At 59.2% G+C, this 57,100-nt stretch carries 51 protein-coding genes and 1 pseudogene (1 of these 52 only partly in view); 15 read left to right on the top strand and 37 right to left on the bottom strand.

What is annotated here, in order from left to right; genetic code table 11:
• Positions 1 to 88: 88 nt before the first annotated feature.
• Positions 89 to 254: pseudogene (locus BLP23_RS33065) on the bottom strand (alpha-hydroxy-acid oxidizing protein); the annotation flags it as partial.
• Positions 255 to 378: 124 nt separating this feature from the next.
• Positions 379 to 1,392 carry a LacI family DNA-binding transcriptional regulator gene (locus BLP23_RS09820; protein WP_092584684.1) on the bottom strand — a complete coding sequence of 338 codons (1,014 nt, stop codon included), beginning with the start codon at positions 1,390 to 1,392 and terminating at the stop codon, positions 379 to 381.
• A gap of 120 nt (positions 1,393 to 1,512) precedes the next feature.
• Here BLP23_RS09820 and iolG point away from each other — a divergent pair, with 120 nt between their 5' ends.
• The 4 genes from iolG to BLP23_RS09840 are packed head-to-tail and all read left to right on the top strand — an operon-like array spanning position 1,513 to position 5,743.
• The gene (gene iolG / locus BLP23_RS09825; protein ID WP_092584685.1) at positions 1,513 to 2,520 is read left to right on the top strand and encodes an inositol 2-dehydrogenase; all 1,008 of its coding nucleotides are present in this window, start codon (positions 1,513 to 1,515) and stop codon (positions 2,518 to 2,520) included.
• Between the two features lie 28 nt (positions 2,521 to 2,548).
• Positions 2,549 to 3,463, top strand: a complete 915-nt coding sequence (gene iolE / locus BLP23_RS09830; protein ID WP_092584686.1) for a myo-inosose-2 dehydratase — start codon at positions 2,549 to 2,551, stop codon at positions 3,461 to 3,463.
• Positions 3,464 to 3,485: 22 nt separating this feature from the next.
• Positions 3,486 to 4,658 (top strand): Gfo/Idh/MocA family protein, encoded by a 1,173-nt coding sequence (locus BLP23_RS09835; protein WP_092584687.1) that lies wholly within the window; start codon positions 3,486 to 3,488, stop codon positions 4,656 to 4,658.
• A gap of 38 nt (positions 4,659 to 4,696) precedes the next feature.
• Entirely contained in the window at positions 4,697 to 5,743 is a 1,047-nt protein-coding gene (locus tag BLP23_RS09840; RefSeq protein WP_092584688.1) for a Gfo/Idh/MocA family protein, read from the top strand.
• 19 nt (positions 5,744 to 5,762) lie between these two features.
• Here BLP23_RS09840 and BLP23_RS09845 read toward each other — a convergent pair whose 3' ends face one another.
• From BLP23_RS09845 to BLP23_RS09920, 16 genes are all read right to left on the bottom strand, one after another.
• A complete protein-coding gene (locus tag BLP23_RS09845) occupies positions 5,763 to 6,605 on the bottom strand; it encodes a MurR/RpiR family transcriptional regulator (protein WP_092584689.1) in 843 nt (280 codons plus the stop codon).
• A gap of 73 nt (positions 6,606 to 6,678) precedes the next feature.
• Positions 6,679 to 7,068 (bottom strand): tautomerase family protein, encoded by a 390-nt coding sequence (locus tag BLP23_RS09850; protein WP_092584690.1) that lies wholly within the window; start codon positions 7,066 to 7,068, stop codon positions 6,679 to 6,681.
• 48 nt (positions 7,069 to 7,116) lie between these two features.
• On the bottom strand, positions 7,117 to 7,926 hold the full coding sequence (gene iolB, locus BLP23_RS09855; RefSeq protein ID WP_092584691.1) for a 5-deoxy-glucuronate isomerase: 810 nt from the start codon (positions 7,924 to 7,926) through the stop codon (positions 7,117 to 7,119).
• Positions 7,927 to 7,938: 12 nt separating this feature from the next.
• Positions 7,939 to 8,856 carry a myo-inosose-2 dehydratase gene (iolE, locus tag BLP23_RS09860; RefSeq protein ID WP_092584692.1) on the bottom strand — a complete coding sequence of 306 codons (918 nt, stop codon included), beginning with the start codon at positions 8,854 to 8,856 and terminating at the stop codon, positions 7,939 to 7,941.
• 31 nt (positions 8,857 to 8,887) lie between these two features.
• Entirely contained in the window at positions 8,888 to 10,723 is a 1,836-nt protein-coding gene (iolD, locus tag BLP23_RS09865) for a 3D-(3,5/4)-trihydroxycyclohexane-1,2-dione acylhydrolase (decyclizing) (RefSeq protein WP_092584693.1), read from the bottom strand.
• Between the two features lies 1 nt (position 10,724).
• Positions 10,725 to 12,662, bottom strand: a complete 1,938-nt coding sequence (locus tag BLP23_RS09870) for a bifunctional 5-dehydro-2-deoxygluconokinase/5-dehydro-2-deoxyphosphogluconate aldolase (RefSeq protein ID WP_092584694.1) — start codon at positions 12,660 to 12,662, stop codon at positions 10,725 to 10,727.
• Between the two features lie 79 nt (positions 12,663 to 12,741).
• Positions 12,742 to 13,527 (bottom strand): TIM barrel protein, encoded by a 786-nt coding sequence (locus BLP23_RS09875; protein ID WP_092584695.1) that lies wholly within the window; start codon positions 13,525 to 13,527, stop codon positions 12,742 to 12,744.
• A gap of 8 nt (positions 13,528 to 13,535) precedes the next feature.
• Positions 13,536 to 14,546, bottom strand: coding sequence for a Gfo/Idh/MocA family protein (locus BLP23_RS09880; RefSeq protein ID WP_092584696.1), 1,011 nt, complete (start codon positions 14,544 to 14,546; stop codon positions 13,536 to 13,538).
• A 10-nt stretch (positions 14,547 to 14,556) separates the two neighbouring features.
• Positions 14,557 to 15,456, bottom strand: a complete 900-nt coding sequence (locus tag BLP23_RS09885) for a sugar phosphate isomerase/epimerase family protein (protein WP_092584697.1) — start codon at positions 15,454 to 15,456, stop codon at positions 14,557 to 14,559.
• Between the two features lie 93 nt (positions 15,457 to 15,549).
• Positions 15,550 to 16,473 (bottom strand): sugar ABC transporter substrate-binding protein, encoded by a 924-nt coding sequence (locus BLP23_RS09890; protein WP_092584698.1) that lies wholly within the window; start codon positions 16,471 to 16,473, stop codon positions 15,550 to 15,552.
• Positions 16,474 to 16,530: 57 nt separating this feature from the next.
• Complete coding sequence (locus BLP23_RS09895) at positions 16,531 to 17,553, bottom strand: ABC transporter permease (RefSeq protein ID WP_092584699.1); 1,023 nt, start codon at positions 17,551 to 17,553, stop codon at positions 16,531 to 16,533.
• A gap of 25 nt (positions 17,554 to 17,578) precedes the next feature.
• On the bottom strand, positions 17,579 to 19,117 hold the full coding sequence (locus tag BLP23_RS09900) for a sugar ABC transporter ATP-binding protein (protein ID WP_092584700.1): 1,539 nt from the start codon (positions 19,115 to 19,117) through the stop codon (positions 17,579 to 17,581).
• A gap of 68 nt (positions 19,118 to 19,185) precedes the next feature.
• On the bottom strand, positions 19,186 to 20,127 hold the full coding sequence (locus tag BLP23_RS09905) for a sugar ABC transporter substrate-binding protein (protein WP_092584701.1): 942 nt from the start codon (positions 20,125 to 20,127) through the stop codon (positions 19,186 to 19,188).
• A 259-nt stretch (positions 20,128 to 20,386) separates the two neighbouring features.
• Positions 20,387 to 21,415, bottom strand: coding sequence for a LacI family DNA-binding transcriptional regulator (locus tag BLP23_RS09910; protein ID WP_092584702.1), 1,029 nt, complete (start codon positions 21,413 to 21,415; stop codon positions 20,387 to 20,389).
• A 247-nt stretch (positions 21,416 to 21,662) separates the two neighbouring features.
• Positions 21,663 to 24,200: a methyl-accepting chemotaxis protein gene (locus tag BLP23_RS09915; protein ID WP_092584703.1), complete on the bottom strand. Its 2,538-nt coding sequence runs from the start codon at positions 24,198 to 24,200 to the stop codon at positions 21,663 to 21,665.
• A 266-nt stretch (positions 24,201 to 24,466) separates the two neighbouring features.
• Positions 24,467 to 25,366, bottom strand: coding sequence for a LysR family transcriptional regulator (locus BLP23_RS09920; protein WP_167363873.1), 900 nt, complete (start codon positions 25,364 to 25,366; stop codon positions 24,467 to 24,469).
• A gap of 107 nt (positions 25,367 to 25,473) precedes the next feature.
• Between BLP23_RS09920 and hglS the strand changes: the two genes are divergently transcribed.
• The 10 genes from hglS (at position 25,474) to BLP23_RS09970 (ending at position 38,873) form a co-directional block, all read left to right on the top strand.
• Positions 25,474 to 26,868: a 2-oxoadipate dioxygenase/decarboxylase HglS gene (gene hglS / locus BLP23_RS09925; RefSeq protein ID WP_092584705.1), complete on the top strand. Its 1,395-nt coding sequence runs from the start codon at positions 25,474 to 25,476 to the stop codon at positions 26,866 to 26,868.
• A 45-nt stretch (positions 26,869 to 26,913) separates the two neighbouring features.
• Complete coding sequence (amaB, locus tag BLP23_RS09930; protein ID WP_092584706.1) at positions 26,914 to 28,446, top strand: L-piperidine-6-carboxylate dehydrogenase; 1,533 nt, start codon at positions 26,914 to 26,916, stop codon at positions 28,444 to 28,446.
• 14 nt (positions 28,447 to 28,460) lie between these two features.
• Entirely contained in the window at positions 28,461 to 29,696 is a 1,236-nt protein-coding gene (locus BLP23_RS09935) for a pyridoxal phosphate-dependent aminotransferase (protein ID WP_092584707.1), read from the top strand.
• 32 nt (positions 29,697 to 29,728) lie between these two features.
• On the top strand, positions 29,729 to 32,764 hold the full coding sequence (gene ydiJ, locus BLP23_RS09940; protein ID WP_092584708.1) for a D-2-hydroxyglutarate dehydrogenase YdiJ: 3,036 nt from the start codon (positions 29,729 to 29,731) through the stop codon (positions 32,762 to 32,764).
• 242 nt (positions 32,765 to 33,006) lie between these two features.
• The gene (locus BLP23_RS09945) at positions 33,007 to 33,843 is read left to right on the top strand and encodes a transporter substrate-binding domain-containing protein (RefSeq protein ID WP_092584709.1); all 837 of its coding nucleotides are present in this window, start codon (positions 33,007 to 33,009) and stop codon (positions 33,841 to 33,843) included.
• A gap of 25 nt (positions 33,844 to 33,868) precedes the next feature.
• Positions 33,869 to 34,615, top strand: coding sequence for an amino acid ABC transporter permease (locus BLP23_RS09950; RefSeq protein ID WP_092584710.1), 747 nt, complete (start codon positions 33,869 to 33,871; stop codon positions 34,613 to 34,615).
• Between the two features lie 50 nt (positions 34,616 to 34,665).
• Entirely contained in the window at positions 34,666 to 35,394 is a 729-nt protein-coding gene (locus BLP23_RS09955) for an amino acid ABC transporter permease (RefSeq protein WP_407691783.1), read from the top strand.
• A gap of 10 nt (positions 35,395 to 35,404) precedes the next feature.
• Entirely contained in the window at positions 35,405 to 36,193 is a 789-nt protein-coding gene (locus tag BLP23_RS09960; RefSeq protein WP_092584712.1) for an amino acid ABC transporter ATP-binding protein, read from the top strand.
• 2 nt (positions 36,194 to 36,195) lie between these two features.
• Positions 36,196 to 37,554 carry an MmgE/PrpD family protein gene (locus BLP23_RS09965; RefSeq protein WP_092584713.1) on the top strand — a complete coding sequence of 453 codons (1,359 nt, stop codon included), beginning with the start codon at positions 36,196 to 36,198 and terminating at the stop codon, positions 37,552 to 37,554.
• A gap of 14 nt (positions 37,555 to 37,568) precedes the next feature.
• The gene (locus tag BLP23_RS09970) at positions 37,569 to 38,873 is read left to right on the top strand and encodes an LLM class flavin-dependent oxidoreductase (RefSeq protein WP_092584714.1); all 1,305 of its coding nucleotides are present in this window, start codon (positions 37,569 to 37,571) and stop codon (positions 38,871 to 38,873) included.
• Positions 38,874 to 39,077: 204 nt separating this feature from the next.
• On the opposite strand, the gene BLP23_RS09975 is transcribed toward BLP23_RS09970, so the two are convergent.
• From BLP23_RS09975 to BLP23_RS10050, 18 genes are all read right to left on the bottom strand, one after another.
• Positions 39,078 to 39,674 (bottom strand): 2-hydroxychromene-2-carboxylate isomerase, encoded by a 597-nt coding sequence (locus BLP23_RS09975; protein ID WP_092584715.1) that lies wholly within the window; start codon positions 39,672 to 39,674, stop codon positions 39,078 to 39,080.
• A 40-nt stretch (positions 39,675 to 39,714) separates the two neighbouring features.
• A complete protein-coding gene (locus BLP23_RS09980; RefSeq protein WP_092584716.1) occupies positions 39,715 to 40,755 on the bottom strand; it encodes an LLM class flavin-dependent oxidoreductase in 1,041 nt (346 codons plus the stop codon).
• 10 nt (positions 40,756 to 40,765) lie between these two features.
• Positions 40,766 to 41,707, bottom strand: a complete 942-nt coding sequence (locus tag BLP23_RS09985) for an ABC transporter substrate-binding protein (protein WP_092584959.1) — start codon at positions 41,705 to 41,707, stop codon at positions 40,766 to 40,768.
• Between the two features lie 78 nt (positions 41,708 to 41,785).
• Positions 41,786 to 42,730, bottom strand: a complete 945-nt coding sequence (locus BLP23_RS09990) for an ABC transporter substrate-binding protein (protein ID WP_092584960.1) — start codon at positions 42,728 to 42,730, stop codon at positions 41,786 to 41,788.
• A 94-nt stretch (positions 42,731 to 42,824) separates the two neighbouring features.
• Positions 42,825 to 44,603 carry an amino acid ABC transporter permease/ATP-binding protein gene (locus BLP23_RS35070; protein ID WP_092584717.1) on the bottom strand — a complete coding sequence of 593 codons (1,779 nt, stop codon included), beginning with the start codon at positions 44,601 to 44,603 and terminating at the stop codon, positions 42,825 to 42,827.
• A 36-nt stretch (positions 44,604 to 44,639) separates the two neighbouring features.
• Positions 44,640 to 45,203, bottom strand: coding sequence for a GNAT family N-acetyltransferase (locus BLP23_RS10000; RefSeq protein ID WP_092584718.1), 564 nt, complete (start codon positions 45,201 to 45,203; stop codon positions 44,640 to 44,642).
• Entirely contained in the window at positions 45,200 to 46,399 is a 1,200-nt protein-coding gene (locus BLP23_RS10005; protein WP_092584719.1) for a M20 aminoacylase family protein, read from the bottom strand. The genes BLP23_RS10000 and BLP23_RS10005 overlap by 4 nt, the downstream gene beginning before the upstream one ends.
• A gap of 18 nt (positions 46,400 to 46,417) precedes the next feature.
• A complete protein-coding gene (locus BLP23_RS10010) occupies positions 46,418 to 47,767 on the bottom strand; it encodes an LLM class flavin-dependent oxidoreductase (RefSeq protein ID WP_092584720.1) in 1,350 nt (449 codons plus the stop codon).
• Positions 47,768 to 47,789: 22 nt separating this feature from the next.
• The gene (locus tag BLP23_RS10015; protein ID WP_092584721.1) at positions 47,790 to 48,782 is read right to left on the bottom strand and encodes an MsnO8 family LLM class oxidoreductase; all 993 of its coding nucleotides are present in this window, start codon (positions 48,780 to 48,782) and stop codon (positions 47,790 to 47,792) included.
• A gap of 521 nt (positions 48,783 to 49,303) precedes the next feature.
• Positions 49,304 to 49,612 carry a hypothetical protein gene (locus BLP23_RS10020; protein WP_092584722.1) on the bottom strand — a complete coding sequence of 103 codons (309 nt, stop codon included), beginning with the start codon at positions 49,610 to 49,612 and terminating at the stop codon, positions 49,304 to 49,306.
• A gap of 78 nt (positions 49,613 to 49,690) precedes the next feature.
• Complete coding sequence (locus BLP23_RS33640; RefSeq protein ID WP_167363863.1) at positions 49,691 to 49,834, bottom strand: hypothetical protein; 144 nt, start codon at positions 49,832 to 49,834, stop codon at positions 49,691 to 49,693.
• A 10-nt stretch (positions 49,835 to 49,844) separates the two neighbouring features.
• Positions 49,845 to 50,027, bottom strand: coding sequence for a hypothetical protein (locus BLP23_RS10025; RefSeq protein ID WP_092584723.1), 183 nt, complete (start codon positions 50,025 to 50,027; stop codon positions 49,845 to 49,847).
• A gap of 42 nt (positions 50,028 to 50,069) precedes the next feature.
• Positions 50,070 to 50,243, bottom strand: coding sequence for a hypothetical protein (locus tag BLP23_RS33645; protein ID WP_167363864.1), 174 nt, complete (start codon positions 50,241 to 50,243; stop codon positions 50,070 to 50,072).
• 53 nt (positions 50,244 to 50,296) lie between these two features.
• Positions 50,297 to 50,857, bottom strand: coding sequence for an FMN reductase (msuE, locus tag BLP23_RS10030; protein WP_092584724.1), 561 nt, complete (start codon positions 50,855 to 50,857; stop codon positions 50,297 to 50,299).
• Positions 50,858 to 51,253: 396 nt separating this feature from the next.
• Positions 51,254 to 52,609, bottom strand: a complete 1,356-nt coding sequence (locus BLP23_RS10035) for an FAD/NAD(P)-binding protein (protein WP_092584725.1) — start codon at positions 52,607 to 52,609, stop codon at positions 51,254 to 51,256.
• A 134-nt stretch (positions 52,610 to 52,743) separates the two neighbouring features.
• Complete coding sequence (locus BLP23_RS10040; protein WP_092584726.1) at positions 52,744 to 53,397, bottom strand: methionine ABC transporter permease; 654 nt, start codon at positions 53,395 to 53,397, stop codon at positions 52,744 to 52,746.
• On the bottom strand, positions 53,378 to 54,460 hold the full coding sequence (locus tag BLP23_RS10045) for a methionine ABC transporter ATP-binding protein (protein ID WP_092584727.1): 1,083 nt from the start codon (positions 54,458 to 54,460) through the stop codon (positions 53,378 to 53,380). The genes BLP23_RS10040 and BLP23_RS10045 overlap by 20 nt, the downstream gene beginning before the upstream one ends.
• 87 nt (positions 54,461 to 54,547) lie before the next feature.
• Positions 54,548 to 55,384: a MetQ/NlpA family lipoprotein gene (locus BLP23_RS10050; protein ID WP_092584728.1), complete on the bottom strand. Its 837-nt coding sequence runs from the start codon at positions 55,382 to 55,384 to the stop codon at positions 54,548 to 54,550.
• A gap of 207 nt (positions 55,385 to 55,591) precedes the next feature.
• On the opposite strand from BLP23_RS10050, the gene BLP23_RS34930 reads away from it, so the two are divergent.
• Positions 55,592 to 55,720, top strand: coding sequence for a hypothetical protein (locus BLP23_RS34930; RefSeq protein WP_267890075.1), 129 nt, complete (start codon positions 55,592 to 55,594; stop codon positions 55,718 to 55,720).
• A gap of 54 nt (positions 55,721 to 55,774) precedes the next feature.
• Here BLP23_RS34930 and BLP23_RS10055 read toward each other — a convergent pair whose 3' ends face one another.
• Positions 55,775 to 57,100, bottom strand: partial view of an LLM class flavin-dependent oxidoreductase gene (locus BLP23_RS10055; RefSeq protein ID WP_092584729.1) — the 3' portion only. Its footprint extends 51 nt past the window's final position; 1,326 of the gene's 1,377 nt are visible here — the last part of the coding sequence; the start codon falls outside the window, past its right edge; the stop codon is at positions 55,775 to 55,777.

Consider the following 57,100-nt stretch of genomic DNA (forward strand, 5'->3'; position numbering starts at 1 on the left):
ATAAGCTCTTGAGGCAACTTTGTCAACTTCGACAACTTCAGCAAGTAAAGGCCAATCCCATCGAAGGCTGTCTCGCCCGACCCTCCAAAGCCGGCCTGACCGCGAACTCAGTGAGGCCGGCAAGGTTCAGTTTGAACGGAATCGAAAAGCCTGTGCGCTTGTCGCATTCACGATTGCCGCCGGCGATACTGTCGACAGCGTGCCATCATTTCCCGGTTCAGGCCACGGTCCTTGTGGAAATAGAACTGATAGACGGGGTTGGTGCCGCGCTGTGGCGTTTTTGGAGTGACGCTGGGTGGAATCTTATCAGCCGTACAGCTTGACTTGACGTCTCGGATCTTGGCGTCTTGATGCCACAGAGACAGCAAATGTGTTGCCTCAACAATTCTCGATCATGTGAATATGGATTGACGTGGTGAGGCAAGCAGGTGGGTCGTCCTTGCGACCGAAATGGGCAGCCAGTGCTTCAACTGCCGCTCGCACTTCAAGCGCCGGATCCTGATCGATGATGGCATCAATCAGGCCCTCGCGCATCAATTGGCGGCGTTCGTCGGTCAATTCGTGCGTGATGAAGACGATCTCATTCCTCCTCCCGAGAGCATTCATCGCGCTGACCACCGATCGCGCTCCCGCGGAAGCGTTGTAAATGCCTCGAATGCGAGGGTTGCCTTTCAAGGCATTAAAGACGAGGTCACCTGCCCTTTCCCCACGCTCCATGCTCTCGAGGACCCCTGCTATCTTGCACTGGGGATAGCGCTCGCGCAAAACCGCGCGAAAACCCATCTCGCGCTCCTCGTGGCCAATCATGCTGAGCATGCCGGAGATGACGACAATCTCACCCCCTTCCTCGCCAAGCAGGCGCCCCATCAAATCGCCTGCGACACGTCCTGCCTTCCTATTGTCTGGTCCAACATAAGCATATCTTTCGGCATCACGAATATCGGTCGCCAGAGTGATGACAGGCTTTCCGTTGCGGCCGAATGCCCTGAGCGCGGCTGCGATGTCCTCGTTCTGGGGGCTGACGATGACCAGTGCATCACAGCGCGAGGAGAGTGCATTTACCAGGGCGACCGTCGCCGCAGGCCGCGTTGGATCGATGTGGTGGACTTGAAACTGAAGATTATACTGGAGGAAATCCCTATTTGCGGCTTCAAAACTGTCCTGCACCGCGGCGTGAAACGGATTGGCGCGTGACTGAAGCAATACGGCGATGCGAAGGGTGCGAGCGGCTCTTTGATTTAGCGCCCGGTCGATCTTAAGCTTGCGCGCATATTCGAGCACGCGACGTTCCTTATCCTCGCTTACTCCGCCGCGGTTGTTGAGAACTCGGTCGACCGTGGACAGCGATACCCCTGCCGCAGCAGCCAGATCCCGCGCCGTCGGTTTTCCCATCACCCGATCCCCGTTTGAAGAAATCTCTTCAAAATTGACGTTCTCCTTCAGTAGCACTCGGCTAATCTGCAGGCAACGGGATGGAGGCGGAAACGGCGCCCGGCAAAAAGGGAGGAATCAATGACAGATCTCGCTGTCTTCGGCGCGGGTCGTATCGGGCATGTGCATGCGCTGAATGCCGCCAGCTTGCCTTCGGTGCGCGTAAAGTATCTCGTCGACCCGGTCGCAAGCGAGCAGCGGGCCGTCCTTGCGGCAAGGACCGGGGCGGACATCGTCTCGGCCGATACGGTGTTTTGCGACGCGTCGGTCGACGGGATCGTCATTGCCAGCTCGACCGATACGCATGCCGGGCTGCTCCTTCAGGCGGCCCGCGCCGGCAAGGCGATCTTCTGCGAGAAGCCTGTCAGCCTCGATTTCGTAACGGTGGAGGCCGTCACCAGCGCAGTCGAGACCTCCGGCGTTGTCTGCCTTCTGGCATTCCAGCGCCGCTATGATCCCGATTTCCGTTACGTGCGCGAGCGGATCGTCAGCGGTGAGGCGGGTGCCCTTGAGCACATCGTCATGCACACCCGCGATCCCGCGCCGCCGTCGCGCGCTTATGTCGAGCGCTCCGGCGGCATGTTCCGCGACCAGGCCATCCATGATTTCGACATGGCTCGCTATCTGCTCGGCGAGGACATTGCCACCGTCTACGCGGTCGGCAACTGTCTCATCGATCCCGAGATCGGCGCAGCCGGCGACATCGATACGGCGATGGTGACGCTGACCTCCGTCTCCGGCCGGTTCGTGCAGATGGTCAACTGCCGCCGCGCACCGTTCGGCTATGATCAACGGCTGGAAGTGCTGTGCTCGAAGGAGGTGCTCTATGTGGAGAACCGGCCGCAGCGTGGAGTGACCATCGCCAATGCCGACGGCTTTCGCGCCTCCGCCCCGATGAATTACTTCATCGAGCGCTTCGCCGATGCTTATCGCAATGAGATGGCGGCCTTTGTCTCCCTGATCGAAACCGGAGGCCGGCCGCTTGCCGGCATCCGGGACGGACTGGAGGCGCAGCGTATCGCCGAGGCGGCACTTGTCTCCATGCAGAGTGGCTTGCCCGTCCGCATCGGGCCGGACTGGCGACCTTAGCGCCTTCACTTCCATCTAGGAGGATACCATGACGAAAGAGAAATTGGCGACGCTGCCGGACGGGGTACGCCTTGCTGTAAGCCCGCTTTCCTGGGCCAATGACGTGCTCGAGGATCTCGGCGCTGATATAGCGGTCGAGACCTGCCTGGACGATGCCGCCCGTGCCGGCTACCAAGGCGTCGAGCTAGGGCGTAAGTTGCCGCGCAACCGCGAGGCGCTGGCGCCGCTCCTGGAAAGCCGTGGCCTTGCGCTCGCCTCAGGCTGGCATTCCGGAGAGCTTGCCGAGCGCGATGTCGAGGCTGAGATGGCCGCGGTTGCCGCCCACGCCGAACTCCTGCGCGCCATGGGGTCAACGGTGCTGGTCTACGGCGAGGTGGCGATGATGGCGCCCGGTGCGCCGCTTGATGCGCCGATGTCGGCACGGTGCGTGATGCCGAAGGAGAAGATCGCCGCTTATGCGGCACGGCTCACCGACTTCAGCGCACGGCTGGCCGGAGAATACGGCCTCGCGCTCGCCTATCACCATCACCTGATGATGGTGGCGGAAACATTTGATGAGGTCTCTGCCCTATTCGACAAGGCGGGATCGGCCGCCGGACTGCTGCTCGACACGGGCCATGCCGCTGCAGGCGGCTTCGACTACACCCGGCTGATCGAGCGCTTCGGGGACCGCATCGTCCATATCCACCTGAAGGACGTGCGCGGGCCGGTCATCGCACAGGTCCGTGCCGGCGACCTCAGCTTCAATGCCGGCGTGCGCAGGGGCATGTTCACTGTGCCCGGGGACGGAATCGTCGACTTCGCCCCGCTTGCAACCTTTGTTCGGCAAAGCGGCTATCAGGGCTGGCTGGTGGTCGAGGCGGAGCAGGATCCGGTGCTTGCCCCGCCGCTGCCGGCCGTCACCGCGGCCTTTCACCACATCCTCGACACCTTTGCTGCCTGAGCAGCTTCATCGGGAGAAAAATATGGGCAAGACAATCCTTAACATCGGCCTGATCGGCTCCGGATTCATGGGGCAGGCCCATGCCGATGCCTATCGCCGCGCGGGCATGCTCTACCGCGACCTGCCCGCCATTCCGCGCCTCTACCTGCTGGCTGATGCCACCGAGGAGCTGGCGGCCGGGGCCGCTGCCCGCTACGGTTTCGAGAGGAGCACGGGCGACTGGCGCAAGCTGGTCGAGGACCCCGAGGTGGACATCGTCGACATTACCTCGCCCAACGCCATGCATCATGAGATGGCGCTCGCCGCAATTGCGGCCGGCAAGCATGTCTATTGCGAAAAGCCTCTCTCGGTTACGTTGGCGCAAGCCGAAGAGATGGCCGCCGCCGCAAGGCGCAAGGGCGTCAAGACCATGGTCGCCTTCAACAATATCAAGACGCCCGCCGCCATGCTCGCCAAGCACTTGATCGACAGGGGCGACATCGGAGTGCCGATGCGGTTCCGGGGCTGGTTCGACCAGGGCTTCTTCAACGATCCGGACCTGCCGTTTTCCTGGCGCTGCTCACGCAAGGACGCCGGCTCCGGCGCGCTCGGCGACCTCGGCAGCCATGTGATTTCCGTCGCGCAGTATCTGATGGGCGACGTCGACAATGTCATCGCGCAGACGCAGACCTTCTTTCCGACCCGGCCGGTTCCGCAAGGCGGCTCCGGCTACGGTGCAAAAGCCGGTAGCGACGCACCGCGCGCGGTGGTGGAAAACGAGGATCAGATCCAGACGCTCGTTCGCTTCAAAAGCGGCGCCGGCGGCACGATCGAAGCGTCGCGCGTGGCAGCGGGAAAGGTCTTCGGCATCTACTGGGAAGTGTCGGGCACGGAAGGCACGATCATCATGGACGGCGAGCGGTTCAACGAGCTGAAGATCGCGCGCTTCAACGATGCGAAGCCCGACCGCGGCTTCAAGACGATCTATGCCGGCAGCCAGGTTCCGCAGTTTTCCGCCTTCTTCGGCTTCGACTTCGCCGGCGGCGGCCTCGGCTACTTCGACGTCAAGGTCATCGAGGTGCGCGACTTGATCGAGGGCATCGTCAACGCGCCGGACTGCTTCCCGAACTTCGAGTTCGGCCTTGCCAACGAGCGCATCATCGACGCGATAGAACGGTCGCTGGAGAAGAAGACCTGGCAGCCGATCGCCGGCTGAGCGACGGGCGCTCACTGATCATGGGAGGATAAAAAGACATGTCGTTTCCGCAAACCCTGCCCGCCGCGCGGACCCTGTCCGCCATGGACGCCCCGCCGCTTCGCTGGGGCATTCTCGGCTCCGGCTGGATCGCCGCCAAGTTCACGGAATCGGTCACGGCTCATACGCGGCAGGATATTGCCGCCGTCGGTTCGCGATCGCGCGCCGCGGCGGATGCATTTGCCGCGCAGTGGGGGATCGCACGGGCCTATGACAGCTACGAGGCGCTCGTCACCGCCGACGATCTTGACGTCATCTATGTAGCGACGCCGCACAATCTGCATCACGCACATGTGCTGTTGGCGATCGAGGCGGGGAAACATGTGCTCGTCGAGAAGCCTATGGCACTCAACTGCGCACAGGCCGAAGGCATGGTCGAAGCCGCCCGCCGCAAAGGGGTTTTCTTCGCAGAAGCACTGTGGACCTATTTCCTGCCGAAATTCGATGTGCTGGAACAGCTGCTGGATGCTGGAGCAATCGGAGACATCCTGTCTGTTTACACCGAGTACGGCGAATATCTGCCGCGCAATCACCGGATTTTCGACGCGCGCCTTGCCGGCGGACCACTTCTTGACCTCGGCACCTATCCGGTCTCGCTGCTGGCAAAACTTCTTGGCGTACCAAAGAAGGTCGTAGGCATCGGACAGGCCGATTCCGCCGGCGTCAACGGGCAGCTGTCGGTCGTTCTCGCCAACGCCAGAGGAGCGCTCGGCACGATGTCGACCACGCTCTACGGCTTCACCCCGACGAACGCTGCCATCCTCGGAACCAGTGGGTCGATCCGGTTCAACACGGAATTCCACCTGCCTGGCTCCTTCGAAGTCTGGTCATTGGATGGATCCACCCGGCTCCAATATGACGAGCCCAGGGGTGCGCATTTCGAGGGCCTCTACTATGAAGCTGCGGCCGTCGCATGGGCGATTTCGGAAGGACAACTGGAAAGCGTCTGCCGGCCGCTTGATGCATCGCTTGGGACGATGGAAACACTCGACGCGATCCGCAATGCTGTCGGTATAAGCTTCACCGAAGCGGGGCTGAGCGAATAAAACACAACGAAGCGACGGGTCATACAGTGTTCGCTGCGTTCTGTCGGGTCTGTCGCGTGCAGATTGCCAAGGCTTCGCTGAGCGCGATCCCAGCCGTGGCCAGTAAAAGCCCATCATGGCGAGACTCGATCACCCTGAACCTGACCGACGCGAGTTCCGACAATGGCGAAAAGTTGGAGTCCGTCAGAGCAATGACGGGAACTCTTCGATCCGATAGGTTTGAGGCATGTGCCGTCGTTTCCTCAGCATAGGGCGCGCAACTGATGATGACTGCCGCATCGTCCGGCGTTGCAAATGCGAGCACATCGTCGCCGCCGACAATGTCGGTCAGCAAGGTCGAACGAATTCTCAATCGGGTCAGGCAATGTTGAAGCAAGGCAGCCATCGGAAAAGTGCCGTTCCCCGCAAGGATGAACACGCAGTTGGCTGAGGAAAGAATTTCCGCTGCAGCTTTGATATCAGCCACGCGGATTGATTTGGATAATGTTTCGAGCGAATGATGACAGGCCTCTATCGTGTCATAGAACACCTGCGCTTCGCGTGCGACACCTTCCCGTCCTGATCGGCGGCTTCCGCTTCTTTCGCCTGGCGCGATCTTTGCGCGGACAGCCTCTCGAAAAATCGCTTGTAGTGTGCTGAAGCCGTCATAACCGAGGAACTGGGCGAAACGTATCAGGGTTGAAGGCGTTACCTGCGCAGCAGTTGCAATGGAGGCGATCGAGCCCAACGCAACCTCATCAGGATTATCGAGAACATGGCGCGCAACTTGGGCAAGACGCTTCGGAAACAGCGCGTGCTTGGCATTGATTAGGGACCGCAATTCTTCGAAATCTTCTGGCGGCCGTCGGTATTCGCTGCTCATTCGATCCCCCAAACAAACATTCGGTTCGCTTCGATGATGCCTGACGGTGCGTAGGCGGATCCTTCAAAAGTCTTCATAATTCGCCGGTGACGAACTGCGCTACTCCCGCGCCAAAGGACCAATCTTCATCGGTATTTTCCACGAACGACACCATGATGTCAGAGGCAGAAATCCCGCATTTTTCCTCGAGTTGCGCGGCCAAGCCTTGGTAGAAGGAAAGCTTTTCCGTCCTGGAGCGAGGCCGCGAGACGACTTCGACAAGGACGAAATTCTGCGTTCGCTCAAACCCAAGGCCAGTATCCAGAGCACGAAAATGCGAAGCCTCGTGTTCGAAGACCCATTGATAGCGGTCACGTTCTGGCACACTGAAGGCGGCCAGCATCACCTCATGCACCGTATCGAGTAGCAGCCCGACTTCGGCTTCGGAGCGGCCTTTTTGTATGTGAAGCTTGATGAGGGGCAAGGGAGATCCTATTGACGAGCGCCCCTTGAGGCACTGCGGGTTATTTACCTAGCGTGCATCACGATCGATGATCCATTGGACCGCCGGATCAGAAACGAAGCGCCAATTGCGCAAAGGGCCCGCCATGACGTTGAGGTAATACATTTCAAACCCGTAGGGCGCGCCGCAGGGGTGATGACCGCGAGGGACGAGCACCACGTCGTGGTTTTTCACCGCGATCGTCTCGTCAAGCGAGCCGTCATCGGTGTAGACCCGTTGCACGCCAAAACCCTGCTCCGGATTGAGCCGGTGATAGTAGGTTTCTTCGAGATAAGTGATCCGCGGGAAGTCGTCCTCGTCGTGACGGTGGCTCGGATAGGAAGACCAGTTCCCGGCCGGCGTGAAGACCTCCGTCACCAGCAGGCTGTCGCAATAGTCCTCGGCCTCCATCGCGATGTTGTTGATGAAACGCTGGTTGGCGCCCACCCCACGCGGCGTAAGCTGGATGCCGTCCGGGCCAATGCGTCGTGCCTTGTGGCCACCCTTGCCGGGGGCAAGGCAGACTCCGAGCGTGCAATCGGTCGTGGCGCGCGCTTCCCACTGCTCGCCATTCGGCACGTAGAGGCAATGGGGCGGGGTCTTCGCGAAGACATTCATGCGTTCGCCCAGTTCACCCCAGTCCTTGCCGGCCGCGGTGAAGCGGGCCTTGCCCTCGACCATGACCACGACCGCTTCCATGCCGCCGGTCGCCTCGCCGACGGTTTCGCCTTCCCGCAGGCGGTAGAGGCTGAAGCCGACATAGCGCCAGCCCGCCGATTGCGGGGTAATCTCGTGAACCTTGCCATGACTGCCGAACGGTCGGCGCAGGAGAATGCTCATTGCGCTTTTTCCTTATCCGGCTGCTCGGGCGGCGGACTTGTCCAGTCCAACGTCACGGGCGATCGACTTCAACGCCTTCAGGCCCATGTTCTGGTAGTGAAAGGGCTCGCGAACCGCGCTGTCCTGCTCGGCCTCGATCACCAGCCAGCCCGAATAGTCATGGTCGGCCGCAACCTTCAGCACCGGCGCGAAATCGACGCAGCCTTCCGGATCGCCAGGAACCGTGAACACGCCCCGGCGCACGCCTTCGAGGAAGGAGAGGTTTTCGGAACGGACCTGCTTCATGATTTCCGGACGGATGTTCTTTGCATGGATATGCGTCACGCGGCCCATGTATTTCTTCGCCACTTCCTCCGGGTTCGCCCCACCGAAGGTGCAATGGCCGGTGTCGAGCAGAAGACGGGTGTAGGGGCCAGCCATCGTCATGAAACGGTCGATGTCGGCAGCGCTCTCGATGATCGTGCCCATGTGATGGTGATAGCCCATCTTGACGCCCTGATCGGCAGCATACTTGGAAAGCGCCTCATAGCCTTCGGAGAAGCGCTTCCACTGTTCGTCGTTCATGACCGGGCGGTCGTTGACCGGCGTTCCGTCGCTGCCGTGAACGGTGTTGGAGCATTCGCAGGCATTGATGTGGTCGCCGCCGGCAGCCTTCGTCATGTCGATGAACTTCTGCAGCGCCGCCTTCTCGGTGATGATGTCATTCACCAGAAGGTTAGTGGAATGCCAGCCGCCAACGAAGCGCAGGGCGAACTCGCCGAGCTTGGCCTTCAGCGCGCCGCCCTCGTCGGGCATCTTGTGGCCCTTCTCGATGCCGTCGAACCCGATCTTGCGGCAATCCGACAGGCAATCCTCCAGCGTCAGATGCGCGCCGATCGTCTGGTCGTCGTCGTTGGACCAGGCAATGGGGTTTGTTCCGTAAAATATCATGGTTCGGTCCTTCCAGGCATTGTCGCGAGGGTTAGTTGATGCGTTGGCGGGCCACGTTCGCCTCATAGTGCGCGCGGGCCTTCTTGAGCTTTTCGGTCGAGCCGACTTCCGGCACGGCGACATCCCACCAGGCGCCGCCGATACCGGCTCCGGTTTCCGCTTCCGTATCTATGACGATCACCGTGGGAATGTCCCGGCTGCGCGCCAAGACGATCTCGGTTTCGAGCTGCGCGATGTCGGCGGCCTTGACGGCATATGCGCCCATCGAGGTCGCATGCGCGACGAAGTCGATCTCCGGCTGGGTCTCGACATTGCAGTCCTTGTACATGTTATTGAACTCAGCACCGCCGCATTCCTGCTGCAGACGGTTGATGCAGCCATAGCCGCGATTGTCCGTCAGCACGATGGTGAAGGGCACGCGCAGCATGACGGCCGTCGCGAGCTCGGAATTTGCCATCATGTAGCTGCCGTCGCCGACGAAGCACACGACTTCCTTTTCCGGTGCCGCGAGCTTGATGCCGAAAGCGCCGGCGACCTCGTATCCCATGCAGGAATAGCCGTATTCCATGTGATAGCCGCCGGCGGCCGCCCGCCACAGCACCTGTAGGGCGCCGGGCATGGTGCCGGCAGCGCACATGGCAACCGTCTTTGGACCCGCAATACGCTGCACCGCGCCAATGACCTGGGCATCGGACGGCCGGAAGTTCGGCTTCGGCGTTCCGGGGGCCGCTGTGACGGTATCGGTCGCCTTGAACCAGGCCTCGCGCGCGGCGAAATCCGGATCGGCGAAACGGTGCGAACCGAGCGCAGTGGAAATGCGCCCCAGCGCCACCTTGGCGTCGGAGACCAGCGGGATGGCGCCGCGCTTGGCCGCGTCGTAGCCGGCGAGGTTGATCGAGACGAGCTTGCGGCTCGGATTGCTGAAGATCGCCCAGCTGCCGGTCGTGAAGTCCTGGAAGCGGGTGCCGACGCCAAGGATCAGGTCGGCTTTGGCGGCGATCTTGTTGCCACAATCGGTGCCGGTGACGCCCGGCGAGCCGAAGTTGAGCCTTTCTTGCCAGTCGATTGCACCCTTGCCGGCCTGCGTCTCGACGATCGGTATATTGTGCGCCTTGGCGAAGGCGAGCAGATCGGCTTCCGCGCCGGAATACAGCACGCCGCCACCTGCGACGATGACCGGGTGTGAAGAGGCCTTTAGCACTGCGACGACATCGTCGACTTCGCGCGGATCAGGTTCTGGACGACGGATGCGCCACGTCTTCGGCTCAAAGAAGCTTTCCGGCCAGTCGTAAGCCTCGGCCTGCACGTCCTGACAAAATGCAAGTGTGACCGGGCCGCAATTTGCGGGATCGGTCATCACTTGCATCGCGCGAGGCAGGACGGTCAGCAGATGCTCGGGACGGGTGATGCGGTCGAAATAGCGGCTGACCGGACGGAAGCAGTCCGTCACGGTGACAGTGCCGTCATCGAAATCCTCGATCTGCTGGAGAACCGGGTCAGGGCGACGGTTGGCGAAGACATCGCCGGGGATGAATAATACGGGCAGGCGGTTCACATGGGCGAGCGCTGCAGCCGTCACCATGTTCGTCGCACCCGGACCGATGGACGAGGTAATCGCCATAGCCTTGCGCCGGCGCTTGGTCTTGGCATAAGCGATCGCCGCATGGGCCATGGTCTGCTCGTTCTGGCCACGCCGGGTGGGCAGTTCATCGCCAATGCCATGCAGAGCCTCGCCAATTCCGGCGACGTTGCCGTGGCCGAAGATCGCCCAGACGCCTTCGATGAAGCGCTCCTGCTCCTCAGTCATCTGTACGGCCAGCCAGCGGAACATGGCCTGTGCTGCCGTAAGGCGAATGGTTCCCGTCATGTCACACCCTCCTGCGCGACGGTCCCGCCGCGTTATTGTCCTGGCTTGCGCTGCGCGCTTCGTCCCAGATTGTGCAGAGCCGCTGATAGCGGGTCTGCATATCCTCGATCGCCTCAGCATCCGTGATGGTGCCAGCAAGCCAGTCGCGTGCGGCCTGCGCGAAAATCGTGCGCCCGACCGCAAAGCCCTTCACCAGCGGGAAGCCTGCCGCAACCTTGAAGCTCGCGGCGAGTTCGGCCTCCGGCGCGTCGAGACCGAGCACCACGATGCCGCGCGTGTGCGGATCGTTTTCATTGATCGCAGCGCAAGCCTTTTCCCAGGCGGCACTGCTGGCCATCGGCTCAAGCTTCCACCAGTCCGGATAGATGCCGATCTCGTAGAACCGCCGGATCAGGGTTGCCGTCGTGTCGTCATCGACCGGGCCGACCTTGGACGGAATGATTTCGAGCAGGAATTCCAGCCGGTTGCGACGGGCCGCCGCGACCAGCCGCTTGATCGTCTCTTCCTGCGAAGCTCGCATCTCTGCACCGTCGTCGGGATGGCAGAAGCACAAGACCTTGACGACGTTTTCAAGTGCCCACTCGTCAAGTCCGCCGAAGTCGGGGCCAAGTTCGGGTTCCAGCGTCAGCGGACGCGAGCCCGGCCATTCGACCGGTCGGCCGACCCAAAGGCCCGTGCCTGACGCGGCGTGAAGTGCACGGCGGCCAAGGCGGTTGTCACAGAGGATGCCATAGCCCGGTCGGCCGCCCTGAACCTTAAGGGCCGCCTTCAGGCAGAGTTCTTTGAAACGGCCGATCTTTTCGGGCGTGGCACCTGCCATGGCCTCCAGCTGCATGCGGTGGTCGAAGGCGAAGACGCGCATGGTCGACCAGTCATTGTGGCGGTTGGTCGCCCAGTGGATCTGCTCGAGTTCCGCATCCTTGCGCAGCGCCTTGTCTTTGATGCCGCGCTTCAGGAAAAAGTCGAGCTCCTCCAACGACGGATAGGCCGGCGTGCAGCCATGGCGGCTGACGGCGAAGGCGCCGCAGGCGTTGGCATACTGAAGCGCGCGTGGCCAGGGCGCATCCTCCAGCCAGCCCTTGATGAGGCCTGACATGAAGCCATCGCCTGCGCCGAGAACGTTGAAAACCTCGATCGGATAGCCGGGGCCGCTTTCTCCCTCGTCGAGCGTATCCGGTATCGCACCGGCAAGGGCGACCGCGCCGGCCGCGCCGCGCTTGCAGACGAGCGTGGCGGTGGAGGCGGCACGCACGGCACGCAGAGCCTCGATGGTGTTCGTCGAGCCGCCGGCGATATGGAATTCCTCCTCCGTGCCGACGATCAGGTCGAAGAGACGCAGCGTCGATTGCAGTTTGGCGGTCACCTTGCCGGATTCGACGAAGCGGCTCTCGCCGTCGCCATGGCCTGCCACGCCCCAGAGGTTCGGACGGTAATCTATGTCGAGCGCGGTCCGCGCGCCATGTTTGCGCGCGAGCTCCAGCGCCTTGAGCACGGCCTTTTCCGTGCGCGGATGGCTGAGATGGGTACCGGTCGCGACGACCGAGCGGGAGCGAGCGATCAGCGCCTCGTCGATATCGTCTTCGCAGAGCGCCATGTCGGCGCAGTTCTCGCGGTAGAAGATCAACGGAAAGCGGTCCTCGTCCCGGATGCCGAGGAGCACGAGAGCCGTTAGCCGCTCGGGGTCGGTCTTGACCCCGGTGACGTCGACGCCTTCGCGTGCAAGCTCCTCGCGAATGAATCGGCCCATGTGCTCGTCGCCGACGCGGGTGATCAGCGCCGAGCGCAGGCCGAGCCGGGCGGTGCCGGCAGCCATGTTGGTCGGCGAGCCGCCGATATATTTGTGGAACGACCCCATGTCTTCCAGCCGGCCGCCGATCTGTACCCCGTAAAGATCCACGGACGAGCGTCCGATCGTGATGACATCCAATGACTTGTTCATTTCTTCCTCCGGCACCGGGCTGCTTGCCTAACGTGCATGCTGCCTGCGCCGCTCGAGGCGCAGGCAGCGGGTTGTCGGCTCAGAGCTTGCCCGAGACGTAGCTGATGCTCTCGCGCACGGCGGTTTCCGGATCTGCCAGAACATGCACTTCCTCGGCAAATGGCTCGAAGCTGTAGGGGCCGTCGAAGCCTGCGGCGATGAGCGCCTTGATCTGCGGAATGTTCTCGAGCCGATCTTTGGCATCGACGAGCACGCGGTGGGCGTCGAGCATGTCGTCCACGGCGACATTCGGATCGACGACGCCGGAGATGTGGACCAGACCCGTCCTTTCCGGGAAGAACTCTGTCTCGCCGGCCAGGTGGTGATGGAAGGTATCGTGCACGAGTTTGTAGATGCCGCCTCCTTCAGCCGCGTCGATGGCGCGAAGCGCTTCCTTCTTGGTCCGCAGCGAGGAGATCGGAAAGCCGAGAGGTTCGACCAGGCCCGTCAGTCCGCGCTCCTCAAGGATGGGCTTCATGGCCTTCAGCGCCGCGACGAGATCATCGAATGACACTTTCGTGCCGTCGTTTAGCGGGCACATGACAAGCGCCTTGGCGCCGGAAGCGGCCGCATAGTCGGCGAGCGCCACAGCCTTCTTCGGTAAGTCACCCGACCAGACGTTGAACGGATAGAGCGCGTTGATCGAGATGATCGTGACGCCGGCGCTCGCTGCGGCCTCTTTGACGACTTCAGGCTTCACCGTCCCGACGATGTCGGGAAGATCGTTGCGGATCTCGACCTCCGTCAGACCGAGATTGCGAGCCGCCGCAAAGAAGTTTTCAAGCGACAGCTTGGGCGCGGTGATGTGGTTGATGGCAAAACGCATGGAGGACCTCAGTTGTAAAGCGCAGGGCGAGTGGGAAGATTGATCGCGACTGCGGCACCCTCTGCCTCCTGCGCGGCTACGCAGGCATCGGATGTGATTGCCGCCACATAACCGTCCCAGGAGTTCGGGCCAGCCGCCGTGCCTTTGGCAGCGGCATTGATGAAGTCCTGCAGTTCAACGTCGTAGCTGGCGATGAAGCGATCCTTCCAATCGGTGAGGATATCGTTTTGAAGCTTGGCGCCGAGACGCGTCTGGATCGCCATAGGCTCAGGCAGAGTGGCGACACCGTCTTCGCCGACGACCTCGCACTGAATGTCGTAGCCGTAGTGGCAGTTGACGAAGATTTCGACATCGATGATCGTTCCCTTGGCAGTCTCCAGAATGACAATCTGGGGATCCCTAAGCCTGACATGACTGCGCGCTGCCGAACGCGGAAACAGCACACGAGCGGAAACGTAGTCGTCGTCCAATAGCCAGCGCAGCACGTCGATTTCGTGGATCATCGTGTCGTGGATGGCCATCGGGGTTACATACTGCTCGGGGACGGCTGGGTTGCGATGGGCGGCATGAACCATGATCGGCGCACCGATCTTGGTATCCACGAACTGCTTCAAGGCGACATAACCCGCATCATATCTGCGCATGAAACCGACCTGTACAAGTCGTTTGCCGTGCGCAACTTCGGCATCGACGATGCGCTTGGCGCCATCGGCGGTCGTCGCCAGCGGCTTTTCGCAGAAGCATGGCTTACCGGCAGCGATCGCCGCCAGGACATATTGTTCGTGAGTGGCACCCCAAGACGTGACAAGCACAGCGTCAACATCGGGCGAGGAAATCAGTTCCTCCCCGGTGGTGAAAATTGCAGCATCAGGCGCAATGTCGCTTTTCACGGCTTCGGCCGAGGCGCGGTTCACGTCGCTCAACGCGACGACTGTCGCCCCGCCAAGAACCTGATTGATACGGCGTGCATGGTCTCGGCCGATTGCACCGGTGCCGATGACACCTATTCTAACAGTCATTTGGAAAGCCTCACTTTCGGTACTTTTTGATGTAATTGTTCATTTCGCTACACATGAACCGCCCGGACTCGTCCGCCTTGTCCTCCCAGGCGAAGACGCAGGAGGTCATAATACCGTCAAAGCCGATATCGGCGAGCGTGCCGAAGAAGTCGTCCCAGGGAACCTCGCCTTGGCCGATATTGAGATGTTGGTGAACACGCGCTTGGGTACCCGGCGGGTTGAGAATATAGCGCAGACCCGAAGACGCTTTGTGATTGAATGTATCGCCCACATGAACGTGCGCGAGAACGTCCTTTGCCTCGCGCAGCATCGCCTTGGTATCATCGCCAAAGTAAAAGGTGTGCGGGGCGCAATAGAGGAACTTGACGTTCTTCGAATTCACCGTGCGGATGATGTCGAGCGCGGGCTGCAAGGTTTCGCACCAATCTTCGGGATGCGGCTCGACGTGTAAATTGATGTTCTCACGTTCGAAGATCGGTACAAGTTCCTCCATCGAGCGCCACCATGCGTCTTCACAGGCCTCGATCATCGACCCGGTGTGGCAGCAGTAGCACGAGCCCTTGTCGGGGTGCGGACCACGCCCGAATTCCGAGTTCATCGTATCGACTTCCATCTCCACCGCGATTTCGATGGCCCGCTTCCAGTGACGCACAGCGGCCTGACGCTCAGTCTCGTCATTCGAGGCCCAGCGATACATCGGCAAGAGTGAGGCGATCTTCACGTCCTCGGCGGCCAGCGCCTTCTTGAAGGTTTTGATACGCTCAGGGAAAACCCGTGGAGCCTTGAACCACTCCAGAAAATCGGCGCGGGGGCTAAGTTCAATCCATTCATAGCCGAGCTCACGGACCTTCCGCGGCAGCTCTTCGAGGCTGAGATGACGATGCATAAACGGGTCAAGGGCGATACGCATATGTTGGTTCCTTCGTGGTTTAGCGACATGCCTTAGAAGGCGTCGATTGGTGGGGCCGCGGGATCCGGGAGGAGATCGACCGCGGCCCGGCCGTCATTTTTGGTAGGCGGCCATGTTGTCGGGGGTGACGAGTTCGAACGGTACCCAAAGGGTGCGCTCGCTGGCCTGCTTTCCTGCCAACTTGACAGCCGTCTGGACTGCGGCTTCGCCTTGCTTTGTTGCGTTCTGGAAAACCGTCGCGTCGATGTCTCCGGCCTTCATGGCGGCCAGTCCATCTGGTGTAGCATCGATGCCGGTGATGACAACGTCGTTCATCGCGACGCCGGCCGCCTTCAAAGCCTGAGCCGCGCCAATGGCCATCTCGTCATTATTGGCAACCACCGCATCGAACTTCAGCCCAGCCGTCAGCCAGGAAGACACGATATCCTGCGCCTGGGTCCTGTTCCAGTTCGCTGTCTGCTTTTCGACGATATCGATCCGGCAATCGGGTTGAGAAAAGACGGCCTCGACATCCTTTGTGCGCACAAGGGCTGCATGGTTTTCAAGCGGCCCCATCAGAATGACGGCGCGACCCTTGCCGCCCAGTAGCTCGCAGGCGGCTTTCGCTTCCATCGTGCCGGAATCGAGTTCATTGGAACCGACAAAGGCTGTGCCTTCCGGCAATCCCGAAGCGAGTTCGGCCGGCGGATGGTTGACGTAGACGAGCGGGATCTTTGCATCAGCTGCCACCCGTGTGATCGCGGCCGTCGAGTCGCCGTCAACGGCATTCACGATGATTGCATCAACACCGTTGGCAATGAAGTTTTGGATTTGGTTGAGCTGTTTCGCAGGATCGAGTTGAGCGTCCTCTGTCAGGAGTTCGACATTTTTCTCCCGTTTTGCTTCATCGCGGATTCCGTTCAGCAGAATCGTCAGAAATGGGTTATCGAACGACGTCATTGTCACCGCCACGCGCGTACCAGCAAAGGCCGGCGCGGCTAGAAGGCAAAGCGCGGTCGTTATGAGCAGCTTCTTCATTTCGGGTCGTCCTATCTTCGCCTGTCGAAGACAGAGGGCGGCAGGGCCGCCCATCCGTCAGCTCTTCTTGATACGCTTGCGTTGGCGATAGACGTCGGCGACGACAGCCGCCACAATGATCGCGCCCTTCAGCATTTCCTGGTAATAAGCGTCCAGCCGCAGGAAGGTGAAACCGGAGATAATCACGCCGAAGATCACCATTCCGATCATCGTGCCAATGACCGATCCGCGGCCGCCGGAGAGCGAAACGCCGCCAATGACAGCCATTGCAATCGCATCAAGCTCGTACATAGAGCCCATGCCGGCCTGCGCGGTCAGACCTCGGGCAGCGACGACAATACCAGCAAGGCCAGACAACAAGCCGGCTACGGCATAAATCTTGACGGTGTGACGCTCGACATTGATACCCGACACCCGCGCCGCCTGGGGATTGGCGCCGACGGCATAGGTGAACTTGCCGTAGCGAGTATAGCGCAGAACGATGTGCAGGATCGCTGCGACCGCTAGGAAGATAAAGATGGGGGCCAAACCTTTTCCGAGTGCAGCGAAACTGTCGGTCGGAAAGCTGATCGGCTGCCCCTTCGTGTACCACTTGGCAAAGCCTCGAGCCGTGACCATCATACCCAGGGTGGCGATGAAGGGGGGGATTTTCGTGTACGCTATCAAAAGGCCGTTGATCGCGCCACAGAGCAGACCGACGACCAAGCCCACCGCAACCGGCAGGATTACCGGCAGATCAGTCAAGTGGGGGTAGACTGCTCGATCATACGTGCCGACCTGCGCCAGGCTCATGGATATCATGGCAGTCGCACCGACGATCGAGCCGGAACTCAGGTCGATCCCGCCAGAGATAATGACCTGGGTCACACCGATCGCGATAATGCCCACGACCGATACCTGGAGAATCATAATCGAGAGGCGTTGAGTATTGGCAAGGAAGCTCTGGCCTTGCAGGATCCAGCCCAGAATCTCGAATGTCAGCGAGATGCCGACAAGAATCAGCAGGATGCTCAGTTCCGCCGGCACGCGTCGCCGGGGTTGGGTGGCCTGCAATGCCGATTGTGATGTCGCGTTCGTCATAAGATCTTTCCTCCCGTAATGAACACTAGCGTGCTGCGAGGTTCATTATCTTCACTTGAGTTGCCTCGGCGCGATCAAGAAATCCCGAAACATGCCCTTCATGCATGACCATGATCCGGTCGCTCATCCCGAGGACCTCCGGCAATTCAGATGAGATCATCAGGACCGCCACACCTTCGGCGGCAAGGGCCGTTATCAGGCGATGAATCTCCGCTTTGGCGCCGACATCGATGCCGCGAGTTGGCTCGTCGAGGATCAGAATCCGCGGTTTGGTCAGAAGCCAGCGTGCGATCAAGAGTTTCTGCTGGTTTCCGCCCGAAAGATTCTCGACGGTCTCCTGGAGGTTCGGCGTCTTGACGCGAAGCTTGGCGGCCATTTCCTCCGAGAGTCGTGTCACTGTTGCTTGATCGACGAAGCCGGCTTTGACGTGCGACCGCGTGATCAGCGCGGATTGAATGTTTTCAAGGCAATTCAGTATCAGGAAGCAGCCCGTTTCCTTTCGATCCTCGGTCAGAAAGGCCATACCATGGGCCATGGCCGCGCTCGGACTGTCGATCTTTACCGGCGTGCCATCGATCACGATCTCGCCTGACGCTGCCGGTTGAACACCAAACAGCGCTTCAGCGACGTTGGAGCGCTTCGAGCCCACGAGACCCGCAAGGCCGAGGATCTCCCCTCGCCGGACCAAAAACGATATGTCATGGAAGACGCCGGGAATCGTCAAATTCCGAACATCAAGAGCGACATCGCCGATCGGGCAGTCGATCTTGGGAAACATGTTGGTGATCTCGCGCCCGACCATCATGCGGATGATGTCGTCGCGCGTCACATCCTTTGAGGAATGTGTCCCGACATATTTCCCGTCGCGAAATACGGTAAATTCGTCGGCGATCTCAAAGAGTTCATTCATTTTATGGGTAATGTAGACGATGCCTATGCCGCGCGAGCGGAGGTCACGTATGATCGTAAAGAGATGCTCAACTTCACGATCTGTCAGCGCCGATGTCGGCTCGTCCATGATGAGGACAGAGGATTCGTAGCTGACTGCGCGCGCAATCTCGACCATCTGTTTTTGAGCTACCGTCAATTCGGACACTTGAGCTCGTGGATCGAGTACGATGTTCAGGCGAGCAAAAAGCTCCTCCGTCATCGTCACCATCTTGGAATGGTCGATGAGTCCAAGGCGGTTCTTGGGCTCGCGTCTGATCCAGATGTTCTCCGCCACTGTCATCCAGTTCATCAACTGGAGCTCCTGGTGGATCATCGCGATCCCTTGCTCCAGCGCGTCAAGCGGTGACTTCAGCACTGTCGGGACACCGCGAAGACGTATTTCACCAGCGTCTGGCTGGTATATCCCGGCGATGATTTTCATGAGCGTCGACTTGCCAGCACCGTTTTCGCCCATCAATGCATGGACAGTTCCAGGTCTGACGCGAAGCTGCACGTTGTCGAGCGCCAGAACACCCGGGAACTCTTTGCGAATACCCTCGATTGCAAGCAGGCCGTCGGCTTCCGTGGCCTCGAGTACGCGCTTGATAGCTGCCGCTGTGGTGGGACTTACCATGGCCTATCCTCCATCGCTCGGAAATCGAAAGAGGCGGCTATCCGCCTCCTTCGACGCTAAGATCTGTGTTAGTTCTTGGCCTGGTAGTCTTTGAGATTTGCCGGCGTAACGAGTTCGAACGGCACATAGCCCTTCTTTTCGACCGTCTCGCCGCGCGCAACCTTCAGGGCCGCATCTACCGCGCCCTTTCCCTGCCCCGCAGCGTTCTGGAAGACGGTGACATCGAGGTCGCCAGCGGCCATGGCCGAAAGCGCGTCTTGAGTGGCGTCCACCCCGGAGACAATCACGTCTTTCATGTCTTTTCCGGCAGCTTTCAGCGACTGGATCGCGCCAATTGCCATCTCATCGTTGTTGGCAATGACAGCGTCAAACTCCACGCCGGCAGATAGCCAGTTGGTCATCAGGTCGGCGCCCTGTGTACGCGACCAGTTGGCGGTCTGCTCCTCGACGATCTTGATGAAACTGCACTCGGGTGTCGCAATCACGTCCTTGATGTCCTGCGTGCGCATGCGGGCGGCCTGGTTGGAGAGCTCGCCCATCATGACGACGGCTTTCGCCTCTGTCTTCCCAGCCTCCTTCAGAAGGCGGCAAACTTCCTTGGTTTCGAGCGTTCCGGACTCTTTTTCGTCGGAAGCCACGAAGGCCTGCTTTTCGGGAAGCTGGTCCACGTTGACTGGCTGACGGTTGACATAAATCAAAGGAATACCTGCCGCATCGGCAGCCTGCGAGAGCGCAACGGTCGCATCCGTATCAACTGGATTGACGATAATGGCGTCGACGCCGGAGGCGACAAAGTTCTGGACCTGGCTCAGCTGCTTGCCAACGTCGTTTTGCGCATCCTCGATCTGAAGTGTAACGCCGTCCTGGGTCTTGGCGTATTCGGTCATGCCGTTTCGAAGAACCGTGAGAAAATTATCGTCGAAGAGCGCCATCGAGACGCCGATCGTCTCGGCCGAGGCGGTCGTCGCCAACATGCTGGCGAAAGCTGCAATAATCAGGTGCTTTTTCATTTCATTCTCCTCCAGAGGTTATCGCGGGGCCAAAAGCCCCAGGTCAGTCATTTGGCAACAACAATTCGCTGACGAAGATCCATGATCTCCATCATCGGTTGGTCAGGATTTGAGTTATCCCGGTGGGGCAGCCTCCTGTCTCCACCACCCGGCAGGACAATTTCCTAGTGGAGGGCCGTCGTCAACGTCTCTTGACGGCTACCGGCTATCAGCGCTGATAGAAACAATGCAGTCGCGCATGATAGAATCCATCAAACCATCACAGACTCTCAGGCACCCAAAGCTGTGCTGGGAGGAAGCGTTGTCCCGGCGTCTCTGCCATGCCGTGTTCGATCGTATGAATCATGGTGGCGACGAGGTCCGCGCATAATTCACGCAGGGGCGTCTGAAATACGCCGGTGATGCGCCGCTCAAGCAGCGCCTGTCGTGATTCCGGCGTCAGTTCATTGACGAGGCAGCCGATCTTTTCGCCTTTGTTCGTCTCCTGCAAGGCTTCGATTGCGCCTTCCATCCCGCCCCCGATGCAGTAAACACCCACCAGGTCATCATGGCGAGAAACGGCATCCATCAGCAATTCATACGTCAAGCGCCGGGTTTCAAGGTTGATAAGTGCATCCAGCACCTCGAACTGCGGAGCGTATTCCCGCATATAACTGCGAAATCCAGTCTCGCGTAGCGAATGCCCGTGAAATCGGTGACCACCTAGAAGCAGGAGCAGTTTTCCGGGCGAATGCGAAACCTTGGACAGGAGCCATGCGGCGGTACGCCCCACTTTCATGTTGTTCGTGCCGAGATATGCCTCCCGCACGCCCTGGGCAAAGTCGGAAAGCAGCGAAAAGGTGGGAATACCCTTCGATTTGAGCGCGCTGACCGCCGATGTGACGTCATGATGGTCGGGTCCGATGGCGCCGACTGCCTGTACCTTTCCCTTCATCCCGAGCAGCAGCTCTGAAATCTCACCGGGCTCGCCGGACTTTGCAAACTGAACATGCACTTGAAGACGCCGGTCCTTGACCGCACTTGCGGCGGCCTGCAGTTCTTCGGCAAATGCTTGATAGAACGCGTGGCGTTCTTTGCGCAGAACAACGCCCAGATTGTAGGAAGGCAAATCTGCCAGCATTCGCTGCCGAATTATATTTGTGCCGTGAAATCCGACCCGCTCGGCAGCAGAGAACACCCGTTTTGATGTTTCTTCGCGCACGGGGAGTCGGGCATTTAACACGCGATCGACTGTTGCAACGCTAACGCCGGCCGCTTCTGCGACGTCCGCAATCGTGGGACGCTTCATCGAGATCACCTCAGGGAAAGACAGGGTTTCTTCACAATGTGACATAGATTGTCATGCGGATTGAGAGAAACCAATCAGCAATGCAAAAAATATCTGTCCTTGTTCCAGCTGGTGGGCGATGTGGTCCCTTCGCTCACGATGCAAGTGGAGTTCGATGCGTCACGCCGCCTCGCCGCGGGCGTCAAGTCTAAAATCGCGAGGTCGCTGCAAGGTCATCGTTTGGACCGACGATCCGCCGATCACACAGCTACGCGGCATAATCCTCGTGGACACGGCCGTCGGCGGGATGGTCCGGCAACCGGAACTGACCAACGATCTCCATAAGAGTTTCGGCCTCGTCGGCAAGTTGCCGGGTCGCAGCGTTGGTTTCCTCGACCATAGCCGCATTGCGCTGCGTCATCTGGTCCATTTCGTTGACAGATGCATTTACTTCCGCAAGCGCGTTTGACTGATCACGGCTCGCAGTCGCAATCGTCGCCACCCTCTCGGCAACCGTAACGATGTTCAATGATATTTCGGAGAGCACCGATCCGGTTTGCTGAACCAGTTTTGCGCCTGACGAAACTTCCGCGCTCGACTTTTGAATGAGGTCCTTGATCTGATGTGCTGCCTCGGCTGAACGCTGCGCAAGTTCACGAACTTCCTGAGCGACGACGGCAAATCCTTTACCTGCCTCACCAGCCCGCGCAGCTTCAATGCCTGCATTAAGTGCAAGAAGATTGGTTTGGAAAGCGATCTCATCGATCACATCGATGATTTGGACAATCTGGTCGGAGGCATTTTCGATTCGGCCCATCGCGGCGATCGCGCTGCTGACAACCATGGACGAGGCATCAGCGCATCGCTGCGTTTCCGCCACGATATGATTGGCTTCTTCCGCTTGCGCCGCTGAAGATTTTACAGTCACGGTGACCTCGTCAACCGCAGCAGCGGTTTGTTCCAAGGAAGCTGCCTGTTGCTCAGTCCGCTTGGCCAGATGGTCAGCAGCAGAGCTCATCTCTGCGGCATTGCGCTGAATCATGTAGGTATTGTCACGCACCTGACGCACCGTCATCTGCAGGCGCTGAAGCGACTGATTGAAATCGGTTCTAAGTTGTTCCAGACGGCCGTCAAATGGCGTGTCGATCGCTTTCGAAATGTCCCCCTTTGCCAGACGTCCCAAGCCGGCCGCGAGAGCGGCGACTGCAAAGGCGATCTGCTCGTCAACTCGCTGCCTTTCGATCTCATTGCGACGACGTTCATCTTCCGCCTCAGCCCGCTGCACTTCGTTTTCGTGCTCTATCTCCCGTTTAGAGAGCGCATTTTGCTTGAACACGCCCAGCGCGCGCGCCATATCACCAATCTCGTCTACTCTGTTTTCTCCTGTGATGCGCGTGTCCAAAACGCCATTTGCAAGGCGTCGCATTGCGGCGGTGATCTGGCCAATCGGCCCTTTAAAAGTCAGTACGAGCCCAATTCCGGCAAAGATGGAGATCAATATTCCAATCGCTGTTGTCCCGATCGACAGGGAGTTTGCTTCGCGGCGATCCTCGCCAGCATTCTGCTTTTGACGTTCCGCGAACGTGGTAAGCTGCCGCCACACGGTATCCAATTCCGCGGCTGCTTCATCAAAGCTGACCTTGCGGTCCTTGCTCACCTTAACGAGATCTCCACTTGCTGCTTCGGTTGTCTCAAGCGCAGGCAACAGGTTTTTCTCGAGTTCGGCGTAGAACGGCAGGCCTTCGGCATTTCGCTTGAGCTTGACCATGTCCTTGCGCATTGATGCGAATTCCTGAGTCAGCCGCGTCCGGTTCTCGGCGGTAGGCAATAGCAGGAAGCGAGCCATCATGATCTGGATCGAATAGCCCGAGTTCATGAGCTGACGACCATCATTCAGAACCGCAATGGCCTTTTCAGCCGGCGCGTCGAGCTGACCGAATTTGACGGCGGCATCATTCATCTTTTGCTGTGCCGCAAGATTGAGGTCGACGTTGAGCGGTGTGAAGTTCCGCACTTTTTCGAAGATGGCAGTGAGTGCAATGTCCGACCTATCATTTCCGGCAATCAGCGCCTGAAGCTCGCCCAACATCCTTTCGATTGACTTTGCGGCGGGCCTGTTTGCCTCCGGCAGAGACATGGCTGTAACGCGAAGTCGCTTCTTCATGTCGGGCAGTGCCCTCGCAATGACTGCAAATTTTTCCTCCGCTTGGGTCGCCGCATCAAAAGCGGTCCGCATATCAGCCAAGAACGTCGCCATGCCGCGGATATACTCAGCCTCGCGCAATGTCCTTTTGGCCGCAGTGTCGTCATCTTGCACAGATCGCTGGACCTTTTTCAGGGCCTCGCTGATATTCGTCTGAGAAGTGACGACGACGCTTAGTCCTTTCTGGATGGTCCTTTTGAGGCTGGTTTCGGTCTCGTGCATTGACCATAGATCGTCAACGTAGCCGCCCGCCTTTGCGATCAGCGCTTCGGCGGTTTTCAACTCCGCATTGTCCTCGGTACCCTCTTTGGCCTGACCGAGCATTGTCCGTAAAACATTGCGCTGTTCGGCAACACGGCCTTTGACCTCGTTGCGTCCCTCCTCGGTGGATTCAGCCAGAAACCGGTTCATACTTGACGACAAGTCGCGGAAGCCGGTCAAAGACTGAAGCACACTGTTTGAAATCTCTATGCGACTCTGCAGGAGACCGGAGGCCCAAAGGCCCGTGAAACCGACAGCAGAAATACTGACTATGAAGGGCAATATAAACATCAGAACCTTCGTCTGAATATTAAAGCGAGACAAAAGCTGATCAACGAACATAACACACCCCATCAAGCGTCGGCTTGCCAAGCCGACACCGTTTTCGATTTAAAAGAAATGGTAAGCTCGCACACCTTCGTATATTTTTCGCTAAAACATCTTAGTATTGCCAGATCTATAGCAACAAAGATGCTTACATAACTACAACTTTTAGAAATGTTATTTCGTTTATACTTTGCATGGAATAAAAATTTCACCGACAGTTTGTCGCCGGCAGGTCACTTATGTTGGAAGGCGGCTTTGACCCGACCCAGCTAATTCGCCGCTCAATCCTCTTGTACTTCAGAGCGTAGCCAGTCCTGAAACTCATCGGCGATGGGAAGGCTCTGTTTTTCCTCAGGGCGGACGACGTAATACGCGTTTTCGGTTTTCACCGTGCTGGACGTCAGGGGTAGGAGCATTCCCGTCTTTAGCTCCTCCTCTATCAGATAAGTTGGCAGAAGCGCCGCACCGAGCCCGGCTATCGCTGCTGCCACCATCATCGAAAACTGGTCAAATCGGAGCCCGACATATGCATTGTCTACCATCGAACCTTGGAGTCGAAACCAGTCCGACCACAACTTTGGCCGCGTCGTAAGGTGGAGCAACGGAATGGTAGAGAGATCGCCTGCTGCCTCTTGCCTAGCCCGTTCGGCGAGTGCTGGACTTGCTATCGGCATAACGGTCTCATGGCAAAGGAACGTCGGGGTGCCACCTGCCCATATAGGTTGTCCGTAGTGGATGGCGAGATCGAAACTATCCTCCATGAAGCTGAAGGGCTTCGAACGAGATTCTATCGTTAGCGCAACATCTTGATGCGTCGCGAGGAAACGTCCAAGGCGGGGGACGAGCCATTTCGCGCCGAAGGTTGGAAGTGTCGCTATCTTTAGCGATGCGCGCGTCCGACCAGCTGCGGCGGCATCGATCATAAGCCGTTCCGATCGTGCAAGAAGATCCTTAACCTCCGGCAGCAGCCTTTGTCCGGCCTCAGAAAGGATTACACGTTGACGAATGCGCTCGAAAAGCTTGAGGCCAGTCTGTCGCTCCAGATCTGCAATCTGGCGGCTAATCGCGCTCTGGGTCAGATTTAGCTCTTCTGCTGCGCGAGAAAAATTCGCGTGGCGGGCCGCACATTCAAACGCTTGAAGGGTCACGATGTCTGGCACTAGGCTTCGGCGCATACTTATTCCATTTTCGCATAAAGTTAGCCGCACAAGTCACAACACGTGGCTGCCATGGAAGAGTATATTGCATTTCCAGCATCAAGTCACAAACTCTTCAAAGGTCTAAAACAATGACGAAGCATGTCACGTCGGGCGACATCCGCGCCGCGTTTTCTGGAGCGATGTCAGCCATGTATCGCACCGAGGTCCCTGCTTACGGAACGCTGATGAATCTTGTGGCCCGGGTTAACAAGGAAGCACTTGCCGCCAAGCCCGAACTTAGGGCTCGCCTTGAGGCGACAGACAACCTTGATCGGATATCTGAGGAGCGTCACGGCGCAATCCGCTTGGGAACGGCGGACGAGCTTGCGATGATGCGCCGCGTCTTTGCGGTCATGGGTATGTATCCGGTTGGCTACTACGACCTGTCCACGGCAGGAGTGCCCGTCCATTCGACTGCGTTTCGACCGGTCGGCGAGGAAGCGCTTAAGCGCAACCCTTTTCGGGTCTTTACGTCTCTGCTTCGCCTCGACCTCATCGCGGACGAGACCTTACGCGAAGAAGCGGCTGGCATTCTCGCCAAACGGCAGATTTTCACGACGGGCGCAGTCGAGCTGACCAAGAAGGCGGAAGTCGAGGGCGGGCTGTGCAAAGAGGATGCGGATCGTTTCGTTGCGGAAGTGTTGGAGACATTCCGCTGGCATGACAAAGCGATCGTCGATGCCGACATGTATCATCGTCTGCACGATGCCCATCGCCTGGTTGCCGATGTCGTTTCCTTCAAGGGACCACACATCAATCACCTCACCCCTCGCACGCTTGATATCGACAAAGTGCAGGCGCTCATGCCCGAATACGGGATTTCCCCGAAAGCGGTCGTTGAAGGACCGCCGACGCGCGACTGCCCGGTCCTGCTTCGCCAGACCTCTTTTAAGGCGCTTGAAGAAAAGGTGTCATTTGAGGATGGTCGGGGAGGCTGGAAAGCCGGCTCCCATACGGCGCGCTTCGGCGAGATCGAACAGCGGGGCATTGCCCTTACCCCAAAAGGCAGGGGTCTTTACGACAAGCTTCTCGACCAATCCCGCAAGGTTGTGCGTCCGGCCGCGGATGGCTCGAACGCCAAGGCCTACGAAGCCGCGCTTGCGCAGACTTTTCATGCCTTCCCCGACAGCTGGGCGGCCATCCGCGCCGATGGGCTAGGGTATTTCAGTTACTCGCTTACGGAAAAAGGGATGAAAGGCCTTGTGCTGCCGGGTGCAAGCATAGAATCCCTCATTGCAGACGGCCTGATCCAGTTTGATCCCATCGTTTACGAGGATTTCCTTCCCGTCAGCGCAGCCGGTATTTTCCAGTCGAATCTTGGCGACGGCGCTCAGCAGGAATTCGTGGCGAGTCCAAATCAAAAGCGCTTCGAAGCAGACCTCGGTGCGCAAGTGCTGAACGAATTTGATCATTATGCGGGAATTGAGAAAGCTTCACTGGATGCCTGCATCTCGCAACTGAAAAATCGTCCCGCCGCCGAGTGAACGTCACAGAAATCGCGCAAGCAGAAGCCGACCTGGAGCCCCAAAATGAACGTTTCCGTAAAGACTGTTTCCGTTACTGAAGAAGCCGCCGCGATACTCGGCCGCCTCGGCGTGGCAAAATCACGTTACAGCGAAGGCGACATCGTTGCCTTCTCTCCGATTACCGGCGAACAAACGGGCAAGCTGAAAGCAATGAGTTCGGCAGAGGCGACCAAGATGATCGAACAGGCTCACGAAGCCTTCCAGACATGGCGCCTCGTGCCCGCTCCGAAGCGTGGCGAACTTGTTCGTCTCCTCGGCGAGGAACTGCGTGCCGCCAAAGAGGATCTGGGCCGCCTCGTTTCGATCGAAGCAGGCAAAATTCCTTCCGAGGGATTGGGCGAAGTGCAGGAAATGATCGACATCTGCGATTTCGCTGTCGGCCTTTCCCGCCAGCTTTACGGTCTCACAATTGCTACCGAGCGCCCGGGCCACCGTATGATGGAAACCTGGCATCCCCTCGGTGTCATCGGCATCATTTCCGCTTTCAATTTCCCGGTCGCCGTTTGGGCCTGGAATGCAGCATTGGCTTTGGTCTGCGGCAACAGCATCGTGTGGAAACCATCGGAGAAGTCGCTGCTTACAGCATTGGCGTCGCAGGCGATTCTCGAACGCGCCCTCAAGCGTTATGGCGAAGCTCCGGAAGGCCTCTCGCAGGTTCTGATCGGCGATCGAGCGATCGGTGAAGTGCTGGTTGATCATCCGAAGGTTCCGCTCGTGTCAGCGACGGGTTCCACTCGCATGGGCCGCGACGTGGGCCCGCGGCTGGCCAAGCGTTTCGCTCGCGCCATCTTGGAACTTGGCGGCAACAACGGCGGCATCGTATGCCCGTCAGCTGATCTCGACATGGCGCTTCGAGCCATCGCCTTTGGCGCGATGGGCACGGCTGGCCAGCGGTGCACGACATTGCGTCGCCTGTTCGTCCATGAAAGCATCTATGATCAGCTCGTACCGCGCCTGAAGAAGGCCTATGAGAGCGTCCCTGTTGGGGATCCGCTGCAGTCGACAGCGTTGGTCGGACCGCTGATCGACAAAATCGCTTTTGAAAACATGCAGAAGGCACTTGTTGAAGCCAAGGAGCACGGAGGCACCGTTTTGGGTGGGCAACGTGTGGATGTCGGTCACGATCTGGCATTCTACGTCAAGCCGGCGCTTGTCGAAATGCCAAAACATGAAGGCCCGGTTCTGGAAGAAACCTTCGCGCCTATTCTGTACGTCATGAGATACAGCGATTTCGATGCGGTCATCGCCGATCACAATGCGGTGGGTGCGGGCTTGTCTTCGTCGATCTTCACCCTGGACATGAGGGAAGCCGAGCGGTTCGTAGCTGCCGATGGCTCCGATTGTGGTATCGCCAACGTGAACATCGGCACGTCGGGTGCAGAGATCGGCGGTGCGTTCGGAGGCGAAAAGGAGACGGGGGGCGGCCGTGAATCCGGCTCCGACGCCTGGAGAGCCTACATGCGCCGTACGACGAACACGATCAACTATTCGAAGTCGCTGCCCCTGGCACAGGGCGTTTCTTTTGACATCGAATAGGAAGGACGTGTTTCATGACGATCTCAACAAAAGTCGAAGAAGCGGGCTTCAAACCGGCTTCACGGATCGCCTCGGTTGGCGTTTCGAAGATTCTCCAGATCGGCGCACGTGCCGCTGCCATGAAGCGCGCTGGTCTACCGGTCATCGTGCTGGGGGCCGGCGAGCCTGATTTCGATACGCCGGAGAACGTCAAGGAGGCGGCTAAGGCCGCCATCGACGCTGGCGAAACGAAATACACCGCTCTGGACGGCACGCCGGCCCTGAAGAAGGCGATCATCGAAAAGTTCAGACGGGAAAACGGCATCGACTACGATGTCGACGAGGTCACAGTTGCGACAGGCGCCAAGCAGATCCTCTTCAACGCCTTTATGGCGACGCTCGATTCGGGCGACGAAGTGATCATTCCCACCCCTTACTGGACTTCCTATTCGGACATCGTCGAGATTTGCGGCGGTGTGTCAGTCCTTATCCCGTGCGACGCCAAGGCCAACTTTCGTCTCCAGGCCGAACAGCTGGAAAAGGCCATCACATCAAGAACCCGTTGGATTCTTCTTAACTCGCCCTCCAATCCATCGGGCGCTGCCTACATCGCCGAAAATTACCGCCCCCTCCTGGATGTTTTGATCCGTCATCCGCATGTCTGGTTGATGGTCGACGACATGTACGAGCACATCGTCTACGACGATTTCGCATTTGCGACACCTGTCGCGATCGAGCCTCGACTGAAGGATCGCACCTTGACGATCAACGGTGTATCGAAAGCCTACGCGATGACGGGCTGGCGCATCGGTTATGCGGGTGGCCCGAAGCCCTTGATCAAAGCGATGGCGGTGATCCAGAGCCAGGCGACGTCCTGCCCCTGTTCGGTCAGCCAGGCTGCCTCGATCGAGGCTCTGAACGGCCCCCAGACGTTTCTGAAGGAGAGACAGGAGAGTTTCCGTCGTCGTCGCGACCTCGTTGTCGAGCGCCTGAACGAAATCGACGGGTTGGATTGCCGTACTCCTGAGGGTGCTTTTTATACTTTTTCCAGTTGCGCCGGCGTTTTGGGCAAACTGACACCGAAAGGTAAGAAGATCGAAGCCGATCATGACTTCACCGACTATCTTCTTGAAGAGGCCCACGTCGCGGTCGTCCCTGGCTCGGCCTTTGGCCTCTCTCCCTATTTTCGGATTTCCTACGCGACTTCGCAAGCCGAATTGATGGAAGCACTCAATCGTATCAAGCAAGCTTGCTCTGCATTGCAGAATTGATGTCATTACTTGGATCGGGGTGCGTATAGACGATGATACCGCGTCTCCATTCCGCTTTTGGAAATCAGCAGCTACCGCCCGGCTTCGTTAAGAGGCTTTGCCAAGTCGGGTTCAATGGCGACGTGGAACAGCGTGCAATGTCGCGCTCTGTCTTCGCGACTGACAATTCTATCTACCAGGTAACCCCCACAGCAATTCTGTTTCCGCGAGATGCCGACGACCTGAAGAAGATTGCAAAGGCGCTTTCCGATCCTCGTTTCGCGGATCTCGCCATCGCCCCGCGTGGGGGCGGCACGGGGACGAACGGCCAGTCGCTCACCACCGGTATCGCGGTGGACTGCTCACGGTACATGAACCGGATCCTGGAGATTGATCAGGCGAGAAAGGTCGCCCGAGTTCAGGCAGGTGTTGTCAAGGACCAGTTGAATCGAGCCTTGAAGCCACACGGATTGTTCTTCGCGCCGGAGCTTTCAACCTCGAACCGGGCCACAATCGGCGGCATGATTTCGACCGACGCCTGCGGCCAAGGATCTTGCCTTTACGGCAAGACCTCGAATCACGTGCTTGGGCTTCGTATCGTGCTCATGGACGGCTCGGACTGGTGGTCGCGTCCGATGGACGAAGAAGCGCTTGCCAAGACCCTGGCGAGGGGTGACCGAATCGGCGACGTTCACAGGACGGTCGAGCGCATCGCACGAGAGAAGCGCGATTGCATAGAGGAGGTTTTTCCCAACCTCAATCGCTACATGACAGGCTACGATCTCGCACATATCCGTCGCGCCGACGGCCGCTTCGATTTGAACGCCGTCCTGTGCGGCTCGGAAGGCACCCTTGCCATGATCGCCGAGGCAGAACTCAATCTTCTGCCGATCCCGGCGCAGGCTGCCCTCGTCAACATCCGCTACAGCGACTTCAACGCCGCGCTGGAAGACGCTCGCACCCTAAGCGGCCTCAATGTCGCCTCTGTCGAGACGATCGACGAGAAGGTGCTGGGGCTTGCAAAGAACGATATCGTCTGGACCGACATAGCCCGCTTCTTCCCTGAGAACCACACAGGTGTGGCCAACGGCATCAATCTCGTCGAGGTGCTGGCTGACGACGAGGCCGAACTCCAACGAAAGCTTGCCGCGGTCACGGTGGTGCTCGATGAGGGACTGGATACAAACCGCATCAGCTATACTGTGGCCCGCGGACATGCCGACGTCGAGGCGATATGGAATATGCGCAAGCGTGCTGTCGGATTGCTCGGCAATGTGGACGGCCCCGTCCGCCCTGTCGCCTTCGTCGAGGATACTGCTGTCCCGCCCGAGAATTTGGCTGTCTATATCCGTGAATTTCGCGCGCTACTTGACAGGGCAGGCCTCTCCTACGGGATGTTCGGTCATGTCGACGCAGGGGTGCTGCACGTACGGCCCGCACTCGACTTGACCCGTGACGATCACGTACCTTTGCTGCGCCACATCAGCGACGCCGTAGTGGCGCTCACCCGCAAGCACGGCGGCGTTCTGTGGGGCGAGCACGGCAAGGGCGTGCGCTCGGAATATGTGCCGGAATTCTTCGGCGACCTTTATCCTTGCCTCCAAGATATCAAACGGGCTTTCGATCCGGACAACCGCCTCAACCCGGGCAAGATCGCCGCGCCGTCCAACGCGTCACTGCTCAAGATCGACGAAGTGCCTTTAAGGGGCGCTTTCGATCGCATAATCGGTAACGAAATACGCGCAGCCTTCGACAATGCCGCCTATTGCAACGGCAATGGCGCTTGTTTCGACTTCGACGAGACGAGCCCCATGTGTCCCTCTTACAAGGCGACCCGCGATCGGCGATACTCGCCAAAAGGGCGCGCCATGCTTGTGCGGGAATGGCTGCGACTGCTCGGCGAGAAGGGCATTGATCCACGCAAAGAGTCCGTACGTCTGCGCCGGCGACACCCACTCTTGAGCCTGACGGCACGTGTTATAAACAGCCTTAACCCGAGAAACCGCAACGACTTTTCCCACGAGGTGCGAGACGCAATGGACACCTGCCTTGCGTGCAAGGCTTGTGCCGGGCAGTGTCCCGTGAAGGTCAGTGTGCCGGCGTTCCGCTCCAAGTTTCTGGAGCTGTATTATGGCCGTTACTTGCGTCCGCTAAAGGACTTGGTGGTTTCCGGTATCGAAACCACCCTCCCTTTGATGGCGCGGATCCGTCCGCTCTACAATCTGGTCGCCGGCACATCGCCTGGCAAGCGGCTGATGCGAGCGATTGGGTTGACGGCGCTTCCACTTCTACCGCGGCGCTCATTTTCAAAGGAAATCCGCCGTTTGGGTGTCGAGGTCGCTCACGCGAGTGAGATCGAGAAGCTATCGCCAGATGAAAAGGATCGGGTTGTAGTATTTGTTTTCGACAGCTTCACATCCCATTTCGAACCAAACGTGCCGATTGCAGCCATTCGCGTTGCTCGTAAGCTGGACTTGATCCCGTATCTCGCCGCATCCCATCACAATGGTAAAGCATTACACGTTCACGGGTACCTCGGTCCTTTCGAGAAAGCTGCCGCGAAGACGGAACGTTACCTTCGAGCCCTAGCAGACGCCGGCGTTGCTCTCGTCGGGTTGGATCCCTCAATGACGCTCGTTTACCGCAGCGAGTATCACGCATTATGGACGAGTGGTCGCAAGGCGACCGTCCTTCTTCCGCAAGAATGGCTTGCAGAGAATTTGAGCAAACTATCGATTAAACCTATTCCATCCCCGTCACGCAAATACAGCCTTCTTCCTCATTGTACCGAGCGTAGCAACCTTCCGTCCGCCTCAAACCAGTGGAAGTCGGTTTTTCAGGCTCTTGGCGCAAGTGTGCATGTAGAAAATGTAGGGTGTTGCGGAATGGCCGGGACCTTTGGTCACGAGGTCCGCAACCGCGATATCTCGGAACAGCTTTACGCCATGAGCTGGGCGGCAGCTGTAGCTGAAGCATCAGAAGACAAGGTCGTCATGGCCACAGGGTATTCGTGCCGATGCCAGGCAAAGATACTCGATGGCAGGTCTCTACCTCACCCGCTGGAGGTGATCTACTCTATGCTCGATTGAAGTGTCCTGCCGCTTCCTCCAAAGCCAATCGCGGCCGTAAGAGCCGCGATACCCATGAAGAAGGTACTGGCTGTGAGTGCGGTGTTACAATTGAAATTAGCATAACCCGCTCGCAACATATTTTCTATGGATTTAGCATATTACAGGATACCAGTTTCGCTCTCACCTTGAAGAGAGGATGCGATTGCTCGTGGCAAAGGAGGGGCTCCACTAGGTTCTTGGTCGAATAAAGGAGTCCCAGAATGTCGTCCACCAATCTCACAAAATTACTCTTCGGACTTGCTCTCTCAATCTCCGCACTAATGTCGACGCAGGCGTCTGCGGATGCCACGCTGGACCGCATCAAGGGCCGCGGCACGCTGACCGTCGGCGTGATCCTATCCGGTGCGCCATTCGGCTATATCGACCCTAAGACCCAGGCGCAGAAGGGTTTCAACCTGGACATCGCGCGGGCGCTGGCCGACGACCTCGGCGTCAAACTGGAGACCGTCACGGTGACGCCGCCGAACCGCGTGCAGTTCCTGCAGCAGGGCAAGGTCGACATCCTCATCGCCAACATGCAGTACACCGAGGACCGCGCCAAGATTCTCGACTACGTACCAACGCCCTATGACCGCAGCGGTGGTGCCGCCGTGGTTCGCAAGGACAGCGGTCTGAGGGACTGGGTGGACCTGAAGGGCAAGCCGGTCTGCGTGTCGCAGGGCTCCAACTACACGCAGCCTCTGATGGAAGATTACGGCGCGGTGGTGAAGGCGCTGCCGAGCCAACCGGAATCGCTCCTCGCACTGCAAGGCGGCAATTGCGTTGCGGCCGTGCATGTCGGCGCGACCGTCGGCCTGCTGCTGCAGGATCGTTCGGAAGAATGGAAGGACTATGCCATTCCCTTCCCCACCGAGCTGATCCCATCGGATTCGGTGATCTGGTTGCGCAAGGGCGAGAAGGACACGCAGGCTGCCCTGGACGCCGGCGTCAAGAAGCTACACGCGTCGGGCAAGCTCCTGGAGTTCGCTAAGGTCAATCGCCTTCCCAACATCGAATACCTGCAGCAGCAGAACAGAGTGCTCTCCGCCAGCAAGTGAACTGCGAAGAAACCGGTAGAACGACATGCAGGACACGAACCTGACTGACCTGTTCGTCAGCCTGACTGGCAGGCTCGGCCTGAACTACGAGTTCCTGGCGACCGGATACGAGGCGCAGATCTGGCGTGACGGCTTCATGACCACGCTCTATCTTGTCGTCCTGCTTATCCCGATCAGCCTGATCTTCGGTCTGCTGTTTGCCGCTTGCCTGACGTCTGGGAGGCTGTGGCTTTCGGGGCCGGTCAGGGCCTTCGTGGAGATCACCCGCAACACGCCGACGCTGGTGCAGTTAATGTTTAGCTTCCTGGTCCTCAACACGATCGTCTCCAACCTCGTTGGCGGGGCGCAGAATAATCCGCTGTCACCTTTCTTCTGGGTGGTCGCGGTGGTCGGCCTGCATATCGCCGCCCTGCATGCGGAGGCAATCCGTGCCGGTATCGAGGCGGTGCCAGCCTCCACGGTGGAGGCAGCGCGGGGCATCGGCTTCAGCCAGCTGCAGATTTTGCGATACGTCGAGGTGCCATTGGCCTTGCGGGCCTCTTTGCCGGCAATCGTCAACAATCTTATCAATCTCGTGAAGCTGACGACGGTGGGCAATGCGATCGCCGTAAGCGAGATCACTTATGCCTCGATCATGGTGTGGACGCAACGCGACAATGTCGTGTCGATGATGATCGTCATCCTCGCCTTCTTCAGCCTTATCAATCTGGTCGTCGCCCGCGTCGGCCTTTGGGCGGAGCGCAAGCTCGCCGTTCCGGGATATGGTTTGTGACGACAGCAACACTTCTTGAACCGCTCAAGGGCAGCGATCTTCTGCGCACCATCGGCTTCGTGGCGCTGCCGCTTGTCGTCCTCGTCTGGTCGCTGGCCGACCTGACGCTCGGCCGCGAACTGGTGGAGTGGGCTCCCTATCTCGCCTCCGGCTTTGCGATGAACATCGTCATCAGCCTTTCCGCGATGGCACTCGGGACCGTCGTGGGTACCATGTTCGGCATCCTGGAACTCGTGTCCTACCGGCTGATACGCTATCCGGTCGTCGTCTATGTGCAGGTCTTCCGCAATGCCCCGCATCTCGTGCTGATCTTTGGTACGACCTACATCTTTCCCTTTGAGATCGTCATCTTCGGCAACTACCTGGCCTTCCCTGACTGGGTGAAGGCCGTGATCGGCCTTGCCATTCCGGCGAGCGCCTATGTGGCCGAGATCACGCGCGGCGCCATCCTCTCTGTTCCGACCACGCAATGGGAGGCGGCGCAGGGGTTGGGTTTTTCACGCGTACAGGCGCTGCGCTGGATCGTCCTGCCGCAGTGCCTGCGGCGCGCGCTCCCACCATGGATGAATGTGCTCGCCTCGATCACCATGGGCACTGCGCTCGCCTCGCTGGTGGGCGTGCACGAACTGCTGCATGCGGCCACAGATGCCAGCACGGCAGTGCGCCGGCTCGATTTCACGATCATCGCCTACATCGTCGTGATGGCCGCCTTCTTCACGCTTTGCTACCCGATCGCCCGCCTGACCCGCCGCCTGGAACGGCGGTTCAACGCGGCCTGAGGATTTTGAGATGAACACATTCAGTAACGACGCGATCGTCCGACTGGAAGACGTGCACCTGTCCTTCGGCCAGACTGAGGTGCTGAAGGGCATCGACCTGACCGTCAACAAGGGCGATGCGGTCTCCATCATCGGCCCGTCCGGCTCGGGCAAATCAACGATCCTTCGCTGCATCAACGCGCTGGTGACGCCGCAAAGCGGCCGCATCACGGTCAACGGTACCCGCGTCGACCAGTTGACCAAGGAGAGCGAGCGCATTGCGCTGCGCAAGCGCGTCGGCATCGTCTTCCAGCAATACAATCTCTTTCCGCATCTGACGGTGCTGGACAATATCGTGCTGGCGCCGACCCGGATTCTCGGCGTCGAGCGTCGCGAGGCGGAGAAGTTCGCCCGCGAACTGCTCGATAAGGTGCGCCTTTCGGAGAAAGCCAGTTCCTATCCAGGTCAGCTGTCCGGTGGTCAGCAACAGCGCGTGGCGATCGCCCGGGCACTGGCGATGAAGCCGGAACTGGTATTATTCGACGAAGTCACCTCCGCCCTCGACCCGGAGACGGTCGGCGAAGTATTGTGGGTGATCCGCGACCTCATCCGCGACGGCATGACCAGCATTCTCGTGACGCATGAAATGCGCTTTGCCGAGGAGATCAGTGACACCGTCGTGTTTACCGAGAATGGCCGCATCGTCGACCACGGCTCTCCCGAGCAGATTTTCGATACTTCCGACAATCCCCGCATCCGCCAGTTCGTCGGCGGGCTTTCCGGAAGACGCGGTTCGGTGCGCAACGGAGAAGGTATCTAGAAATGACGACCGTAGGCGCCCCGCTGACCCATGCCTTTGCCCAGGCGATCGTCACGTCGGATCCGACGAAGGATGCGGCCGCAATGGGTGCGGCACGCACGGCGATCATCGATTTTCTCGCCTGCACGATCGCAGGCGCCGGTGACCGCACGACCGACCTTCTTGCCGACGCCGTCGGCGCCAAACTGCCAGGTGACGCGATCCTAGTTGGCAGTACGCGCCGCACCGATCCGCTGGTCGCGGCCGTCGTCAACGGCTATGCCGGCCACGTGCTCGACTACGATGACGTGCATGCCAGCGTGCGCGGCCATCCGACGACGGTTATCATTCCGGCCCTGCTGGGGCTCGCCGCCGAACGTGATTTCGCCGCCGAGGCGCTACTGGCATCCTATGTCGTCGGGCTCGAGGCAATGGCGCGGCTTGGTTTGTCGCTGGGTTCGAAGCATTACGAAAACGGCTTTCATACGACGGCAACGCTTGGTACCGTCGGCGCGACGGCTGCAATCACTCATCTGATGCGTGCGTCGGTCGAGGAAACCACCATTGCACTTGGTCTTGCGGCGACGCAATCATCCGGCCTTCGGCTGCAGTTCGGTTATGACGCCAAGCCCTACCATGCCGGCATGGCAGCTCGTTCCGGGCTGTTATCGGCGCGGCTGGCAGCCGCCGGTTTCGGAGGTGCGCCGGACTTCCTCGACAATCCGGTCGGTTTTCATTCGGCTTACTCCTTCGGCGCCGATCGGCTGCAGGCCGTGACCGAGAACTGGGGCGCGCCTTGGCAGATCGTGGCGCCGGGGCTGACGCTAAAGGCCTATCCTTGCTGTACCGCCAGCCATCCGGTCGCGTCGCTCGGAATCGAGCTCAATCGCGAGGAGCTTGCGGCGGATGCAATCGAGCACATCACCTTCACCTATCCGCCAGGCGCCGATGCAGCGCTGGTCGTGACGAAGCCGAATAACGGCATCGAGGCGCGCTTCAGTCCGGAATACGTGTTTGCCGCCGCGCTGATCGACGGCGCGCTGCGGATAGATCATTTCGACGAACGGCCGGTCGAGCCGCGTCTGGTGGCGCTTGCCGAGCGTGCCAGCCGACGCCATGACGACAGTGCGCCGCGCATGTCGAGCGATCCCAAAACCCGCTTCGTGATCCTTGATGTTGCACTGCGCGACGGCACCACGATCACCCGCCGTTTCGATGGTCTTCCCGGCGTGACCGATCCGACGACAAAATTCCGCGAAGCGACTGCCGGCCATCCCTCCTTCACCGACATTCCCTCGCTCGTCCGCACCATGAACAGCGCCGCCGATCTCCATAGGCTGCTGGCGTTGCTGGGCCAGGACGCCGTCCAAAACCTCCATTGAAGAAAGACCTCGCCATGAGCCGTAGGAGAGAAATTCATTTGGGCCTGTTCCTGCAGGGCGCCGGTCATCACGTGTCCGGCTGGCGGCATCCGCATGCCGAGGCCGGCAGCGAGAACTTCGACCTTCTGCGCCGTGTGTCGCAGATCGCCGAAAGGGCGAAGTTCGACATGGTCTTCCTGGCCGACGGCCTGACCAGCGGCGTCGACGCGCATCCCTCGACGATCGCTCGCTTCGAGCCGGTGACACTGCTTGCCTCGCTCGCCATGGTAACCGACAAGATCGGCCTCGCCGCCACCGCCTCGACAACGTATGGCGAGCCCTATCACACGGCCCGCGCCTTTTCCTCGATCGACCACTTGAGCCACGGCCGGGCGGCCTGGAACATCGTCACCACCTCCTATGCCCGAACGGCCAACAATTTTTCGAAGGCGCATCCAGAGCATGACGAGCGTTATGCCGTCGCTGAAGAATTCGTCGACGTGGTGCGCGGGCTGTGGGACAGTTGGGACGACGATGCCTTCGTCAAGGATAAGCTGAGCGGCGTCTACGCCGATCCGAGTAGGGTCCACGTGCTGGACCACAAAGGCAAGTATTTTGCCGTCAAGGGACCGCTCAACATCCCACGTTCGCCGCAGGGCCACCCAATCCTGATCCAGGCCGGTTCCTCCGGGCCTGGCCAGGACCTCGCCGCTCGAACGGCCGACGTCGTGTTCACCGCGCAGCAGAGCTTCGAAGAAGCACAGGCTTTTTATAAGAGCCTCAAGGAGCGCTTGACCCGTTTCGGCCGTCAGCCGGACGAAGTAGCTGTCATGCCAGGGTTCCTGCCAGTGATCGGCCGCACGGCGAAGGAAGCTCAGGACAAGTTGGCCGAACTGGACCAATGGACTGATCTCAAGAGCGCCATGCCGCTGCTCGAGGAACGTATCGGCCACACTCTCGCAGCTTACGATCCCGATGGCCCCTTGCCGGACCTGCCGATCTCAGACCAGCTGCGCAGCCGCGCCGAACTCCTGACGGCTCTTGCTCGGCGCGAGAGCCTGACCATTCGCCAGTTGGCCCTGCGCGTCGCCGCGGGCCGTGGCCACCACATCGTGCTCGGAACGCCCGTGGAGATTGCCGAGCGCATGCAGCAGTGGTTTGAAGGTCGCGCCGCAGACGGCTTCAACATCATGCCGCCCTTCTTCCCGGAGGGGTTGGAGGACTTTACACAGCTGGTGGTGCCGATCCTGCAGGAACGTGGACTGTTCCGGACCGACTACAGTGGCTCGACGCTGCGTGACCACCTGGGACTTGTCAGACCTGCTTTGCTTTCAGCCTAGCCCTACGAACCGCCGCCTTGACAGGATCCGAACAGGCCCGGCCAGCTGAGCTTCGATTGAACCGCCCTTTCGCCTTGGGACAGAGGCGCTGCGTGATTAGAGATCGCAGATCAGATCATCGACATCTTCAAGACCAATCTAGAGGCGTGGCAGCGTATCTCTAGTACTCGACGATCCTTGAGTTCGCCGTTCTGATCACTGGGCTTAGGGCCTGTCGCCCCCCAAGTGACGCTCAAGGAAAGGCAGATTGTCCTGTCCCCAGTAGATCTCGCTATCATAGAGGAACGTCGGAAAACCAAAGACACCGCTCTTCACGGCATGCTCCCGGTCCTGAGCCCATTTGCTCTGCACGTCATGGTCCGCTTGCCGCTTCGACAGGCCCGCGCCGTCAAAACCGGCGGCGTCCGCAACGGCTTCGCGGATGTAGGGCTTGCCTATATCCTTTGCTTCACTCCAATAGGCGCGCTGCAAAGCACGCGTAAGACCGATCCAGTCTTTGCCGTCGAGATAGGCGGCAATAACGATAAGAGAGGCAGGCGCCGGGTCGCTCAGTCCGGGACGGTTTTCCAGCCACAGATCTTTGCCGCGCACGCGCGCCCAACGTTTCAGGTCTCGCGTCCAGTAGGCACGGCGGATCTCTGGCCGATTGCGCGAAAAGATACCGCCATTTTCTTCGACGACGGTCGTCAGATATGGCCTGATCTCGACGTCGCTTCTCGTTGCGACTTCGACGAAGGCGTCGAAGCCGATATAAGACCAGGGCGATCCGATGGAAAAGAAGTATTCAACGACTTTGGTCAACGTTTGTATTCCTGATCATAAACACTATCGGCGCCGTCTTTCACGCCGTTTGCTTTTCTTCACTCTCGCCGTGGGGCCAGCCGAGTTCGGGTGCGACGAGCGTGATGAAGTCGTGGATGATCTGACGATATTCCTCGTCCTCGAACTCGTAGGGAAGTTCGAGCCTGAGTTCGCCGACATGCGGCAGGATCGGATCTGCAAAAAGGCGCTCAAGGATTTCGTCCGCAGTTCCGACGGCATCCCGAGCAAAAAGCGTGCGCCGCTTACCTTGCGGTGTCAGCGTCCGTTCGTTGCGTCCCGCCGTATAGTCCAGGTAACGCCGACGCGTGCCCGGATCGGCGCTATCGAGCGGAACGATCACCCGGCCAAGCGCGACGCGACCGCGTCCACGGGCCGCAACCGTGTAGGTCTCAAGCAGCCGGGATTGCGCGACGAAGAAATCATCGGTCTCCTCGCCTGTCGTCACGTTGCCGATCAGCAGGTTGAAGCCGTTTTCACCGGCCCAGCCGGCCGATCGCAATGATCCAGCACCATACCAGATGCGCTCGACAAGACCCTTGGCATAAGGCTGGAGACGCGGCCGTCGTGGACCGAAAGGCGTCGTGATGAAGGTGCTGTCGTCACCGAGGTAGTGACCGCGCAGATTATCTGCAAATCGGAGCATGCGATCATGCGAGAAGTCGTATTTCTCCCAGTCGCCGTCGAAGGCGAGCGGCCCGATGAGGTCGGCATGCAGCGGCCGGCCGGCGCTGAGGCCCACATTCAGCCGCCCGCACGACAGCACGTCGACTGTCGCAAGATCTTCGGCCAGCCGATAAGGGCTTTCGAAGCCGATCGGAATAACGGCGGTTCCGAGCCCAATGCGGGTCGTCCGCTGCGTTGCGGCCGCAAGAAAAGCGGTTGCCGACGATATGCCCGGTTCCAGATGCCGCTGGCGGACCCAGGCGCTGTCGAAACCGAGTTCCTCCCCATAGGCGAGAAGCTGCAGTGTCTTTTCGAAACCGGAAAGCGGATCGCTGTCGGGATAGTTGCCGGGGGTGAGGAATGCGATGTGATTGATCGAAACGGATTGGCCGCTCATCGTCGCTTCCTCAGAACTTCGGCAATCCGGGTGGATTGGTTTCCGACTTCGGCAAGGCTTCATCCGCAAGCTGCCATCGATCGAGGATCTTCGCGTAGGTGCCATTCACAATCAGATTATTCGTCGCGATCGTCAGAGTATAAGCCAGACCGCTCCCCTTTCGCGTGGTGATGGCGACGTCGGACCGATCCGGCCAACCAGCGCTCAAGGTGCCGACGCTCTTAACGTTCTTGTCGCGAGCGGCGATGTAGACAAGTTGCGCATGCGGCTGGACAATGACGTCCGCACGGTTCGAAGCAAGGGCCAGGAGGCTCGCTGACTCATCGTCGTAATATTGCAGTTCCAGAGGCTTTAGCCCTGCAGCGACATTTTCCTTGTTCCATTCCACCAGGATGCGCTCCTGATTGGTGCCGGCGCCGACGATGATCCTGAGAGCCGCCGCATCCTTCGGCTCCTTGATCGCGGTGATCTTGCTGTCGGATTTGACGTAGATGCCGTGCAGCCCCTGGCGATAGGTTGAAAAATCGAACTTCTCTTTGCGCTGCTCCGTGACCCCGACATTGGAGATAACGGCGTCGTATTTTCCCGAGGCAAGGCCGAGCGGCCAGTCAATCCAGGCGACGGGCACCAGTTCGAGCTTGAGCCCGAGGCTGTCGGCGATGGCGTAGGCGATATCCGGGTCTGCCCCGACGACGGTCTTGGCATCCGTCGCATAGGTCGCAAGCGGCGGTCCGCCCGGGGAAACGGCGACCGTGAACGCACCCGGCTTGACGAACTTGAAATCTCTAGGGATGACGGCAGTCGCCCGCTCGTCCCGCCCGGCATGAATACGGCCCGGCTGCTCCGGGCTCAAATCGAAAATTGCGTCGCCAGCACGGGATGCGCTGAAGGATGTCAGCGCCGTCATCATCAAAACGAATGAAAATGCCCGGATGACCGGTCTGCTTGTCATGAAACTCTCCATCTTCGATCTTCCCCGAAAGGCCGGCTCCGCAAAGGTAGAGCCGGCCGTCGATCGCATCACGACCAATCATGAGCCGCTTTTCGGCAAGCCGGGCGGATTGGTTTTGGCTTCATCAATTGCCTCTGGGCCGAGATTCCAGGTGTCGAGAATCTTGCCGTAGGCACCGCTGGCGATCAGATCATTGATGATGCCCGTCAGTGGAGCCGCTAGGCCACTATCCTTTCGGGTGGTAACCGCAATCTCGGCCGTAATCGGCCAGCCGCCGCTCACGGTCCCGACAAGCTTGGTCTTGCCGTTCAGTCCCGATGCATAGGCCTGCGTCGCGTTCACGCTGAAGACTGCATCGGCCCTGCCGGATTGGACAGCCAGGTCCTTGACCGCATCGTCGTCATAATATTGCACCTCGATCGGCTTCAGGCCGGCCGCGACGTTCTCTCGGTCCCATTCCAGAAGGATCTTCTCCTGATTGGTGCCAGCATCGGTGATGACCTTCAGGCCGGCAATATCTTTCGGTTCCTTGACCGAGGTGATCGGGCTGTCAGCCTTGACGTAGACGCCGAGTTCGTCCTTGCGATAGGTGGAAAAGTCGAATTTCAGCTTGCGCTCCTCGGTCACTGTCACGTTGGAGATCACCGCGTCGAACTTTCCCGACGTCAGCCCCAGCGGCCAATCGGCCCATGCGACGGAAACGAGTTCGAGCTTTCGGCCCAGGCTGTCGGCGATGACCTGTGCGAGATCGACGTCATAGCCGATGACGGTTTTGGAATCGGAGGCGTAATCATGCAGCGGCAGATTTCCGCTCGTGCTGATGCCGACGGTGAAGACGCCATCTTGAACGAACTTGAAATCCTTGACCTCGGCGATACGCTTTTCGTTCTTCTCGACTCGCAACCGGTTCGGCTGTTCGGGACTGAGGTCGAACTTGCCCCCCGCCTGGGCTGTGCCAGCGCTGAGTGCGGCAATTGTGACAGCGCCTGCCATCAGGAGCTTCGCTGCGTCTAAAAGTGTCATGTTTCCCGTCTCCATTTTCATCTTTTGGCTGCGCCTATTGTCATTATTCATGCAGTCGGCCATCGCGGCCGATATCCACCAGCACCGGTCGGCGCTAGAGAACCTTGGCGAGGAATTCACGTGTGCGGGGGTGCTCCGCTTCGCTGAAGATGCGCGCCGGTGGACCGGCCTCCAGGATCTGGCCGCTTTCCATGAAGACGACGGTGTCAGCGACTTCGCGGGCAAAACCGATCTCATGGGTCACGATGACGAGAGTGGTGCCAGTACGGGCAAGTTCCTTGATGACGTCGAGCACTTCGCCGACGAGTTCCGGATCGAGCGCGGAGGTCGGCTCATCGAAAAGCAGGACCTTGGGTTTGAGCGCCAGCGCACGAGCAATTGCGACGCGCTGCTGCTGGCCGCCAGAAAGCTGGCGCGGATAGGCGTTGATCTTGTCATTGAGCCCGATGCGTGCCAGCAGCTCCTGCGCCAGTTGCACGGCTTGCGCGCGGCCGACGCCGCGAACCTGGATCGGTGCCTCGATCAGATTTTCGAGCACCGTCAGATGCGGAAAGAGATTGAAGCTCTGGAAGACCATGCCGATGTCGGCGCGGCGCTTGAGGATATCCTTTTCCTTGAGTTCATAGAGCGTGTCGCCCTTTTGGGCGTAGCCGACAAGCTCGCCGTCAACGGAGATGAAGCCGTCGTCGACACGCTCCAGATGGTTGATGGCGCGCAACAGCGTCGACTTGCCGGAACCGGAGGGGCCAAGGATGGCCGTGACGCTACCGGCTGGAAGATTGAGTTCGATATCGTCTAGCACCTTCAGCGAGCCAAAACTCTTCGAAATGCCATGGATCCGCACAGTGCCGCCCGCTGCCCGCAGGGCCGCCGCATCATGGAAGCCGATTTTGCGGATTCTATCGGTCGCAATATTGAGGACAGGCAGCGGACGGCGGAAGCGCTCGAAAAATGCCTGGAAGGGCAGCGGTCTCGGATTGCGCACGGCGCCCTTGGAGAAATAGCGCTCGATATAATGCTGGGCGACAGACAGCGCGGTCATGATAATCAGATACCAGACGGTCGCGACCATCAGCAGCGGAATGACTTCGAGATTGCGGCGATAGATCACCTGGACCGTGTAGAAGAGCTCCGGCAGCGCCAGCACGTAGACCATGGAGGTGCTCTTCGCCAATCCGATGAGTTCGTTGAAGCCGGTCGGCAGGATCGAGCGCATGGCCTGCGGCAAGACGATGCGGAAGGCCTGGCGGCGTCGCGGCAGGCCCAGTGCAGCGGCAGCCTCCAGCTGCCCATGATCCACCGAGAGGATACCGCCGCGCACGATCTCTGCGAAGAAGGCCGACTGGTTGAGCGTAAGCCCAAGGAAGGCTGCGGCAAAGGGCGTCAGCAACTGCACCGTCGGATAGTCGATGAAGACCGCGCCGGTGAACGGCACGCCGATCCTGATCGTCTCGTAGAGGTAACCGAGATTGTTCAAAATCAATAGCAGCACGATCACGGGAATGGAGCGCAGGAGCCAAATGTAGCCCCAGGAAAGACCGGAAAGCAGCGGCGATTTCGAGACACGCGCCAACGCCAGAGCCGTTCCGAGAATGGAGCCGGAAATGGCGGCGAGCGCCGTCAAAAGCAGCGTCCTGCCGAGGCCGACGAGCACCGGCTCGGCGAAGAACCATTCGGCAAAGACGCCCCAGCCCCAGCGCGGATTGGTAAAGGTGGAATAGAGCACGGCGGCAATGACGAGGGCGGCGAAGATCGTGCCTGCCAGACGGCCCGGATGGCGCGCCGGCACGATGCGATAGCGGGAATAGTCCTGCGTTGGTTCTGCCGCCCTGCTGCCGGCGTGGATGTCGGCGAAATCCGTCGTCAGTGCCATGATGCTTCCCCTTTATGATTGTCGGTCCTTGCCGGTTCAGAGATTGCCGCCGGCCACGCGCAGGAGCGGTTCGTCCATTTCGTTTTCGAGACGTTCTTGAACGAGATGGCTGATGTCCTTTTCGAAAGGCAGGCTCTTGTAGACCTCCGGGTCGACAGACGTGTCGAAAAGCGCGCAATAGCCATAGTTCAGATAGAGGCCGACGGCTTCGGGCTGGCGAAAGCCGGTCGTGAGGTAGATGCGGGAATAGCCTTGGCGGCCCGCCTGTTCTTCGAGCTCGACGAGCACCTTCCGGGCAAGACCCTGGCGCCTTAAATCGCGACGCGTCCATATCCGTTTGAATTCAGCTGTGCGCTCGTCGTAGTGCTTGAAGGCGCCGCCGCCGATGGTTTCACCATCGCGGATCAGCAACAGAAAATTGCCGTGAGGTGGCGCAAAGGCCTCCGCAGGATAGCGGTTCAGTTCGGCCGCCGCACCTTCGGCATTGAAATAGGTGCCGTAACGGCTGTCGTACTCATAAATGAGTTCATCGATCAGCGGCTTGGCACGCAGGTCAAGGGGGCTCGTATAGACAAACACATCACTCATATCGTTCGTCACCCGTTGTCATCAGTGAGGAAAGTCTCCGCGAGCCGCACCCAGTATCGGGCAGCGGGCGCGATGATCGCGTCGTTGAAATTATAGTGGGCGCTGTGCAGCGGAGCGCTGTCGCCATTGCCGACGAAGAGGTAGCTGCCGGGGTTCGCCTGCAGCATGAAGGCAAAGTCCTCACTTGCCGTTCTTGGTCGAAAATCCTTCTCAATCGCTGCAGGGCCAAGTGCATCATAAGCGACGCTTCGGGCAAAGGCGGTTTCCTGGCCATGATTGACCAGGGCCGGAAAGCCGAGGCGGTAATTCACCTCTGCTTCGGCGCCGAAGCTTTCCGCCTGGGCACGGGCAAGTGCCGGAATGCGCTCCTGCAATAGCTGGCGCACCTTCTCGCTGAAGGCACGCATGGTCAGTTTCAGCTCCACGCTCTCCGGTATGACGTTCGAGGCCGAGCCGGCATGGATGGAGCCAACGGTGGCGACCGCCATCTCCTGCGGATCGACGTTGCGGGAGACGACGCTCTGAAGAGCAGTGATGAAGGAAGCCGAGGCCAACACGGGATCGACCGCCCGATGCGGTTCGGCTCCATGGCCACCCTTGCCGATGATCTTGATGATGGCCTGATCGACGGAGGCCATGGCGGGACCGGTGACGAAGCCGAACTGCCCGGCAGGCACGCCCGGCCAATTGTGCAGCCCGAAGACGGCATCGACGGGAAACCGTTCGAACAGGCCGTCGGAGATCATCTTGCGGGCGCCAGCGCCGATTTCCTCGGCGGGCTGAAAGATCAACCGCAAGGTGCCGCTGAAGTTGCCGCTTTCGGCAAGATAACGGGCAGCAGCAAGCAGGATCGACGTGTGCCCGTCATGGCCGCAGGCATGCATGACCCCGGGATTGCTACTGGCATAGGAAAGCTCCGTCGCCTCTTCGATCGGCAGGGCATCCATGTCGGCGCGAATGCCGATCCGCTTTTTACCATTACCCCGCGTAAGGGTGGCGACGATGCCGGTTCCGGCAATGCCCGTCACCACTTCGTAACCCCATGAGGAAAGGTGCGATGCCACGAGCTTGCTGGTCCGCAGCTCCTGAAATGCGAGTTCCGGATATTGGTGCAGGTCGTGGCGGAGCGCGATGATCTCGTCCAGGTAGGCGGCGATGCCGCGTTCGACCGGATCGTTTGTACGCTGGTTCTGCACGATTGCGTTCATGACTTTTCGCTCCGCGCCTCAGGCGCCGACCGCCTTTCCGTGCTCGACTGGAGCCATACCGGCCGCATAACGGCTCTCGCGGAACGGCAGACCCAGATGATCGCGCAGTGTCTCGCCCTTCAGATCCGGGTCGAAATAGCCGCGCTTTGCGAGGATCGGCAGGACGGACTTGGCGAAATCGTCGAAGCCCTCGGCGATCACCGGGAAGCCGAGAATGAAGCCGTCGGCGGCGCCCTCCTCGACCCAGCGGATGATCTCCTCGGCAATATGCTGCGCCGTGCCGATGAAAGCCGTGCGCGGCGTGGCAACGTCGAGCGCAACTTCGCGCAGCGTCAGGCCCTTGTCGCGCGCGGTCTTCTTGATCCGGTCGGTGGTAGCGCGGAAGCTGTTCTTGCCGATATCGCCGATTTCGGGGAAGGCCTCATCGAGGGGATAGGTGCTGAAATCATGGTGGTCGAAGAAGCGTCCGAGATAGAGCAATGCCTCTTCGATGGTGACGAGACTGCGGATCGCCTGATATTTGGCTTCTGCTTCCTTAGCCGTCGCGCCGACAATCGGGCCGATGCCGGGATAGATGCCGACCTCGGCGGCCGAGCGTCCATGCGCGATGACGCTATCCTTAAGCTGCCGGTAGAATGATTTGGCCTCCTCGATCGGCCCGCTGTTGGTGAAGACCGCGTCCGCATGTTTGCCGGCAAGCCTGATGCCGGAATCCGAAGCACCTGCCTGGAAGACGACGGGCTGGCCCTGTTTCGAGCGGCCGATATTGAGAGGCCCTTCGATGCGGAAGAAGCGACCCTTGTGATTGAGGCGATGCAGTTTGCTCTTGTCGGCATAGACGCCCGTTTCCCGGTTGCGGACGAAGGCGTCGTCGTCCCACGAATCCCACAGGCCCTTGATCGCATCGATATATTCCTCGGCGATCTCGTAGCGCAACTCGTGCTCGGGATGTTCGCGGGAGTAGTTGCGCCCGGAGCCCTCGAGCGGTGAGGTCACCGCGTTCCACCCCGCCCGGCCACCGCTGATCAGATCGATCGAGGCAAACTGGCGGGCGATGGTGAAGGGATCGCTATAAGAGGTCGAAACCGTCCCCACGAGCCCGATCTTTGAGGTCGAGGCCGCAAGTGCCGACAAAATGGCGATCGGCTCGAAGCGATTGAGGAAATGCGGGATCGATTGTTCGTTGATGTAAAGCCCATCGGCAACGAAGGCAAAAGCAATGCCCGCTTCTTCGGCCCTGCGCGCGGTCTTGACGAAAAAATCGAAACTGGTGCTTGCGTCGGCGGGTCCGCTTGGATGCTTCCAGGCGTTCATGTGACCGCCAGGCCCCTGTAACATGATGCCGAAGGTGACGTGTTTTTGAGCCATAAAACTATCCTCTTTCGAAGTGTCAGGCGACGAGGGAGAGCTGCTCCTTGGCGAGCAGTTCGATCGAATTCAGGCGTTCGGCAGCCGTCAGCGCCGGCGTGTCGAGGATGAATTCCTTGACGCCATAGCCGCGATGCAGTTCGTCGAGTTCCTTGCGGATTTGCGACGCAGTGCCGTGCAGCACGCCCGGCAACTTCTCCTCGGTGCGGTAGTCGGTCACGCCGGATTGACGGGCAAATTCTGCCGCCTGCTCCTCGTTTCCAACGTTCACGCTTTGACCGTTGGGCAGGAAGACCTTAACGATCCGAAGATTGCCGACGCGCTCACGCGCCTCCTCTTCGCTTTCAGCGGCGAAAGCGGCGAGAGCCAGGATCGGACGCTTTCCGCCCGTTGCTCGCTCATAGGCATCGAATGTCTTGCGCAGGTTTTCCGGATCGCCGTTGAGATGGCCGGCGAAGACCAGTTCCCAACCCTTTCGGGCGGCAAGCTCGGCGCTTTCGACGCTGGCACCCAGCAGAAAACGCTCGGGCGCAGCTGGCGGGAACGGCGTTGCCTGCGGACCATCGTGGTTGGGATCAGCGGCAAGGTAGGTATTGAGATCGGTGAGCTGGTCAGCAAAATCCGGTTTTTTTGCCGGATCAATGGCTGCCTGCAGCGCGCGCGTCGAAAGCGGAAAACCGCCTGGCGCCTTGCCGACACCGAGATCGACGCGGCCGGGGGCGAGCGACGCCAGCAGGTTAAAGGTCTCGGCCACCTTGTAGGCGCTGTAATGCTGGAGCATGACGCCGCCGGAGCCGATGCGAATGGCCGACGTCCGGGCAAGAAGATAGGCGATCAAGGCCTCAGGGGCGGAACTCGCGAGATTGGTCATGTTGTGGTGTTCTGCCACCCAGAACCGGTAATAGCCCAATTGCTCGGCTCTCACCGCCAGTCGCACGGTCGACTGCAAGGCGTCGCGCGCATCCTGCCCAGGCCCGATCGGGCTCTTATCAAGGAGGCTCAGGAGATAGGTCATATTGCTCAAACCTGCCCACTTATTATTAGTCCATCAAATCAGTAGATTTTATGCATTATAAGAAATGCCGTTCTCTTTGAGCTCAAGAAAGGAAAATAATTGTCGCCCACATTCACGACGGTCGGGGCAGTCTTCTGGCATTTCTCTCCAGCCGACAAAACCAAGCGTGAAGACCCAGAGCGGTTGGTTTTACGCGTTAAAAGGAGAAGAAAGCCTGCGACAAGAATTGAGGATCCGGCTGGCTGGATTGGAGAGCGCCGCCCTTTCAACTGTGTTGAAGTCGGGTTTCCAGATCAAGAGCCGTAGGCAAGAATCCACTGAGGCTGTTGTTTGCTTTCACGGAAAAGCTGTTCGGCCGCAGCCTCGAACTCGGCGCAGTCAGCTGTGGCCGTGCGGATCTGGGCCGAGATCCTCTTCCTATCGAAAGCAAGCCGCCTGAAGTTCCGCAGTCAAGGACATCTGCTGGTTGCCGGTCATAGATTGCCTCCCTGTGGTGGCGATCAACGAGCCCGCTGCCAAGTTCAATGGACCGTAAATCTCGCCATCTCTTGTCGGTGCCGTTCCAGCGTGCGCAGAAGCAAAGCGATTTCTTCGACGATCGCCGAGAATGTCGCATCGTCAGCGTCGGCAATGCTGCTGGTCATTCCTTCGATCACGTCAATGAGCCGCAGGACGGGAATGGGCGACTGGCGGTCGTCATGGGGAGCGAGGACTGTCGACATCTCCATCAATGCGCGAATAAGTCGATCAATAAGCTGGTGGCGGCGTTCCCTGGCATCCGCCCCTCGATCATCTGATAAATTCAGCAGATCGCTGACGAGATCGGACATGTGCTGGGCTCCTTGCGTTCAAATGGCCGGCGCGTTCGCGCAGCAGAGTCCATCGTCGATGCAGCGGCAATCTGGACATCACAGGACACCAATCACCAGAGCGAAAATGAAAGTGAACGACGAAACCATGCAGCCGACCGCCATGCAGTGCACGGCTTTGGATTGAATGCTCTTGGCATCCAGCTTCTGGATTGGCCGACGAAGATCAAAAGCGAGTGCCATGGCCGTTTCCTCAGTACCAGGGTCCAGGCGCGGCACTCCAGTAATAGAGTTCATACTCGCGCAGTTCGCGGTCGCCCTCGTCGTGGTTTCGGGGCGCCTCGCCCGCAGTTTGGCCGCGTGGCGTCGCATCCGATTTTCTAGCAAAAAGGCTATCGAAGAACGCTTTGAGATGGGTGACGAAATCCTGCACCATACGATCCTCCGTTTTGCGCAATTGCGATTGTGTTGACCCGTCTCAGGAAATGAGCGAATGCCGGCGCGCATTCGTGAGCAATTCATGGGCTGACGCGTACGGGCCGAAGAGCATGAGGAGGCGGTTTTCCTCTTTTTTTTCCAGGCGATATCGCCGGGCAAAGTCGAAAACGCTCCATACCTCTTGTAACAGAATTGCCGCATCGGCCTTGTCCATCTTTGCCTCCTTGTCGTCTTGAGCGGAGTTCGCGAGCGGATACGCCCGATCAGCTATTCGGCTGCGGCTAGAATTGGATTTTCTGCGGGAAAGAAAGCTGCGAGCTCACCGACCACCTCCGCGATCCGATTTGAAAGCGGCGCGGAAGTAACCCGATAGTCTGTGAAATCACGATCGGCTGCGTAAACAGCCGTCGGCAGGGTATGAGACATGAAGAAGCCGAACAGCGGCCGCAACTGATGTTCGACCATCAACGCATGACGGTCCCCTCCCCCTGTCGCCGTTATGACGATCGGTTTGGCCCGCAGCTCGTTCGGTTCGATTAGGTCGATCAGGTGCTTGAAGAGGCCGGGATAGGAGCCCTTATAGGTTGGCGCGCCGACAATAAGTGCGTCCGAGGCAACGATGGCATCCATAACCTCTTTCGCCTGATCATCGAGTTCCTTGCGCCAGAGAGCACGGCCAAGGGAAGGACCAACATCATGAAGATCATAAATCCTGCTTGTGAAGCCGTAACGCTCAGTGGCGCGGTCTACAACATTCTGAACAAGAACATACGTCTTCGACGGACGATTGAAGCTGCCGGCGATGCCGACCAATTTGGGAGCAGCCATTTTGGTTCCTTTGCCTTCAAAGCGCGCGGACGGACGCGCCAGTCTTCAACAATAAAGTCTATAAAATTACTATATTAAAGAAACGGCAAACCCTGGTGATAGCCAAGAGAGAAAAATTTATCCGCCAAATGCCTCCTCGCCAAGGCAGCTCGGATCGCCACCAGGCAGCGCGGTGAACTTGCCAGCCATTCCTTGGCGCTCAAGGAGCCCATCGATCGGGCATGTGCCGCGCAGCGTTGTTGCGTAGTGTGAAGTGCCCTCAAGCCCACCGACCGTGGAACTGAAATAACTGCCGCGGAGAAAAGACCGATGTCGGCGGCCTGCAGAAAGAATGTCGGCGGCATATTGGGAAAAGCCGGCGCCGGCGAAAGGACAGCCGACGTGATGGGCGAGCGCTCACTGCCGGATCGCAGCAATGGACGTTGCAACCTTTCTTGCCTGCGCACGAATATCAGGTACCGCTGTAATTTCCCAGAATTGTCCCGCGCTCAGCGCTCCGACTACATAGATGCGTACGGAGCTTCCATCAGGGTGTTGTACGCGCGATTGCGGGTCGACGGTGATGCCGAGGCCGAGTGGATCTGCTTTTATCAGTCGCTTTCGCTGCATTTCGCGCAGTAACGGCGAATGGGCGATACCTGCCCGTTCCATGCCCGTGCAGTTTACGACCCAGTTTGCGCAAAGAGACAGAATGTCCTGGCGACCTCTGGCCCTGTATCGGAGATTGACCACTTCGTCCTGCTCGACCATATCCAAGAGGTAGCCGGCATGTATCGACACCTGACCGCCCCGCACGAGTTCCTGGAAGCGCTCGAACACATCCGGTGCGACGCGGTGCCGGTGGATATTCCACCAAGCCAATGCATGGCGCAGGAACCGACTTCTCTCGGCGTCGGGCAACCGGTTCCAAAGCGTCTGGGTTTGCGGTCGCAACGCATCCATGACAGTGCGCCAATCGCCGGCATGCCTGCTTGTCCGGCGGAGCGTCCGCAGCAACTCACTCATCGTTGTTGGCAATGTCTGGATATCCAATGCCGACGGCGGCTTCGGCGCCCGGGCGTGACCGCGCGGGGCAAGACCACGCCTGGACAAGACGGCGACATGCCCACGCAGACCGCGCGCGCATAAGGCCAGGAGCTGGTCGATCATCGTCAGGCCGGAGCCGAGAATGCAGACGGTGTCGTCTGCCTTCACCCGCTGAAGCCACGAGAGCCGCCAAGGGTTCTCAATGATACGCGCAAGCGCAGTTGATGATAGTCTAGACGTGTCCACAGGAAGTTTGGCGTTCCCGACACCGAGACAGAGCACCACGCTGCGGCCAGCGATCTCGCCACCATTTTCGAGCAAGAAGGCAAGTGTGGTCCTGTAACGTTCGATGCACCCTGTCGCCTTCGCTTTGATGAAATCGACCTTACAGCGAGGCCTCTTGGTGCGCAGAAGGCCTGCAAGGGTATCGCGGACATAAAGACCGTAATCCTGCCGCGAAGCAAAGTCTGCTGGGCCCAATGGCCGATTGCGTTCGCGAAGCCATTCGACGAACTCATTTGGCCTGTCCGCAAACAGGCTCATGCGTCCTGCTGGAACATTCAAGCGGTGCAGGTAAAGTTCGGTGCGATAGGCGGTGCCTCTGCCAAAGCCCGGATCGTCTCCAACAACCGCGACAGAGGACGATTCCGGAAGGAGTTCGACGAGGTTGCACACAGTTGCGATTGCAGAAAATCCCGAACCGACGACGACGACATCGTATATCATTGCGCCTCCTCGCCGACACACGCACGATGAAACGTCACGCACGTCTTCGGGTTCCCTGTCAATGGTTCGACGACCGTGGTTGCAACGGCAGGCTGCTGAAATCGCAGACTGCCGTTTCATTTCGCAGATGAGGTTCAGCGATGGTCCAGTCTTGCGACGAGCCGGTCGCCCAGCCACTGGATGCCGCAGACGAGTACAATGAGCACGATGACGACCGCAATCATCACATTGGTCTCAAAGCGCTGATAACCATAGCGGATCGCAAGATCGCCAAGACCGCCGGCACCGATCGCGCCTGCCATCGCAGAAGCGCCGATCAGCGTCACGAGAGTGACCGTGAAACCGGCAACGATGCCGGGAAGGGCTTCCGGAACCAGCACTTCGCGAATGATCGTCCAGCGATTGCCGCCCATGGCGCGCACGGCGTCGATGAGCCCACGATCGACCTCGCGCAGCGACACTTCGGCAATGCGCGCGTAGTACGGCGTTGCGGCAATCGCTAGCGGCACGATCGCCGCCCATGTCCCGAGCGAGGTGCCGACGATTAGCCGCGTCAGCGGGATCAGCGCCACCAGCAGAATGATGAAGGGAACTGAGCGGAAGCCATTGATGACGGAGCCAAGCGCGCTGTTGATCGCGCGGTTTTCCGCAATGCCGCCGCGGGTCGTCAGAACCAGCGCCAGCCCGAGCGGCAAACCGGCGATGAGCGAAATCAGGCCCGACGCACCTGTCATGAGGACGGTTTCCCAGAGCGACCGGAAAAGCAGTTCAAGCATGATCGGTGTCATAACCGAGCACCTCCACCCGCGCCGAGCGGGCCGTCAGAAATTGTTGCACCTGGCCGGCGAGCTTGAGATTGCGCGTCGGAACGGCAATGAAGAACCTTGCCACGGGCTGGCTTTGAATATGATCGATGCCGCCATGAACAAGACGAAATGCCTGCGGCAGTTCGGCCGCAAGATCGGCAAAAAGCGCACCCTGCGCCTCTGACCCGGCGAGATCGACGCTGATGATCGCTTCCCTGCCCCCGGTCTGCGACAGACGCGCCGCAATATGGTCCGGCAGCTGAGGTCGGATTCCGCAGAGCAGGCTCTTGGTGATTGCCGTCTGCGGATTAGCGAAGACCGACCAGACCTGCCCTTCTTCGACAATTTTCCCCGCATCGATGACCGCGACGCGATCGGCAATGGTACGGATCACTTCCATTTCGTGGGTGATGAGAACGATGGTCAGCCCGAGCTTGCGGTTGATATCCTTGAGAAGCGAAAGGATTGAACGCGTTGTCTCCGGATCGAGCGCCGAGGTCGCCTCGTCCGAAAGCAGCAAGGCGGGACGTGCTGCAAGCGCGCGGGCAATTCCGACACGCTGCTTCTGGCCGCCCGAAAGGGAAGCCGGATAGGCCCTTGCTTTGTCCGACAGCCCGACGAGGTCGAGCAGCTCGCGTGCCCGCTTCAGACGCTCCGCCTTCGCCACACCCTCGATCTTCAGCGGCAGAGCGATGTTTTCTTCGACCGTCTTTGCCGAAAGGAGATTGAAATGCTGGAAGATCATGCCGATGCGCTGGCGCAGCGGCTGCAAATCCCTTTCGCCGAGACCGGTAATATTGCGGCCCTCGATATCGATCTCGCCACGATCGGCGCGTTCCAGACCGTTGAGGCACCGGATCAGGGTCGACTTTCCGGCGCCGCTGCGGCCGATGATGCCGAAAATCTCGCCCTTCGCGATGGAAAGCGAAATTCCATCGAGGGCTGGCGTCGCGCCGAAACGGCGGTAAACATCCGTCAGCCTCACGACCGTCTCCAAGCTCTCATGCTTCGCCCCGATCGCGGCGGCTGAAACGAATGAATTCATTGTCTGTCCTTTATGCAAACGCCCGTGGCAGCCCGGGCAAATAACACCCGAACCGCCCCGGACGCGCCCGCCTGGCGCGAATTGAGATCAATAGGCGCTGAGACCGGTGCCCTTGTAAACCTTGTCGAACTCGGCCTTCACCGTGTCATTCTGGTAGGAGGAGACCAGTGTCTTCACCCAATCTTCGTTTTCGTTGCCCTCTTTGACAGCGATGAAGTTGCGATAGGGATTGTCGGCGATTGGCTCCTGCGCAATGCGATCGGCCGGCGACAGGCCGCTCTTCAGCGCCCAGTCGGTATTGATCACCGCAGCGTCAAGATCGTCGATCGAGCGGCCGACAATGCCGGCGTCGAGCTCCTTGATTGTGAGTTTCTTCGGGTTATCGGTGATGTCGGCAATGGTCGCGAGAATCCCCGTGCCATCCTTCAGCTTGATCAGGCCTGCGTTCTGCAGAACACGCAGCGCCCGCCCCTCATTCGACGGATCGTTTGGCAAACCGATCGCAGCACCATCCGGGATTTCGGCGACCGACTTGTACCTCTTGGTATAAAGCCCAATCGGCCAAACGCCGGTAAAGCCGACGGGAACGATATGATACCCGTGCGTCTTGATCTGGTTGTCGAGATAGGGCTTGTGCTGGAAGGCATTGGCGTCAACTTCGCCGTTTTCGAGCGCTTCGTTCGGCTGTGTGTAGTCGTTGAACGTGATGGTCTTTATCTTCAGACCTTTCTTGGCGGCTTCATTCGTGACCACGCGCCAGACGTCCTCATCCTCACCGCTCATGATGCCCACTTTGATGGACTTGTCTTCGGCAAAAGAGGAGGAAGGCGCAAAAAAGGTTGCCAGCGCCGCAGCAGAAATGGCCAGCGCTGCAAGGCTCGCACGGCGCGTGAGGCTGAGCGTGGAGAAACTCTTGTCGTTCATATTTGATATCCCGTCTGAATGATGAGGATCGAGCTCGAAACAGGAAGAGCATGTCAGATCGGCCGCAGCCGCACGAAGCACGCGCGCCTGTTTTTGGTCGCGCAGCTGAAAAAGCCTTGCCGGGCTATAACCCCCGCCCCAAATAATTTTCTACTATTATTATAGACTTTATGCTTTGATGTGGCTGACTGTCGATGGGAACGTCAAATGAACGGCGATCTTCAAGATCCTGAACCACCGAAGCAGCCAGAAAAGCGCTGGCCCCTGCCATTTTGGCTGGCGTGGGCCGCGCTCACCCTGCTAATCGTGCTGATGATCGCGATCTGGGGGCCATAGGGAAGTGATCCGAAGGGGTGTAATGGATCCTCATCAAGCCCGTTTTTCGAGCGCTCACACATCCGGGTGTTTTTGATGCGTAGGAGATCGATACCCATTCGCTACATGGCTCGAGGGAAGTTTGTCTCCCGCACCGAAGAGTTTGCGCCTTAGCCCGCCCATTGAATACGCCGTCTTGTAGCGGCCGCGCTCCTGCAGTGCCGGAACGGCATGGTCGATGAAATCTTCGTAGCTCTCGGGAACGACTGTGCGGGTAAGATTGAAGCCATCGATCTCTCCGTCCTCGATCCACGAGATCAACTCCTCAGCGACAAACGAACCGTCGCCGACGATGACAGGATAGCGACCCCCGATTTTCAGTTCATCAAGCAATTGCCGTTTCGTCCAACGCTTCTGACCAGCCAGTTGCGCAGCCGACTGGATGGCGTTCGAGGTTCCGTAGTTGATTGGGTCGTCAAGGCCGTAGCGAGAAAAGTCGATACCGGTGCTCGCCGCAAAGTGAGCAAGGCCTGCTTCCGGATTGGCGTAGCTGAGATAGTCTCGATATTTCTCGTGAGCGGCTTCGTTAGTGGCCCCAGTTATGACGGTTACGCCTACGAACACCTTGACGTCTTGGGGCGAGCGGCCGGCATTTACTGCCTCCTGCCTGATGGCCATGGCCGTGGCTTTTGCCGCTTCTTTGTCAGTTGCCGTAATGAATACGCATTCGGCATGGGTGGCCGCAAACTTCTTTCCCCGTCCGGATGTTCCTGCCTGATAAAGGACCGGTGTTCGTTGTCGGGACGGTTCGGCGAGATGGTAGCCACGGGACTGGTAGAATTTGCCTGCGTGGCTAATCGGCCGGACTTTGTTGGGATCCGCATAAATGCGGCGTTCCTTGTCACGAATAACGGCGTCCTCATCCCAACTTCCTTCCCAGAGCTTGTAGAGAACTTCCATGTATTCGTCGGCACGATCGTACCGGCTATCATGTTCAGCTTGAGCCTCGTGTCCCAGCGCCCGAGCAGCGCTGTCGAGGTAACCTGTCACGATGTTCCAGCCGATCCTGCCATCCGTCAGATGGTCCAAGGTCGACATCCGGCGCGCGAAGATGTAGGGCGCATCGGAACTCAGGTTGACGGTAATGCCGAATCCGAGATGCTTCGTAACGGCGGCCATGGCCGATACCAGGAGAAGCGGGTCGTTTACCGGCAACTGAATGGATTCCCGGAGCGTAAGATCGGCCGAGCCATTGTAGACATCGTACACGCCAATGATGTCGGCGAGAAAAATGCCATCGAATAGTCCACGCTCCAGTGTTTTCGCGAGCGATGTCCAGTAGTCGATACTCTTATAACGGTGGGATTGGTCCCGCGGGTGAGCCCAAAGACCGTGATTGAT

This window comes from Rhizobium mongolense subsp. loessense (assembly GCF_900099775.1).
GTDB classification, from domain to species: Bacteria; Pseudomonadota; Alphaproteobacteria; order Rhizobiales; family Rhizobiaceae; genus Rhizobium; species Rhizobium loessense.

Excerpts from the sequence above, each read along its gene's own strand:
- BLP23_RS09960 (WP_092584712.1), top strand. The coding sequence starts at position 35,405 with ATGAACACATTCAGTAACGACGCGATCGTCCGACTGGAAGACGTGCAC.
- BLP23_RS09890 (WP_092584698.1), bottom strand. The coding sequence starts at position 16,473 with ATGAAGAAGCTGCTCATAACGACCGCGCTTTGCCTTCTAGCCGCGCCG.
- BLP23_RS09915 (WP_092584703.1), bottom strand. The coding sequence starts at position 24,200 with ATGTTCGTTGATCAGCTTTTGTCTCGCTTTAATATTCAGACGAAGGTT.
- iolD (WP_092584693.1), bottom strand. The coding sequence starts at position 10,723 with ATGACGGGAACCATTCGCCTTACGGCAGCACAGGCCATGTTCCGCTGG.
- BLP23_RS09885 (WP_092584697.1), bottom strand. The coding sequence starts at position 15,456 with ATGCGTATCGCCCTTGACCCGTTTATGCATCGTCATCTCAGCCTCGAA.
- hglS (WP_092584705.1), top strand. The coding sequence starts at position 25,474 with ATGACGAAGCATGTCACGTCGGGCGACATCCGCGCCGCGTTTTCTGGA.
- BLP23_RS10015 (WP_092584721.1), bottom strand. The coding sequence starts at position 48,782 with ATGACCTATCTCCTGAGCCTCCTTGATAAGAGCCCGATCGGGCCTGGG.
- BLP23_RS09875 (WP_092584695.1), bottom strand. The coding sequence starts at position 13,527 with ATGCGTTTTGCCATCAACCACATCACCGCGCCCAAGCTGTCGCTTGAA.
- BLP23_RS09870 (WP_092584694.1), bottom strand. The coding sequence starts at position 12,662 with ATGAACAAGTCATTGGATGTCATCACGATCGGACGCTCGTCCGTGGAT.
- BLP23_RS10005 (WP_092584719.1), bottom strand. The coding sequence starts at position 46,399 with ATGAACGCAATCGTGCAGAACCAGCGTACAAACGATCCGGTCGAACGC.
- BLP23_RS10050 (WP_092584728.1), bottom strand. The coding sequence starts at position 55,384 with ATGAACGACAAGAGTTTCTCCACGCTCAGCCTCACGCGCCGTGCGAGC.
- BLP23_RS09880 (WP_092584696.1), bottom strand. The coding sequence starts at position 14,546 with ATGACTGTTAGAATAGGTGTCATCGGCACCGGTGCAATCGGCCGAGAC.
- BLP23_RS09965 (WP_092584713.1), top strand. The coding sequence starts at position 36,196 with ATGACGACCGTAGGCGCCCCGCTGACCCATGCCTTTGCCCAGGCGATC.
- BLP23_RS09985 (WP_092584959.1), bottom strand. The coding sequence starts at position 41,707 with ATGACAAGCAGACCGGTCATCCGGGCATTTTCATTCGTTTTGATGATG.
- BLP23_RS09935 (WP_092584707.1), top strand. The coding sequence starts at position 28,461 with ATGACGATCTCAACAAAAGTCGAAGAAGCGGGCTTCAAACCGGCTTCA.
- BLP23_RS10035 (WP_092584725.1), bottom strand. The coding sequence starts at position 52,609 with ATGATATACGATGTCGTCGTCGTCGGTTCGGGATTTTCTGCAATCGCA.
- BLP23_RS09945 (WP_092584709.1), top strand. The coding sequence starts at position 33,007 with ATGTCGTCCACCAATCTCACAAAATTACTCTTCGGACTTGCTCTCTCA.
- BLP23_RS35070 (WP_092584717.1), bottom strand. The coding sequence starts at position 44,603 with ATGGCACTGACGACGGATTTCGCCGACATCCACGCCGGCAGCAGGGCG.
- msuE (WP_092584724.1), bottom strand. The coding sequence starts at position 50,857 with ATGGCTGCTCCCAAATTGGTCGGCATCGCCGGCAGCTTCAATCGTCCG.
- BLP23_RS09990 (WP_092584960.1), bottom strand. The coding sequence starts at position 42,730 with ATGACACTTTTAGACGCAGCGAAGCTCCTGATGGCAGGCGCTGTCACA.
- BLP23_RS33645 (WP_167363864.1), bottom strand. The coding sequence starts at position 50,243 with ATGGACAAGGCCGATGCGGCAATTCTGTTACAAGAGGTATGGAGCGTT.
- BLP23_RS09980 (WP_092584716.1), bottom strand. The coding sequence starts at position 40,755 with ATGAGCGGCCAATCCGTTTCGATCAATCACATCGCATTCCTCACCCCC.
- BLP23_RS09820 (WP_092584684.1), bottom strand. The coding sequence starts at position 1,392 with ATGGGAAAACCGACGGCGCGGGATCTGGCTGCTGCGGCAGGGGTATCG.
- BLP23_RS09900 (WP_092584700.1), bottom strand. The coding sequence starts at position 19,117 with ATGGTAAGTCCCACCACAGCGGCAGCTATCAAGCGCGTACTCGAGGCC.
- ydiJ (WP_092584708.1), top strand. The coding sequence starts at position 29,729 with ATGATACCGCGTCTCCATTCCGCTTTTGGAAATCAGCAGCTACCGCCC.
- BLP23_RS10010 (WP_092584720.1), bottom strand. The coding sequence starts at position 47,767 with ATGGCTCAAAAACACGTCACCTTCGGCATCATGTTACAGGGGCCTGGC.
- BLP23_RS10045 (WP_092584727.1), bottom strand. The coding sequence starts at position 54,460 with ATGAATTCATTCGTTTCAGCCGCCGCGATCGGGGCGAAGCATGAGAGC.
- BLP23_RS33640 (WP_167363863.1), bottom strand. The coding sequence starts at position 49,834 with ATGGCACTCGCTTTTGATCTTCGTCGGCCAATCCAGAAGCTGGATGCC.
- BLP23_RS10020 (WP_092584722.1), bottom strand. The coding sequence starts at position 49,612 with ATGTCCGATCTCGTCAGCGATCTGCTGAATTTATCAGATGATCGAGGG.
- BLP23_RS09950 (WP_092584710.1), top strand. The coding sequence starts at position 33,869 with ATGCAGGACACGAACCTGACTGACCTGTTCGTCAGCCTGACTGGCAGG.
- BLP23_RS34930 (WP_267890075.1), top strand. The coding sequence starts at position 55,592 with ATGAACGGCGATCTTCAAGATCCTGAACCACCGAAGCAGCCAGAAAAG.
- BLP23_RS10025 (WP_092584723.1), bottom strand. The coding sequence starts at position 50,027 with ATGGTGCAGGATTTCGTCACCCATCTCAAAGCGTTCTTCGATAGCCTT.
- iolE (WP_092584686.1), top strand. The coding sequence starts at position 2,549 with ATGACGAAAGAGAAATTGGCGACGCTGCCGGACGGGGTACGCCTTGCT.
- iolE (WP_092584692.1), bottom strand. The coding sequence starts at position 8,856 with ATGATATTTTACGGAACAAACCCCATTGCCTGGTCCAACGACGACGAC.
- iolG (WP_092584685.1), top strand. The coding sequence starts at position 1,513 with ATGACAGATCTCGCTGTCTTCGGCGCGGGTCGTATCGGGCATGTGCAT.
- BLP23_RS10040 (WP_092584726.1), bottom strand. The coding sequence starts at position 53,397 with ATGACACCGATCATGCTTGAACTGCTTTTCCGGTCGCTCTGGGAAACC.
- BLP23_RS09840 (WP_092584688.1), top strand. The coding sequence starts at position 4,697 with ATGTCGTTTCCGCAAACCCTGCCCGCCGCGCGGACCCTGTCCGCCATG.
- iolB (WP_092584691.1), bottom strand. The coding sequence starts at position 7,926 with ATGAGCATTCTCCTGCGCCGACCGTTCGGCAGTCATGGCAAGGTTCAC.
- BLP23_RS09845 (WP_092584689.1), bottom strand. The coding sequence starts at position 6,605 with ATGAGCAGCGAATACCGACGGCCGCCAGAAGATTTCGAAGAATTGCGG.
- BLP23_RS09970 (WP_092584714.1), top strand. The coding sequence starts at position 37,569 with ATGAGCCGTAGGAGAGAAATTCATTTGGGCCTGTTCCTGCAGGGCGCC.
- BLP23_RS09895 (WP_092584699.1), bottom strand. The coding sequence starts at position 17,553 with ATGACGAACGCGACATCACAATCGGCATTGCAGGCCACCCAACCCCGG.
- BLP23_RS09835 (WP_092584687.1), top strand. The coding sequence starts at position 3,486 with ATGGGCAAGACAATCCTTAACATCGGCCTGATCGGCTCCGGATTCATG.
- BLP23_RS09905 (WP_092584701.1), bottom strand. The coding sequence starts at position 20,127 with ATGAAAAAGCACCTGATTATTGCAGCTTTCGCCAGCATGTTGGCGACG.
- BLP23_RS09910 (WP_092584702.1), bottom strand. The coding sequence starts at position 21,415 with ATGAAGCGTCCCACGATTGCGGACGTCGCAGAAGCGGCCGGCGTTAGC.
- amaB (WP_092584706.1), top strand. The coding sequence starts at position 26,914 with ATGAACGTTTCCGTAAAGACTGTTTCCGTTACTGAAGAAGCCGCCGCG.